At 43.5% G+C, this 57,671-nt stretch carries 48 protein-coding genes (1 of these 48 running past the window's edge); 16 read left to right on the forward strand and 32 right to left on the reverse strand.

Annotated features, from left to right (window positions below; translation table 11 throughout):
• The first annotated feature begins 320 nt into the window (after positions 1-320).
• Together ABD894_RS25305 and ABD894_RS25310 are read left to right on the forward strand one after the other, a co-directional pair.
• Positions 321-629 (forward strand): glycine-rich domain-containing protein, encoded by a 309-nt coding sequence (locus ABD894_RS25305; RefSeq protein WP_345213887.1) that lies wholly within the window; start codon positions 321-323, stop codon positions 627-629.
• A 237-nt stretch (positions 630-866) separates the two neighbouring features.
• Complete coding sequence (locus tag ABD894_RS25310; protein WP_345213888.1) at positions 867-1,148, forward strand: hypothetical protein; 282 nt, start codon at positions 867-869, stop codon at positions 1,146-1,148.
• 4 nt (positions 1,149-1,152) lie between these two features.
• Here ABD894_RS25310 and ABD894_RS25315 read toward each other — a convergent pair whose 3' ends face one another.
• Together ABD894_RS25315 and ABD894_RS25320 are read right to left on the reverse strand one after the other, a co-directional pair.
• Positions 1,153-1,929 (reverse strand): GLPGLI family protein, encoded by a 777-nt coding sequence (locus ABD894_RS25315; RefSeq protein ID WP_345213889.1) that lies wholly within the window; start codon positions 1,927-1,929, stop codon positions 1,153-1,155.
• Positions 1,930-1,937: 8 nt separating this feature from the next.
• Complete coding sequence (locus tag ABD894_RS25320; protein WP_345213890.1) at positions 1,938-4,748, reverse strand: outer membrane beta-barrel family protein; 2,811 nt, start codon at positions 4,746-4,748, stop codon at positions 1,938-1,940.
• A gap of 314 nt (positions 4,749-5,062) precedes the next feature.
• Here ABD894_RS25320 and ABD894_RS25325 point away from each other — a divergent pair, with 314 nt between their 5' ends.
• A complete protein-coding gene (locus tag ABD894_RS25325) occupies positions 5,063-5,188 on the forward strand; it encodes a hypothetical protein (RefSeq protein ID WP_345213891.1) in 126 nt (41 codons plus the stop codon).
• 20 nt (positions 5,189-5,208) lie between these two features.
• On the opposite strand, the gene ABD894_RS25330 is transcribed toward ABD894_RS25325, so the two are convergent.
• Positions 5,209-8,106, reverse strand: coding sequence for a glycoside hydrolase family 38 N-terminal domain-containing protein (locus ABD894_RS25330; RefSeq protein WP_345213892.1), 2,898 nt, complete (start codon positions 8,104-8,106; stop codon positions 5,209-5,211).
• A 1,209-nt stretch (positions 8,107-9,315) separates the two neighbouring features.
• On the opposite strand from ABD894_RS25330, the gene ABD894_RS25335 reads away from it, so the two are divergent.
• Both ABD894_RS25335 and ABD894_RS25340 read left to right on the forward strand, forming a co-directional pair.
• Positions 9,316-12,414 carry a SusC/RagA family TonB-linked outer membrane protein gene (locus tag ABD894_RS25335; RefSeq protein ID WP_345213893.1) on the forward strand — a complete coding sequence of 1,033 codons (3,099 nt, stop codon included), beginning with the start codon at positions 9,316-9,318 and terminating at the stop codon, positions 12,412-12,414.
• A 78-nt stretch (positions 12,415-12,492) separates the two neighbouring features.
• Positions 12,493-14,001 carry a RagB/SusD family nutrient uptake outer membrane protein gene (locus tag ABD894_RS25340; protein WP_345213894.1) on the forward strand — a complete coding sequence of 503 codons (1,509 nt, stop codon included), beginning with the start codon at positions 12,493-12,495 and terminating at the stop codon, positions 13,999-14,001.
• A gap of 70 nt (positions 14,002-14,071) precedes the next feature.
• Here the strand turns inward: ABD894_RS25340 and ABD894_RS25345 are convergent, their stop codons facing one another.
• The 3 genes from ABD894_RS25345 to ABD894_RS25355 form a co-directional block, all read right to left on the reverse strand.
• On the reverse strand, positions 14,072-14,395 hold the full coding sequence (locus tag ABD894_RS25345; RefSeq protein WP_345213895.1) for a DUF3817 domain-containing protein: 324 nt from the start codon (positions 14,393-14,395) through the stop codon (positions 14,072-14,074).
• 6 nt (positions 14,396-14,401) lie between these two features.
• Positions 14,402-14,866: a hypothetical protein gene (locus ABD894_RS25350; protein WP_345213896.1), complete on the reverse strand. Its 465-nt coding sequence runs from the start codon at positions 14,864-14,866 to the stop codon at positions 14,402-14,404.
• 73 nt (positions 14,867-14,939) lie between these two features.
• Positions 14,940-15,863, reverse strand: a complete 924-nt coding sequence (locus ABD894_RS25355; RefSeq protein WP_345213897.1) for a helix-turn-helix domain-containing protein — start codon at positions 15,861-15,863, stop codon at positions 14,940-14,942.
• A 108-nt stretch (positions 15,864-15,971) separates the two neighbouring features.
• Between ABD894_RS25355 and ABD894_RS25360 the strand changes: the two genes are divergently transcribed.
• The 3 genes from ABD894_RS25360 to ABD894_RS25370 all read left to right on the forward strand — a co-directional run bounded on the left by ABD894_RS25360 (position 15,972) and on the right by ABD894_RS25370 (position 19,113).
• Positions 15,972-17,045, forward strand: a complete 1,074-nt coding sequence (locus tag ABD894_RS25360; protein ID WP_345213898.1) for an acyltransferase — start codon at positions 15,972-15,974, stop codon at positions 17,043-17,045.
• Between the two features lie 27 nt (positions 17,046-17,072).
• Complete coding sequence (locus tag ABD894_RS25365; RefSeq protein WP_345213899.1) at positions 17,073-17,900, forward strand: SGNH/GDSL hydrolase family protein; 828 nt, start codon at positions 17,073-17,075, stop codon at positions 17,898-17,900.
• A gap of 466 nt (positions 17,901-18,366) precedes the next feature.
• The gene (locus tag ABD894_RS25370; protein ID WP_345213900.1) at positions 18,367-19,113 is read left to right on the forward strand and encodes a PLDc N-terminal domain-containing protein; all 747 of its coding nucleotides are present in this window, start codon (positions 18,367-18,369) and stop codon (positions 19,111-19,113) included.
• Positions 19,114-19,523: 410 nt separating this feature from the next.
• Here the strand turns inward: ABD894_RS25370 and ABD894_RS25375 are convergent, their stop codons facing one another.
• Complete coding sequence (locus ABD894_RS25375; RefSeq protein ID WP_345213901.1) at positions 19,524-21,182, reverse strand: hypothetical protein; 1,659 nt, start codon at positions 21,180-21,182, stop codon at positions 19,524-19,526.
• Between the two features lie 777 nt (positions 21,183-21,959).
• Here ABD894_RS25375 and efp point away from each other — a divergent pair.
• From efp to ABD894_RS25390, 3 genes are all read left to right on the forward strand, one after another.
• Positions 21,960-22,520: an elongation factor P gene (gene efp, locus ABD894_RS25380; RefSeq protein ID WP_345213902.1), complete on the forward strand. Its 561-nt coding sequence runs from the start codon at positions 21,960-21,962 to the stop codon at positions 22,518-22,520.
• A 202-nt stretch (positions 22,521-22,722) separates the two neighbouring features.
• Entirely contained in the window at positions 22,723-23,217 is a 495-nt protein-coding gene (locus ABD894_RS25385) for a hypothetical protein (RefSeq protein ID WP_345213903.1), read from the forward strand.
• 88 nt (positions 23,218-23,305) lie between these two features.
• Positions 23,306-23,782 (forward strand): hypothetical protein, encoded by a 477-nt coding sequence (locus ABD894_RS25390; RefSeq protein ID WP_345213904.1) that lies wholly within the window; start codon positions 23,306-23,308, stop codon positions 23,780-23,782.
• 65 nt (positions 23,783-23,847) lie between these two features.
• Here the strand turns inward: ABD894_RS25390 and ABD894_RS25395 are convergent, their stop codons facing one another.
• Positions 23,848-25,014 carry a hypothetical protein gene (locus tag ABD894_RS25395; protein ID WP_345213905.1) on the reverse strand — a complete coding sequence of 389 codons (1,167 nt, stop codon included), beginning with the start codon at positions 25,012-25,014 and terminating at the stop codon, positions 23,848-23,850.
• A gap of 228 nt (positions 25,015-25,242) precedes the next feature.
• On the opposite strand from ABD894_RS25395, the gene ABD894_RS25400 reads away from it, so the two are divergent.
• Both ABD894_RS25400 and ABD894_RS25405 read left to right on the forward strand, forming a co-directional pair.
• The gene (locus tag ABD894_RS25400) at positions 25,243-25,590 is read left to right on the forward strand and encodes a nuclear transport factor 2 family protein (protein WP_345213906.1); all 348 of its coding nucleotides are present in this window, start codon (positions 25,243-25,245) and stop codon (positions 25,588-25,590) included.
• Between the two features lie 10 nt (positions 25,591-25,600).
• Positions 25,601-25,921 (forward strand): nucleoside triphosphate pyrophosphohydrolase family protein, encoded by a 321-nt coding sequence (locus tag ABD894_RS25405; protein ID WP_345213907.1) that lies wholly within the window; start codon positions 25,601-25,603, stop codon positions 25,919-25,921.
• 15 nt (positions 25,922-25,936) lie between these two features.
• On the opposite strand, the gene ABD894_RS25410 is transcribed toward ABD894_RS25405, so the two are convergent.
• From ABD894_RS25410 to ABD894_RS25425, 4 genes are all read right to left on the reverse strand, one after another.
• Positions 25,937-26,746 (reverse strand): helix-turn-helix domain-containing protein, encoded by an 810-nt coding sequence (locus tag ABD894_RS25410; RefSeq protein ID WP_345213908.1) that lies wholly within the window; start codon positions 26,744-26,746, stop codon positions 25,937-25,939.
• A 50-nt stretch (positions 26,747-26,796) separates the two neighbouring features.
• A complete protein-coding gene (locus tag ABD894_RS25415) occupies positions 26,797-27,768 on the reverse strand; it encodes an aldo/keto reductase (RefSeq protein WP_345213909.1) in 972 nt (323 codons plus the stop codon).
• A gap of 126 nt (positions 27,769-27,894) precedes the next feature.
• Positions 27,895-29,031, reverse strand: coding sequence for an FAD-dependent oxidoreductase (locus tag ABD894_RS25420; protein WP_345213910.1), 1,137 nt, complete (start codon positions 29,029-29,031; stop codon positions 27,895-27,897).
• A gap of 45 nt (positions 29,032-29,076) precedes the next feature.
• Entirely contained in the window at positions 29,077-29,892 is an 816-nt protein-coding gene (locus tag ABD894_RS25425; RefSeq protein ID WP_345213911.1) for a helix-turn-helix domain-containing protein, read from the reverse strand.
• A gap of 141 nt (positions 29,893-30,033) precedes the next feature.
• Here ABD894_RS25425 and gapS4a point away from each other — a divergent pair, with 141 nt between their 5' ends.
• Complete coding sequence (gapS4a, locus tag ABD894_RS25430; protein WP_345213912.1) at positions 30,034-30,954, forward strand: GapS4a family protein; 921 nt, start codon at positions 30,034-30,036, stop codon at positions 30,952-30,954.
• On the forward strand, positions 30,954-32,111 hold the full coding sequence (locus ABD894_RS25435) for a hypothetical protein (RefSeq protein ID WP_345213913.1): 1,158 nt from the start codon (positions 30,954-30,956) through the stop codon (positions 32,109-32,111). The genes gapS4a and ABD894_RS25435 overlap by 1 nt, the downstream gene beginning before the upstream one ends.
• A 119-nt stretch (positions 32,112-32,230) precedes the next feature.
• Here the strand turns inward: ABD894_RS25435 and ABD894_RS25440 are convergent, their stop codons facing one another.
• The 4 genes from ABD894_RS25440 to ABD894_RS25455 all read right to left on the reverse strand — a co-directional run bounded on the left by ABD894_RS25440 (position 32,231) and on the right by ABD894_RS25455 (position 36,618).
• Positions 32,231-33,685 (reverse strand): TolC family protein, encoded by a 1,455-nt coding sequence (locus ABD894_RS25440; protein ID WP_345213914.1) that lies wholly within the window; start codon positions 33,683-33,685, stop codon positions 32,231-32,233.
• A gap of 13 nt (positions 33,686-33,698) precedes the next feature.
• Positions 33,699-35,069: an HlyD family secretion protein gene (locus ABD894_RS25445; protein WP_345213915.1), complete on the reverse strand. Its 1,371-nt coding sequence runs from the start codon at positions 35,067-35,069 to the stop codon at positions 33,699-33,701.
• 1 nt (position 35,070) lies between these two features.
• Positions 35,071-36,063 carry an ABC transporter transmembrane domain-containing protein gene (locus tag ABD894_RS25450; RefSeq protein ID WP_345213916.1) on the reverse strand — a complete coding sequence of 331 codons (993 nt, stop codon included), beginning with the start codon at positions 36,061-36,063 and terminating at the stop codon, positions 35,071-35,073.
• Positions 36,064-36,246: 183 nt separating this feature from the next.
• On the reverse strand, positions 36,247-36,618 hold the full coding sequence (locus tag ABD894_RS25455) for a hypothetical protein (protein WP_345213917.1): 372 nt from the start codon (positions 36,616-36,618) through the stop codon (positions 36,247-36,249).
• Between the two features lie 334 nt (positions 36,619-36,952).
• Between ABD894_RS25455 and ABD894_RS25460 the strand changes: the two genes are divergently transcribed.
• A complete protein-coding gene (locus ABD894_RS25460) occupies positions 36,953-39,889 on the forward strand; it encodes a glycosyl hydrolase (RefSeq protein WP_345213918.1) in 2,937 nt (978 codons plus the stop codon).
• 495 nt (positions 39,890-40,384) lie between these two features.
• Here ABD894_RS25460 and ABD894_RS25465 read toward each other — a convergent pair whose 3' ends face one another.
• The 16 genes from ABD894_RS25465 to ABD894_RS25540 all read right to left on the reverse strand — a co-directional run.
• On the reverse strand, positions 40,385-40,966 hold the full coding sequence (locus ABD894_RS25465; RefSeq protein ID WP_345213919.1) for a Crp/Fnr family transcriptional regulator: 582 nt from the start codon (positions 40,964-40,966) through the stop codon (positions 40,385-40,387).
• A gap of 138 nt (positions 40,967-41,104) precedes the next feature.
• Positions 41,105-42,337, reverse strand: a complete 1,233-nt coding sequence (locus ABD894_RS25470; protein WP_345213920.1) for a fumarylacetoacetate hydrolase family protein — start codon at positions 42,335-42,337, stop codon at positions 41,105-41,107.
• Positions 42,338-42,359: 22 nt separating this feature from the next.
• Positions 42,360-43,331 (reverse strand): DUF6268 family outer membrane beta-barrel protein, encoded by a 972-nt coding sequence (locus ABD894_RS25475; RefSeq protein WP_345213921.1) that lies wholly within the window; start codon positions 43,329-43,331, stop codon positions 42,360-42,362.
• A 287-nt stretch (positions 43,332-43,618) separates the two neighbouring features.
• Complete coding sequence (locus ABD894_RS25480) at positions 43,619-44,500, reverse strand: helix-turn-helix domain-containing protein (protein WP_345213922.1); 882 nt, start codon at positions 44,498-44,500, stop codon at positions 43,619-43,621.
• A gap of 5 nt (positions 44,501-44,505) precedes the next feature.
• On the reverse strand, positions 44,506-44,973 hold the full coding sequence (locus ABD894_RS25485) for a nucleoside deaminase (protein ID WP_345213923.1): 468 nt from the start codon (positions 44,971-44,973) through the stop codon (positions 44,506-44,508).
• 259 nt (positions 44,974-45,232) lie between these two features.
• Complete coding sequence (locus ABD894_RS25490; RefSeq protein WP_345213924.1) at positions 45,233-46,318, reverse strand: NADH:flavin oxidoreductase; 1,086 nt, start codon at positions 46,316-46,318, stop codon at positions 45,233-45,235.
• 99 nt (positions 46,319-46,417) lie between these two features.
• Positions 46,418-47,338, reverse strand: a complete 921-nt coding sequence (locus ABD894_RS25495; protein WP_345213925.1) for an SDR family NAD(P)-dependent oxidoreductase — start codon at positions 47,336-47,338, stop codon at positions 46,418-46,420.
• A 1-nt stretch (position 47,339) separates the two neighbouring features.
• Entirely contained in the window at positions 47,340-48,086 is a 747-nt protein-coding gene (locus ABD894_RS25500) for an SDR family NAD(P)-dependent oxidoreductase (protein ID WP_345213926.1), read from the reverse strand.
• A 43-nt stretch (positions 48,087-48,129) separates the two neighbouring features.
• Positions 48,130-49,113, reverse strand: coding sequence for a quinone oxidoreductase family protein (locus ABD894_RS25505; RefSeq protein WP_345213927.1), 984 nt, complete (start codon positions 49,111-49,113; stop codon positions 48,130-48,132).
• A 96-nt stretch (positions 49,114-49,209) separates the two neighbouring features.
• Positions 49,210-49,785 (reverse strand): TetR/AcrR family transcriptional regulator, encoded by a 576-nt coding sequence (locus tag ABD894_RS25510; RefSeq protein WP_345213928.1) that lies wholly within the window; start codon positions 49,783-49,785, stop codon positions 49,210-49,212.
• 148 nt (positions 49,786-49,933) lie between these two features.
• On the reverse strand, positions 49,934-51,340 hold the full coding sequence (locus tag ABD894_RS25515; protein ID WP_345213929.1) for an efflux transporter outer membrane subunit: 1,407 nt from the start codon (positions 51,338-51,340) through the stop codon (positions 49,934-49,936).
• Between the two features lie 17 nt (positions 51,341-51,357).
• Entirely contained in the window at positions 51,358-54,552 is a 3,195-nt protein-coding gene (locus ABD894_RS25520; RefSeq protein ID WP_345213930.1) for an efflux RND transporter permease subunit, read from the reverse strand.
• Between the two features lie 11 nt (positions 54,553-54,563).
• Positions 54,564-55,700, reverse strand: coding sequence for an efflux RND transporter periplasmic adaptor subunit (locus ABD894_RS25525; RefSeq protein ID WP_345213931.1), 1,137 nt, complete (start codon positions 55,698-55,700; stop codon positions 54,564-54,566).
• 109 nt (positions 55,701-55,809) lie between these two features.
• On the reverse strand, positions 55,810-56,418 hold the full coding sequence (locus ABD894_RS25530) for a TetR/AcrR family transcriptional regulator (RefSeq protein ID WP_345213932.1): 609 nt from the start codon (positions 56,416-56,418) through the stop codon (positions 55,810-55,812).
• 141 nt (positions 56,419-56,559) lie between these two features.
• The gene (locus ABD894_RS25535; protein ID WP_345213933.1) at positions 56,560-56,925 is read right to left on the reverse strand and encodes a DsrE family protein; all 366 of its coding nucleotides are present in this window, start codon (positions 56,923-56,925) and stop codon (positions 56,560-56,562) included.
• 190 nt (positions 56,926-57,115) lie between these two features.
• Positions 57,116-57,671: the 3' portion of an NUDIX hydrolase gene (locus ABD894_RS25540; RefSeq protein WP_345213934.1), read on the reverse strand. It continues 98 nt past the right edge of the window; only the last 556 of its 654 coding nucleotides appear in the window; the start codon falls outside the window, past its right edge; the stop codon is at positions 57,116-57,118.

The raw sequence follows: 57,671 nt of genomic DNA on the forward strand, positions 1-57,671 counted from the left end.
AACAGAGAAGTCAAGCCCGCCAGAGCCGATGGTACTGCGGTAAAACGTGGGAGAGTAGGTCGGTGCCCAATCTTAAACAAACCCTCTATCCAAAAGATAGAGGGTTTTGTTGTTTTTAGGCGAGTGGTAAGTGGTGGGTTGTAAGTTGCAGGTTCCGCGTTGTAGGGAAATATTCCAACGCATAGACATCACACTAACGCTTCTTACAACACACAACTCAAAACACACAACCTCTTTTCCATACAACTCACAACTTTCAACATACAACTAATCTCCAACCAAAACATTTATCTAGATTTAGAGCATACATATCATGGTATATGAATGCAACCGAAACCTCGCTTTGGCAAAAGATCCAAAGCTTTCAACTGGATCAGCCGGATGCTGATTTTAGTTTCTCTGCCCGTCTCGCTCGTGAAAATGGCTGGACAGCGGCCTACACTCATCGCGTTATTAACGAATACAAAAAGTTTATCTTCCTTTGCTGTGTGTCAGAACAGGGTGTAACCCCATCAGACCCGGTAGACCAGGCCTGGCATTTGCACTTAACCGTTACACGTTCTTATTGGATAGATCTTTGTCGCGATACTTTAGGAAGTGAAATACATCATAACCCTACCAAAGGTTGAAAACAGGAAGCGGTTAAGTTTAACAACTATTACTCCCTGTCGAATAAATTATATGTCGAGAAGTTCGGCGTTCAGCCTCCCGCAGATATATGGCAGGATAATCATACCCGCTTTTCGGATATCAACTTTCAGCGTGTTAATCTAAGCAGGTATTGGCTAATTAAAAAGCCGCGTATAACGCAGATCACCATTATTGCTACCCTGGCATTAGTTGCAGGGGGCTTATTTGTACAAGCCATGGAGGCGGCAATAGTATTCCTGATATTTGGCTGTGTGGCGGTAGCTGTGATGGTAATTTCTGGCTCAATTTTTATCGACAATAATGCCGGCAACATCAAAAAGAAAAGAGAGGGAAATAATGGTGGTGCAGGTTGTGGAGGAGATATAGATATTGATGGAAATACATCATCAGATCACCACCACGATGGCGGGCATCATGGTGGTGATAGTGGTTGTAACAGCGGCTGCTCGGGGTGTTCATCTTCCGGGTGCAGCGGTTGTGGTGGTGGCGGCGATTAGTCGCTTATAAAGAATACGCTTTTAAGGCTTCCTGCGCGTAGTCGCCCCAATCTTTCATTACATCTTTTATTTTATCAAAAAATTCCTTGCTGGTTACCGATTTTCCCTTTACCGGTGCCGCCACCGAATTGGCAGGTACAGGAGTATCGGTTACTTTGGTGGCAAACCAGGTTACGTTTTCGTGCGGTAAGGCCACGCCTAATATCATACCCGGTAAGCCGCTAAATGATTCCGGCCCGCCCGATACAGGTATTTCTTCGGTATAGAATGCGACTACATATACCGAATCAAGTACTAAACCATTTGCCCTGCGGCAAGTGTAACCTGCTATGTCGCGGGTTTCGCTGGTTATTTTCCATTTAATATGGTGTGTGCTGTCCCTTACCAAAAAAGTTTCTTCATAAACCTTTTTTTGGTTAATTATTTTATTGGTATTAAAATCGGTATAAACAGTATTGTTCTGCACCGTCATCGGGCTGTTGCCAAAGAAACCGTTGTTGGTGTTTTCCGGTGGAATTGGTACAAACAGTGTTTTATTATCCGAAAAATTAAGCGTGCTCTTCAGCTTTTTAAACTGCGGCTGGTTTTTCTTGTACTGATCGTAAGCAGGTTGCAGGTATGATTCATTATCCTTATTAATATTCTTTTTAATAATGGCATACATGTTCATGCTCTTCTCGTATTCAATAGTACCCGAGCGGGCGAAACGCGCGTTTTGGGCTGCCGCAATATTGCTTAAGCAGGCAATTACAGCTATGGTGATAATATATATTTTTTTCATGATATGGTTTATTTTGAAGTTTTAACGCCGCCGCCCATCTTATTAAAATCGTACACTACCGATAGCATAAAGTACCTGCGAATAGAGGTGTAGCTGTTTTGATAGAAGCTGTTGGCTGTGGTGTTACGGGTAAAGCCCGCGTTCTTGTTCAATAAATCGTTTCCGGTTAATGATACTTTCAGGTTATCTTCTTTCAGGAAGGTTTTAACGATCGATGCATTCCAGATAAACTGACTGAAGTCATCAGGGAACGACTGTGTTTTGGCCTTGTATTCGTAATTACCATCCGATGATATTTGTAATTTACCCGGCAGGTAAATGTTAAACGATGCATTAGCGTTAAAACCTTTGCCATCATTGATGTTCTTCCTCAGTTCGCCATTCGTCATGTATGATGACGTGCTTTTGGTATAATTAGGGCGGAAGTTCATCCAGAAATCATACTTCTTTTGTTTGTATTTCGACAGACTTACACCGGCCGAATAGGTATATGATTTGGTGCTATTGAGCTCATTGTTGATCATGTTGTAATAGGTGTTACCATTTGCACTCATGTTTAAGCCAATATTGAAATCACCTTTTGATATCTTTTGATCGAAATAAGCATTAGCATAAAAATTGTTCGGTTTTTTTCCACTAAGGTTGAACGATTGGTAAGTACTGCGACCGGTTGAATCGGTAAAGGTATTGCTTACTATCGGATTTGTGGTGAACGAGTATGAACCGCTCAACCATATCGACTGGCCACTTAATACCTTGTAAGAGTTGTAACCTAAATTGAAACGGTGGTTAAATGAAGGTGTAAGGTCGGGGTTACCCAGGGTAATGTTCAGCGGATCGGTATTTACACGTACAGGCTGTATCTGATCAATAGTAGGCTGGGTGGTGTTACCATAGTAGTTAAACCTGAACGATTTTTGTTGCGTAAACCTGTATTGGTAACTGGCCTGTGGGTTCCAGTTGGTGAAATGCCTTTTAAAAATATCGTCGGTATACAGGTTAACTTGCTTAAAGCTTACATCAGATACCTTGGTACCAAAGTTAATCACGTGCTTTTCTTTTTTATAATTGAATATAGCGCCTACCTGGTTCGAGAACTGGTTCAGTTTAAAATCATTACTCAATGAATCATTCAGCAAGTTGTAATTTCCGGGTGCCGACTGATCGAATGATTTCCTATCGGCAGTACTGTTATTAATACCGAAACCATAGTTCAGTATTACCGAGAACGCTTTAGTGAAGGGTTCGGTGTAGGCAATATTACTACTCAAAACAGAGCTTTTGGTGTCGTTAGTTTTATACTGATCAATCTTTTGATTACTGATCACCCCTGTGCTATCGTACAAGTTGGTGTTCGATTGCAGGAAACCTTTGGCATTGCTTTGATTAAATGCTTCTGCAAGGTTTACAGATAGCGTACGACCGGCCTTTTTGAACTTTTTGGTATAAAAAGCACTCATGTTCAAAATGCGACCGTCAACCTTATTGGTTAAACGACGTGTGTTATCATTACGCAGTTCATCGTTACCATTGCGGGTTTCCGAAGTATAGTCGCTGTTGGTTTCGCTGTTTTTAACAGTACCATCAACTGTCAGTTTCAGGTTTGAGGTCGAATCCAGTTTGATTTGATAGGTCGCGTCAAGTTTTTGTCTGAAGATAGAGTTGTTAAAGATCTGGTCGGAATTACTTTTGATGATACCAGTTGGCAGCGTGTTTTGGGATAGCGTGTTGGTGCTACCATCAACAGCTAACGATCCTATTTTGTAATTGGTGTTGATGGAGTTCTTATCATCGTTCCATTTAGAATCGTAGTGTAAACCGCCGGTATGTGCCTTCGGGATACCCTGACCGTTATACCTTCCGTCGAACGAATCCAGGTCATCGCCACCGCCGCCGAAATACATAATGCCATCGTCAACAAACTGCATCCCGTCAGATCCGCCTCCGTATTTATTGCTATCCTCCCAGCCTAAACCGGTTTTGCCTGTATTGCTGGAGGTACCGTAAGCAGAGAATTTTTGCTTGGCCTTAAATTTATTGAACAAAGCTTGCCCCTGGTAAAAATCTTTAGTGCCTATGCCGGCATCTACCTTACCAAAGTAACCGCTCTTTTTATCTTCTTTCAGTTTAATGTTGATGGTTTTGGTTTTCTCGCCGTCATCAATACCGGTAAAGGTAGCCTGGTCACTTTTTTTATCGTATAGCTGTACCTTATCCACCATGTCGCCACGGATGTTTTTGGTAACAAGGGTAGGGTCGTCGCCAAAAAACTCTTCGCCATCTACCAATACCTTATTTACGGCCTGCCCTTGCGCGGTTATCTTACCGTCTTTATCTACCTGTATGCCGGGTAGCTGTTTCAGCAGGTCTTCCACTTTTGAGTTGGGCTGTATTTTAAACGCGGCAGCGTTATATTCGGTGGTATCACCTTTTATTTTAATGGCGGCGGCGGTTCCTTTAATTAAAACCTCTGCCAATAGTTTCGATTTCAGCAGCATGTTCAGCTGTTTAAAATTATGCTCTGTTTTAGCCGAATCTAAACTGAACTCTTCTACATAATCGGCATATTCGGGATAGGTGATCAGCAAAAGGAACTTGCCTTTGTTAAGTTTGCCTATTGAAAATGATCCGTTTTCGGCAGCGCGGGTAAAGCTGACCAATGTGGAATCTTTAGCGTTTAGGATACTTACGGAGGCATCTTTAAGTTTTACGTTTGAGGCACTATCGGCCACAGCTCCTTTAACACCATAGGGTGTTTGGGCGAACGATCGGGAAGTAAAACAAAGGAAAAGTAGTAAGGTAAAAATTGTGTATTTCATATAAAGTTTTAAAGGCACTCAATGATAACTAAATTCTTAGTAGTTGGGAAAAATTTAACACTTATTAACAAAAATGATACGAAAGGGGCTGTTTGATTGCTATTTCTAACAGACGCATATTAAGTGTTAATGTTACAGTTTTAATAAAATTTATCATGTTATTTGTTTGTTAATTAATGATTCGAAAGTACAAGGGCCTGCATTCAAAAAATAATAGGATTGTGAGCATTGACTATATGGATGTGAATTTAGCCGGCTTCTCGAAGTTTGTGCGGAAAGCAGGATGACGGAAGGTGTTGAATTGCGTTTATTTGATGGCTACTACACTTCTGAAAACTATTGAAGGAATTGCCGCGAAAGAGGTTGGCAATTTGCAAAAAGGGCGAATATTACCGCATAAAAAAAGCGGTGCCCCGAAAAGATCAGGATACCGCTTTTAGATAATTATGTGAGGATTGGTCTAAAATTCAACTCTAACGGTCACTACATCTTTCCCTGCAATAGTAAATGTACTGTTTTTTTGCGTTTTACGCTCTTCCGAAAGGTCGCTCGACCAAACTTTTATTGCAGAAGTATTTACAGGCGATAACGTTACGCTGCTTTCGTCGGCATCGCTGTTAACCAATTGGGCAATTAATCCCTTGCCGTCATCAGCAACTTTTACCGCCTCTATGTATACGGTTTTGCTATCCAATTTAAAAAATGGTGCTTTATCATTACTGCCAGATGCTGCCGAAGCTATCAAAGGCTGATGGTTATCTAAACCTGTTTGGTTAGCCTTGTAACTATCGTACCCGTCCTGGTGCGCCTGTATGTAATAATGGAAAGTAACCACGCCTTCCTGATCGGCCCTGAAATTGGTATGCCACAGGTTGTTCATTACCCACGAGTATATATTAGGCGATTGCGGCGTAAACGACACCCACAGTGGCGAATGGTGCAAGCCACCCAGTAAGCTACCGGTATTGGTTTTCCCTATTTCAAACAGCGGTGCATCGGGGCTGCTCCAGGTGATGCCGTATTCGCTGTTTGATATATCCACCCAGCGCTGCATGGTATACCAGTTACGGTTGGCATAAGGTAGTTGATCTGCCTCGGCGGCGGCGCTTCCCCATGGAATGCTGTAACGCACCTGTGCACCCGGTATATTAAATGGAAACGCGAAGTGTACATTCTCCTTAGCGCGAATAGCTTTTTTATCCACAGTATTGATCAGTTCTACCTTATCCAATCCACTTACTAAACGTACTTCACGAGTAAGGGAATTGCTGCCCGGCGCGTCGGACTTTATCAGTAAACTAACCACCAAAGGGCCGTTTTCTTTAATACTGATTACGGTGTTGCTGCTGGTTTGTGTTTTCTTTAAGGCAGCATCCGGCATGTAGAGGTACTGGTTAAGCCCGGCCGAATCTGCCGATACATAGTTGCGCGCCGCTTTTACCAGTTTTTTAATATTGCCGCTTTGTTTATCCACATCAATGGTGTAAAGCCCATTGCTTAGGGTGGTGGCGGTTACTTTTGCATTGCCTTGCGCAAAGGCTTTACCTGCATTTATAGTATAAGTGCTTTTGTCCAACTGCGGAACTGCCTGTGCTATAAACACCAGTTCGCCGGTTGTTAGGCGTTGCGATGGTATCTTTTTGCCCGAAGCGTCCTTCACCAAATCGCCGGCTTTACTTAATGCCGCCGGAACATAAACCACATCGGTACGGTTCCATGATAGGGTATTGTACACGTCAATGGTATTGGCTTTGGCCGATGCCGGGGTTAAAACAAGTTTCATCAGCGAATCAACCTTACTATGCGCCGTTAACACGAACGATTGTTTTACCGCCCATTCACTTTTCACTTTCGCGTCATCCGGGTCATCCACACTGTTATAGGCACCCCAGGTATGCTCGTTATAAAGCAGCAGGTTTTTCCAGCTATCGTTAAAGGCATCGGCAGGGTAGTTGGCTTTATTGTTAATGGCCCAAATAGCATCCGCTTGTTTCAGCTGATCGGATGTATGACGACTCAAAGCGGTTTCTTTAGCCGCGCATGCTACTCCATCTGTCCAATACTCGGTATAATCGCCGGTGTATTGCGGCAACTTGTCTTTGTATTTACTCTCCAGGTCATTAAAAAACTGCTTGGTTGAGGTAATGATCAGTTTTGGCGATGAAAATTTCTCGTTCCAGGCTTTAACGGCATCCGGTAGTTCTGGGTCGATGGGGGCGTTGTCGCTCATGGCCCAGGTAAGTATCGACATGTCATACGGAAATTTATTTTGCTCTAAACCGGCAAGGTATTCAAAAACGTAAGGGTTCAGGAAGTTCTCGGTAGGATGACCGGTATAAAACGGCTTAGGATCTTCAATGGTAAAAAAGTTAGGGATCTTAGTACCCTTTAAAGCATAGCCGATAGAGTACGGTTGGCATTGCCAGAACAGCAGTTTTTGCTTGCCCGATGGCGATACCCAGTAAAAAGGTTTATCCTGCCATTTGGCCAGCTGACCAATTCTATCTGAAGCGTTGGGACCCGAAAGGAAATATTTGATCCCGGTTTGCTCTACCTGCGAAGACAAACCCCACGACGCGCCCGGTACATCACCCTGAAACATGGTGTGGATCTCAATGCCGTTATACTTAGCCAGTTTTTGCGATTTGTAGAACATCTGCATCAGTTGTTTCGAATCCGTCATGCTGGTATTGATGTTGCCATAAGCGCCATCCAGGTTTATCCAGCCGCTTTTTACCGCATCCCAAAAGCGCTTCTTTTTTTCTTCGTCGGCTGTTTTCAGGTAATTATCTACTACCCATATTGCTTCGGTTGTCCATTTAAAACGGGCCTCAGCAGGGTAATTCTGTGTTTTTTTAGCCAGTTCTATAGATTCGTCAATGTTTTCCTTATGCAGCTTCAGCACCTTAGCCTGGGTATTGGTGTACCCAATATCGACATGCGAGTGGGGTAATACATAAACGCTCCAGTTATCGCGCGCCGGGTCAACAATGCAGCGTGCCACATAATTTTGCGTACCCGATGTTAAGGTAACTGTTGCCTGTGTAGATACCTTTATAGGCGCGCCGGGTAGGGCCAGTTCGTAAACATCAAGCCCGTCTTTACTGGCCGGTATGGTAATTACATCTTTATTGTTATTAAAACTTACGGCAGCCTTGGCTTCGGCAAAACTTTTTCCGTTTTTAAACAATAGCCTTACCATGCGGCGATTTTCGCCATTGTATTTAAGGTAAGCTACGGTTTGCTGTAAGGTAACAGAAGTGAAAGCCGTTGCCGGGGTCGCGGCCATTTGCGCAAGGGCATTAATGCTTGTCGCGCAAATGATCAGCACAATAAAAACAAGATTCAGTTTTCTCATTTGTTTTGAGGGTTGATATAGTATAGTAGTATTGTTTACCGCGTAAGCCGACTAAATTTACAATTAGCCGGGATGCCTTTTTTAAGGGCTTATAGAAAAAGGACGTTTATCTTGTACCGGGCAAATTGCCATTGTACATATAAAGTTATAATGTACAAACATATTGGATTGCTTTTAATAATCAAAATATCCTGATCATATTTTTTGCCTGCTTATTCTTTACCAGGCTATACATTGCGCAAGGGTTTCTCTGTTCAAATAGCAGGAGGCTGTGTAAGTTTGCAGCTATTATGACGGTGGCACTTCGCTGATTGATATGTATATCAGTACCCCTTGATATAACACCACTTTCTGTACAGAAAATAGTGGAGATGATGAATTGGCTAATAGTTAATAACTCCCAAACTATCAGGCAATAAAATGTCTTTCTGACGAGTATTCACAAAGGATATGTATATCAGACAGATGTGGTATTTTCTTAATGGATAAAACTGCTAAAACAAGTTAGCTTAATCCATTAGCATGTGTAAATGTTAATAAACAAATTAGAAAGAAATGAGAACCTTTTTAAAATTTAGCTTTGAATTGAGTAAAAAATATGGATATTAGTACTGCATTTACCAGTTATACCTAACTAATTACTAAACTATTGATGTTCCAATATAAAATTTGGAATTAAAATTTATATACGTATGTTTGTACATACTATTGAGTGAAAAACAAACCAATACCTAATATTTAAACTTGCGGAAACGCGCCTTTTTGTACTAAGTTTTTGTTCGATTTAATTTAATGCTGAATGAAAAGACTGATACTATTACCCGGTTTTTATTTAACTGATTAACCACCTGTATAACCGGTGGCGGCTTTGCTTTGCGGTGAAGTTTGCTGTGTAATAGTTTCAATAAGCTTTCATTCTGCATAAAAATGAATACCGTGCTGTATACGGGCATGGCGTGTTGCACAATTATTATTTAACCAAAAACCATTAAAAAGTCACTGTAACTGTAGCGACCAATTTTTGGAGAAACCTTTTAAACAACCAATTGATATGCAAAAAAATAATGTCGTAAAGGCAGCCGGAATTGCTTTGCCCAAATTTTGGCAGGCATGCAGCCTTTGCATAAGCCAACCGCCGTAGTGCTAAAAGCATTTTAATAGCTCTCTTAAACACAATTATTATTTAAAACCAACCAAACAATCATTGTTATGATGAAAAAACTTATTTACGCAATTATATTTTCCTTACTATCCCTGCACGTAATGGCGCAGGTTAAGGTAAATGGTAAAGTGACTGATGCTAAAGATAATAGTCCGCTTGCAGGAGTAAGCGTGCATGTTAAAGGCTCAACCATAGGCGCGCAAACAGATGCCAGTGGTAACTTTACCCTCGATTTGCCGGCAGCAAACTCCGTAGTGGTATTCACCTATATAGGTTACAGCGAACAGGAAGTTAGCGCCGCGGGCAAAACAACCCTCAATGTAAAACTTACCGAAGAATCAAAAGAACTGAACGAGGTGGTAGTAATTGGTTATGGTACTGCCAAAAAATCAGATTTAACAGGTGCAGTAACCACTGTTAAGGCTGAGCAGCTACTGGATAAACCTGTGCCCAACTTGTCGCAAGCCTTGCAAGGTAAAGTAGCCGGTGTTGATGTAAGTGTTAACAGTAATGCGCCGGGTGCGGCTGCCAAGGTACGTATCAGGGGTATTGGTTCTATCAACTCCAATGTTGACCCTATTTATGTAGTGGATGGTGTAGTAGGTGTTGACCCCAACTCAATCAACCCGAATGATGTGGCCTCTATAGAGGTGCTGAAAGATGCGTCATCAACTGCTATATATGGTGTGCGTGGTGCCAACGGTATTATTATGGTAACCACCAAACGTGGTAAACGTGGCGCGGCTACCATTAGCTATGAAGCTAACGGAAACATCAGCCAGCTTTACAGGCACGTACCTACCCTTAACTCTGAAGAGTTTGTGCGTATTTACAACGAATCATACGCTAACGGACAAAAATTCTCTACAGATAACTCGGTACAAACACCGCCTAAAGAGTTGAACAACGTGAATTATCCGTTGCTGTTTGATGCCAACAATAAACCTATTTACAATACCAACTGGGAAAAAGAAACCTATAAACCATCTTTCTCGCAAAGTCACCAGATCAATATACAGGGCGGTAGCGAAAAATCAGTTTATAGCTTATCGTTCGGTTATCTTAATCAGCGTGGTTTAACCCCTACATCAGCTTTTAAACGTTATTCGGCTAAAATGACTATGGATAACGATGTGAAAGATTGGTTACGTGTTGGTGGTAGCATCAATATCATCAGCAGTCGTCAGCGTATGGTTACCGATGGTAATGGTAGTTTGAACGTACCCCGGGCAGTTAGTGAGGAAGTGCCAATTGTACCTATCAGGTACCCTGATGGTAACTGGGCGGGTAACTTTGATATAGCCGGTCTTGAAGGCGCGCCAAACCCTATACAAGTAGCTAACGAGCGTTATACGCTTAACAATACGCTGCAAGCGTTGGGTAACATTTACGCCACGTTCAAAATATCATCTGAACTGGAGTTTAAAACCGACTTTGGTTATAACCTGGCATCGCAAAAAAATAACTTTTATTCGTCTCTTGCGCTACAACACTTATCTTTCGATCAGGGTGGTGTAGCCAACATTAATGCCAATATTAACAACTACTGGCAAACAGAGAACTACCTTACCTGGAATAAGAAGATTAATGAACACCAAAGATTTACTGCTTTAGCGGGTATTTCGTTCACCAAGGCTACTTACGAAAGGGTGAGGGCCGAAACGCAAAACTTTATCGACGATTTCTTCCAGTACAACAACCTGGGTGCAGGTTCGGTAAAAAGCGCTTCTGAATCTGATAACCAGCCGAGTTCGCCGGTAGCGCTTAATCCGGGTCAGTTAGAGTCATTTTATGGCCGTATCAGTTATAATATTGATGAAAAGTATTTGTTTACGGCTACCGGTCGTTACGATGGTTCATCACGTTTTAGCGAGAAAAATAAATTCTCTTTCTTCCCTTCGGTAGGTGCTGCATGGCGCGTATCGCAAGAAGACTTCATGAAGAACAATAAATCCATATCTAACTTAAAAATAAGGAGTAGTTATGGTATTACAGGTAATCAGGAAATAGGTAACTATCGTTCGCTGGGTCAGTTAACTACAGGTCAAACTGTTTTAAACAACGCTGCTGCAATTACACTATTACCGGGTTATTTGGGTAACCCTGATTTGAAGTGGGAAAGAACCAAGCAATTTGATGCCGGTTTAGAATTGGGCCTGTTTGGCGACAGGATTAACTTTAACGCCGATTTTTATATTCGTAATACCAGCGATCTGTTATTGCAAACGCCTATCCCGTGGTCTGCCGGTTTTGTAACGCCCAATGTATACAAAAACGTAGGTTCTGTTAGAAATACAGGTATAGAGTTAAGCCTGAATACAGTGAATGTAAAAAGTAAAGACTTTGAATGGTCAAGCACTTTATTATTCACCAGTAACAAAAACGAGATCACTAAATTGAACGATGGTAATGCCGATATCTTCCCCGGCCCTAACTTCTTAGGTCAAAACTATGTGATCCGTGTGGGTCAACCTATTGGCTCGTTTTATGGTATGACCAGGCTGGGTACTTATAGCGACTCTCCTGCAGATATTGCTGAAGCTGCTACACATGGTTTAAAAGCAGGCGACCGTAAATATATTTACAATGCCGATGGCAGTAACTATTACAGCATCATCGGTCGTGCCAACCCTAAATGGACAGGTACTATCAGCAGCACCATGAAATACAAAAACTGGGATTTTTCATTCGATATCCGTTTTGTACAAGGCGTAAATACAGCAGCTAACTTTAAACACTCGGTTGAAGACAGGCAAACCATATCAAACAGTTTAGCTACTGTATTGAACGGCTGGACACCAAGCAACCAAAATACTTTTGTATCACAAGTACGTAACTACAAATACGCGCAAGATTCGCATTTTGATACCTGGTGGGTAGAAGATGGCTCATTCATCCGCGGCCAAAACTTTGTATTGGGCTATAATTTGCCGGGCGCTGCCTTGCAAAAATTAGGAGTAAGCCGTTTCCGAATTTATGCCAGTGTACAAAACTTGTTCGTAATTACCGATTATACAGGTTACGATCCGGAGGTTGATACCTTTAATAACAGCTATGGTTCAAACCCTGCGTTTTCACAAAACATTGATTTCTTCGCTAACCCTCGTCCGCGCGTGTGGAACCTTGGTTTACAGGTAGGATTTTAATACTTGTGAATATGGTTAATAAGGATATAACAAATAGCAGAGAAGGATTTAGTACAAATCATCTAAAATCGAATTAAAATGAAAAAATTAAGAAATATATTAATTGTGGCGTGTGTGTTATTAACATGCTCATGCAAAAAATTCCTGGAAGAAAAGCCCGCTTCGTTTTTAACACCCGAGTCTAACCTCTCAAGCGCGAAGGTAGCCCGCGCATTAGCTAACGGTGGGTATCAAAATTTACAGGGTTTGTTAACAGGTCAATCAGGTTCGTACGGTGGTAATACCTGGAACCTGATGGAATTTATGACCGGTAAAGCCAATAGCGATTTAGGCCAAACAGGTTTTGTTAACTTCCAAAACCTTATTTATAGTAATACATCGTTCTACTTTGATACCTGGTGGCAACAAATGTATTTAGGTATAGGCGCAACCAACCTGGCTATACAAAAAATACCAACCATTAATGCCTCCGGCCTTACCGATGGTGATAAAACCAACTTACTGGCTGAAGCACGCACATTGCGCGCGCTATATTACTTTTACCTGGTCCGCATGTATGGTGCGGTTCCTAAAGTAATAGAACCGCCTAAAGATTTGAATCTGAATGTTCCTCGTGTGCCTGCAAAACAAATTTATGACGAGGTGATTATTCCTGACTTGCTGGAAGCAGAAAAATCAAGTCTTCCATGGATTGATGCAACCGGAAAGGTATCAATGGGGGCTATAAAATCATTATTAGCTGATGTTTATTTAACATATGCCGGTGCTGCAATAAATGGCGGTAATCAATATTATGCGGAATCAGCAAAGCGCTCTCTTGAGGTTGTTAAAAGCAATGCATTTAGTTTGTTTGGCAATTATGCAGCAATGATTAATACTGCCAATAAAAATAATGGTGAATTTATATTTCAAGTACAGTTTGCAGCATCTGTGCCGTCTACTAATCCGCTTACATCACTCACTATTCCTAATTTCTCGGGTATTTCAAAATACTCTGACGAGTATGGTTCTGTATATCCAACAAACCAATTTATTGCGTCTTTTCCGGCAGGGGATAGAAGGGTGCAGGAAAAACAATTCTTTTATACCACTTATCCAGGTATTAAAGATGGCACGCCTATCGTTTTCAGAAACCACTACATTTATAAGTGGTTTGACGTGAACGCAGTTACCAATACAGCAAAATCAGACCTGAATTACACTATTTACCGCCTTGCAGACGTGATGCTAATGTATGCCGAGGCTTCAAACAGAGCGGAAGGCGGGCCAAATTCTGATGCGAAGGGTTATGTAGATGCTATACGTAACAGGGCAGGTTTAGTCCCAATTGGCACATTAGGTCAAACTGCGTTTGAGCAGGAAGTTTGGGTGCAACGCTATTACGAACTATGTTTTGAAAACAAAATGTGGTTTGATATGCTGCGTACCCGCAAAGTGCATAATGATGTTACCGGTGCTTGGGATAATTTTGTTGGTCACACTACTGTGTTCGGCAAAACCTTTACCGATAAACAATTGCTGTTTCCGCTGCCTAAACAGGAAACAGATGTTAACCCTAACTTATTGCCAAATAATCCTGGCTTTTAAATAGGTTGTGTTTTAAAAGGAAAGGAGGCCATAAGGCCTCCTTTTTTGGTTATGATTTTTTTTTAAAGGGTTATTGTTTGTTAGTCCGGTTCTGAATTTTACTTAGTATGGTATAATCGATATAAAAAGTACCGAAGGGGATAATGCAGGCCAGCAGCACCTTCCACGTGGTTTCACTGAATTTCCATTTATACTCTACACCTACACTAATGGTATTTAAAACGAAAAATAAAAATAGCAGACCGTGTATTGGCCCCATGGTTTTTACCAGCGACGCATCGTGAAAGGCATATTTAAGCGGAACAGCAATGCCGATAAGTATAAGTAACGATATGCCTTCAAACAGGGCGACTATCCGTAGCCTGCCAATTTTGGTGTTAAAGTATTTTTGCATGATAATTTAAAATGAGCGTAAGTAAGGGCGATTGGCCAATGGCGAAAATGGCCAGGGTATAGCCATAAATATGATAAGCAGCGCCAGCAGGAAAAATACAGTCATGGTTTTAAATTTGGCTATATCTGTTGTTTTACGTTTAGCGGCCGATGAGCCGATGGTGATCAGGATGATGGCTACCGTCATCATGGAGATATGAATAAGCCCGAAAAACAAGAAATCGAACTGCTTAACGGCCTCATGATAATGCGATCTGAAATAGGCTACCAGCGGACTTTGGAAATAAAGAATGTAACCCACAGCCAGCTGAATGTGGGCGATGGTGGCGGTGATGTGCCTGATGGCATTATCTGACCGGGAAAAGGACTGGTGGGTAAGCCAGCCGCGGATGCCCCGCGTTATAGCATAAAAAAGACTTAACAGTACCAGCCACCTGAAAACAGAATGAAAAAATATCAAATAAGGATACATGGGTGTTTGCATTAAAATATGGGGCAAAGTTCGATATCATTGCAACCCCGGGTTAGGATAGATAACGTAAAGATCAGGACGTTTCAATCATTTTGCGAAATTTGGTAGGGCTCACACCTTCATGCTTTTTAAACAGACGGCTAAAATATGATGCATCGTCAAACCCAACCTCAGCACATATTTCGCTTATAGTAAAATCACTCTGTGTAAGCAATATTTTGGCTTCGGCCACAATAGCCTCATCTATCCATTTAGAGGGCGACCGCCCTGTAACCTTTTTTACCGTTTTATTTAAATGGTTGGGTGATATATTGAGCATAGAGGCATAATCGGTAACCAGGTGATGATTGGTAATATGTTTAAATAGCAGCTCCTTAAATTTGTTGGTAATAGCAACCGCGGTACCAATGCTATTTTTGAACAAAGGTTGATAGGCTTTGTTCACCTCGCAAAGCATAGCGATAAGGTATGCCTGTATAATATCAATGGTACTTAAGCCATAACGCGAGTACTCGGTTAACATACGCTTTAATATATAGTGTATGTTGGCGGCTGTTTCGGCATCAGGCTTTACGGCGGGATTTCCCCATACATTTAAAAATTCGAAATCTTTGTACAACTCACTTTGGCTAAACCTGCCAAGCAATAACTCGCTGCTAAAATTGCATAAATAACCCTTATTAAATTTGCTTTCGTTATACGCCTCAAAAGAAAATACCTGCCCGGCAGGTACAAAAAGTATTTCGCCGGGATGCATAGTATATAGTTCGCTGCCAACCTTCATGTAGCCGCTACCCCCGGTTAAAAAAATGCAGATATGGTTAGTAGCGCGCGATGCAGGTACATTACGTTTAACATGGCGGTACATATCTTCAACAGGCACAATTAAAAATTTACCATAATCGCCCTTAAATAAAGCCCGTAATTCATCGGCAGGCATATATTTATCAGTAAACTTTATGGTATCGTATACCTTGATTCTTTTATCGTTTGCCATAAGCCATTAACAAATATACAATGTGTAACAGGAGGCTTTTGTAATATAAAAACGATCTTTTTATAGAAATTTAAATAACTTGATCGCTCAAATATTATAAACTACTGCATGACTACTGTTAAACCCGCCCGCAATTATGGTTTGGATGTACTACGTGTAATTGCCTGCTATATGGTGATACAGGTGCACTCCGGCGAATTTTATTACATAGGCCCCGAGGCTGCCGTTTTAAACACCGCCGATGCGGTCTGGGTGGGGTGGTTAAACTCGCTTTGCCGCATTTGTGTGCCGCTGTTTGTAATGATCTCGGGCTTCTTCCTGTTCCCGGTGAATGATGTGAATACCTTTTTTAAAAAGCGCTTTAGCCGGGTAGCCATACCTTTTGCTATATGGTGTGTGCTGTATGCCTTTTATCAATATTTTATGGGGGCGGCGGATATAAAAACAGCGCTAATTAATATCCTCGATATCCCCGTGAACTATGGTGTAGAGATAGGCCACCTATGGTTTGTATACATGCTGCTGGGTTTATACCTTTTCGCGCCTATACTATCACCTTGGATACAAAGCGCGAGTAAAAAGAATATGGAGTTTTACCTGGTGCTTTGGGCAATAGCTTTCAGTTTACCTTATATCCATTTAATATTCCCCGAAATTTGGGGCGAAGCTTTCTGGAACCACACGCCAATGCTATATTACTTCTCGGGCTTTTTAGGTTATGTGGTATTAGCTGTTTACATTAAACGCTTCCATAGCGAGCCTAAGGCCTGGAACTATACACTCGGCATCGCGTTGCTGCTGCTGGGTTACGGTATTACGGTTTACGGTTTTTTACACCGCCTGCCTACCGAAAAGTTTGTAATGACGCTTGAACTTACCTGGGGTTTTGAAACCATTAACGTAGCCATGATGAGCGCCGGGGCTTTCCTGCTGATCAAAAACGTAAAGCTAAGCAATCCAACTTCCGCATTTGGCAAACTGCTGCTTGATGTATCTGCCAAAAGTTATGGTGTTTACCTTGCCCATATTATGGTACTCAACTTTTATCATTCCCTGCTGGATGCACATTTTGATAGCGCCGCCATTAAAGTACCGCTTGTGGCTGTGTGTACCTTCATTACCACTTACGTTATCATTAAAATATTATCATACCTGCCAAAAAGTAAGTGGCTGGTTGGCTAATCATCTGTAAATAAAAAGCTTATCCCTATGAGAAAATTATGGTTGCTGGCTGTTGCCGCTTTAATCATCAGCGCTTTTACCCCGAAAAAAGAGATCACTTGGGTAGCTATCGGCGACTCTATTACTTACCTGAACGATCATTTGAACGAAACGGGTAACCGGGTTACCAAAGGTTATATGACCCGCGTTACCGAGCAGCTCCCCAATATTCACTTTACCAACCAGGGCCATAACGGGTGGACAAGCATTGGCATTGCCAACGAAATTGAAAAACTGGGCATCACCAAAGCCGATGTTTATACCATATTTTTAGGGACTAACGATTGGTGGTCGGGCCAAAAAGTGGGCACCATTAAAGATTATACCGACAATACCGGCACGGGCACCACCAGTGGCGCGTTCAGGGTGATCGTCGATAAACTGCGCGGCTTAAACCCTGATGCTAAGATCATCCTGATCACCCCAATGCAACGTACCGATTTTGTGTACATCGCCGATAAAAATAACAACGCATGGGGATCATACAAAGAAAAGAACGGGCAAACACTGGCGCAGTTTGTGACGGCAATTAACGCCATTGGTAAACACGAACATTTTAAAGTGATTGACCTGTACAATAAAAGCGGCATGGTGGTAAACAAACTGGTGAAATACAAATACCTAAAAGACCCGCAAACCGGTCAGTACCGTAACTACACCTACCCCGATTATCCCAATATCTCCTTCAACCCGCAAACTGATGAATACCCTTATCCCTTAGATGCCGTAGCTTTTACTTATGACGGTCTGCATCCGTCGGACATTGGTTATCAGGTTATTGCCGATATGCTGGTGAAAGTGATGAAGGGGTTGTAGCTCTCTTTTCCGTCAGCAAACAGCTTCGGGCGAAAACGGGCAGAACTGTGGTGGCCTGGAGCGCAAAGACGGGCATAGGAACTTGTTGCATGTGGGTATGGATTGCGTGGAGGGGCAAAAGTTCCAGCCCTAAGTTCTGCCCGATTTGCAGAGCAGATGCTTCGTTCCTCAGCATGACAGTAGAGAGGGATTGTTAGCCATCGTCATTTTACATTCAAAGTCCAAAAAGATTTAAAATTCCCGCAATGACGATTTCATATAAATTATTGATTATGAACAGACAATCTTACACTATCCAATCTTAAATCCCCGGATTTCATACTTATCATAACAGACGAAAAACGTATTATCTGCTGTGGGTAGATTTTTTAAGGGGTCACAACTCTTATGTTTATAATCCTCAATACAATAATCGCTTCAACAATATTCCTGTAAATCATTACTTTTGGGTAACAACTGTCACATAATGTTTTTCGAACAAGGCTATTACTATTACATCATTATAGGTTTACAGGCAATTTGCGCGTTTCATTCATACAAGCGGGGTACACAAAGCAAATGGATCTGGATCATTGTATTTTTACCTGTTGTGGGCTGCCTGGTATATATTTTCAACGAAATGTTGCCATCGCGCCGTGTGAGTGCACCAAAGGTGAACGTAGGCGAAATACTGAACCCCGGCAGTAAGATCAAAAAACTGGAAGACAACCTGAAGTTTACCGACACCTTCGCCAATAAGATACAACTGGCCGATGCCTATTTGGCCGCCAAACAAACTGAAAAAGCTATTGCCATTTACGAGGGCAGCCTTACCGGAGCCTTTGCCGATAACGAACATGTGTTGAGCCAGCTGATGGTGGCTTACAGCGAGCAGGAGCGTTACCCCGAGGTGATACAATTGGCGGCTAAAATTCGTGGCTCATCAAAATTTCCGCAATCGCGCGCGCATATTCTTTACGCCATAGCATTGGAACATACCGGCGACGTTGCCACTGCCGAAAAAGAATTCAGGGCAATGAAAGGCCGTTACAGCAATTTTGAACAGCGGTACCAGTACGGCCTCTTCCTGATACGTAACGAGCGCGAAGAAGATGCCGCCGATGTATTCATAGAGATACTTAACGAAGTGCCCCACCTTAGCGCCGTTGAAAAGAAAAGCGGCCGTGTTTGGTTCAACAAGGTTAAAGAGGAGTTGAAGCGGATTACAGCGTAAAGTAAACTATTGTTCTACTTAGGTTGTGCTGTAATTTACGGTAGTCTGCTCTTGGGTGCAGTGCCCCATTACTTTTGAGGGCAAAAGTAACAAAACCCTTGTCCAGCAAAAGGCTTCTTTGCCGCACAAGGCCTTACCCTGCAAAACGAACAGAACTTAGGGCTGGAACTTTTGCCCCACCGCTCGTTTTCCACCACACATGCAACAAGTTCGCTATGCCCGCCTTTGCGCTCGTAGCCTCCACAGTTCTGCCCGTTTTCTCCCGAAGCTGTTTGCTGACGGAAAAATAGTCCGCTTAACAAAAAAGGTGTACAGAATGCAAGGAGATTGCTTCGCACCTCGCAATTGACACGACAAAAAAAGCCGCCCCATTACAGAGCGGCTCCTATACCAATTACCTGCTGCTATGCTTATTGGTTCACTCTGAATTTTTCGGTAGCGCCAATGGTGGTGCGGTTACAGGTCATGGCTTGCGAGCCGTTCTCGCCCGATAGGTATCTGCCATTATTGCCACGCAGGGAGATGGTGCCATCGCCATTGTTTACCCAGTCGAACTGTTCCCACGGACCAATAGCGGTACGGTTACAGTTGATGGCTTGCGTACCATTCTCGCTGCTTACATACTTGCCCGAGTTAAGCAGGGCTACTTTACCGCTGCCCGCGTTCACTACCGTAAACTGTTCCCAACCACCAACCGCGGGGCGGTTACAATTCATGGCCTGCGTACCATTCTCGCTACTCACATACTGGTTATTGCTGCCTTTAAGCGTAACCACCTGCCCTATGGGCACCGTACCTCCACCGCCAACTATGGGTTGGGTAGGTCGGGTAGCTGTTAAGGCGATCTGCCCTTTCAGCATCCGGCCACCATCGCCGGTGAGGCGCAGGTAGTAATCAGCAGAGCAGGCAGTGCCATCTTCGTCGAGCGTAACAAAATTTGTTCCGGCGGGTTTAAAGGCGGCGCTTTCGGCGGTCTTGGCTATCTGATTACCCTCGTTATACTCATCGTACATGGAGATATAAATAGACTGCGCGCCCACCCTAACTGCATTATAAAACATGCGCCACATGAGGTCGCCGTGCACGCGCTGGTGTTCCTGTAAATCGCCGGGTAATACGCATGGCTGATAATCTATACCGTTGGCATTGCAATCGGCCTGATCGCTCACCATGTGGTTATTATAAATATTATCGGCATCACCTACGTTACCTACCGCCCCAATTAACCATGGCGACAGCATATTAAAGGCATGATAAACACCGATAAAGCCCGGCCTTGAGCCATCAACACCCGTACGCCATTCGCGCGGAACCCCACCGATAACATAGCAGCCCTGTGCCTTAAACCAGTTCACCACATCTAAACATTGCGCGGCGGTAAATGGCCGGCCCGGGTCATTAAACCCGAAACCCCATATACACACCACCGGTTTGCCGTTTTGTTTGGCATAGGCCGACGATGAGGTGTAGGCCGACATTTTATTTGTCCAGTCGGTTTTAATTTCCGATTGCATGTTGGTCCACCCGGTAACATCGTACATAATGTAAAACTTGCGGCCATAGGTTTCGGCGGCTGTTTTTACCTTGGCGGTCACCACGTCGCGGATGGGGCCTTCGCCGCCTGTGGGGTTAAAGCGCTGCAACGCGGCACAGTCGATGTTGTTTTGCTGCATCCATAAAAAGTGGGTGTTAACAGTTTGGTCGTTATAGTTGGAGAACAAGCGCGCCTGCTGCCCGTTGCCCAAATTAGGCAGCGAGGTAGCGTAAGTAGTGCTGTACTCGCGCACATCCGGCCACGATTTTATGCGGATACTACCCGTAGTAGGTGTTTGGTTGTTGGGATCGGCCCAGTGCCACCATATATTAATGGGCGAGCCGTCGCCAATGGCCGCGAACCAGCCCTGGTAGCCTACCACAATTTTGCCTACCACATCGCCCACCGGCGAAGCGTTGGTGCGTTTAACCTGGCTGCCCGGCGATTGAAGTTCGGACTGGCGGATGTCTTTCTTTGAACAGGCCATCACCAAAAGGCACAGACCAGCCACAAGTAAAAAATTGATTTTTTTCATAATTCGGTTTTAAGATGTAATTGATTGGTCGTTTTAAAAGGAGCCGCAAAGCAGCATCATTACCGCTATGGCGGCATTACAGTAGTGTTTTTCATAAAGCAGGTAATAGTTACGCCGGCATTAAAGGCAACCGGCCAAATAATTGGTACGGCAGCAAATAAAACTTCGTCCGCTTAAAAAAAACATAACAAAACATTAATACCATGTGGAGATGGTGTTTTTTTAATTAATTATTTAACCTATAGTTGGTGTTCAGAAATAATAATAAAAGTAGGGGGATGTGCGATTCCCTCCCCTCGGGGGTGTAGGGAGGGGTTTCATCGTGGTTTTCTTTTAATAAAAAGACGTATAAACCCCTCCCTGCCACCGCTGTTCCCAACGCACCCCTCCCCAGGGAGGGAATTAAGCCTTTGTTACTAATACTTACATTTCAGCCTGTGGTCAGAGTGTTCCCGTGCATTTTTTGGAAGAAACAAGAAGTGGGGACGTGCGATTTCCTCCCCTGGGAGGGTGTAGGGAGGGGTTTCATCATGGTTTTCTTTTAATAAGAGGAAGTATAAACCCCTCCCTGCCACCGCAGTTCCCAACGCACCCCTCCCCAAGGAGGGAATTAATAAACCGTCCGAATACCTACATTCTGCCTTTGGTCGGAGTTATCTCCGCACCACTATTTGGCAACAGATCTTTTAGCACTATAAATCACCACTATAAAAATTTAGACCAAGGTTATCATAACTTAATCTATCTTTGGGCTCAAAAAATTTACAACCATATTTTATGGCAAAGGCATCTGAAATTAAAGTAGGTAACATATTACGTTACAACGGCGAATTGGTAACGGTTACCGAAGTTTTACATCGTACACCAGGTAAGGGCGGAGCGTTCTATTTAGATAAGTTTCGTAATATTAAAACAGGCAAAATTGTGGAGGCCCGTTTGGCTACCGACGAGCAGGTAGAGATCTGCCGTGTAGAAACCAACGACTTTCAATATTTATACGAAGAAGGCGATTACATGGTGATCATGGATAACACTACTTACGATCAGCATAACATTCCGAAAGCATTGTTCGGTCCGGCGGTTAAATTCCTGAAAGAGGGCATGAACGTTATCGTATCTTTCGAGAGCGAAGAGCCTATTATGGCAACAGCGCCAAACCATGTTGAGCTTGAAATTACCTATACCGAGCCAGCCGTTAAAGGCGATACATCTTCGGGCGCGCTTAAAAACGCAACCACCGAAAATGGTGTGGAAATAAAAGTTCCACTTTTTGTAAATCAGGGTGATAAAATTAAAGTAGATACCCGCACAGGTGAATATGTGGAACGTGTGAAATAGATTTTGACAGGTATAATTACCGCATCATTTTATATAAAACAGAAAAAGTCTTGGATTGCAAAATCTGAGACTTTTTTGTTGGGGTATTTAAGGTAAAAACTTAAATTATGGTCCGCTTGTAAAACACCTTGCGGCGCTGATAAAAATATCATAGTATCGAAAGAATAGAATTAATTTATTCGAACAATAGAACTCTCAGACGATGAAAAAAGGTATTTTATTGATATTAGGGATGCTTTCGCTGTTGGCATGTGATAATCAAGATGAAAGATTAAAAAATGCTGATCCATTCTATACAGAAAAGAGCGATTTTGACCTAATTCGATTCCCGCTTATTAAGCCTTACGAAGCACTTTCCATATCTGACGATACTGGTTGGTACGTGCAGAATCAGGAAGACTCTACAGCCAGTGCCGTATCCATACCGGGTGCTAAACACATTAATGTTATAGATTCAGTTGTGATAATTCATGCTCAAAAGACACTTATTGAAGGCCAGCAAATTAATGAAGGATGGTTCGTTCTTGTTCCGAAAATTAAAGTATATAAAGAATTTAAAAGTCGGCAAGAGTTTATGAAATACGTACTATCACTCCAAATAAAAAACATAAAGATGTATAGTATGAATGAAGCTTTTCAATGTTTTTATAACAGGGACACCCTGGATTGGAAACAGCTCAACCGATCACATCAATAGATGCCGCCGGGTTATATTTGGATTTATATATTATAACTTAGGAGATTAACGATTGACAGTTAGTCGAACCTCTGAAATTGGAACAATAATGAAAAAAGCGATTTTTATAATATTTTCACTATTTGTAATCGCTTGTAATGAGCCGGATAAAAAGCTTCAATCTTTAGACAGCTTTTACACGAACAAAGGAGAATTTGATATGTCTCGTATTCCTTTAATTAAGCCTTATGAGGCGACGACAGGGGTAACTCCCCGAGACTGGATAGTAGCTACAGCGGATACCAATAGTATTGCTCCAACCATCCCGGGAACCGAAGGCATATACGTAACCGATTCCTTGATTTTTGTTCACAGCATAAATACAATCGTTGATTATCAGGATGCCAGAGAAGCATGGTTTGTAATCAGGCCCAAACAGGATACCGTCATAAGCTTTACAAATCATTCAAATTATTTGAATTACTTAAAAAAACTTGGTTTCACTAAAGAACCACATCTGTATAATCCTGATAATGTATTTATGTCATTTGACCATAACGATTACATAGATTGGAAGAAACTATAATAGCCTCACATCTGTAGCCATTTACAATCTGCTAAATACAGAAGAAGGCTATTTAAGCACACCACCTAAAACTCAAAAGACGATTTCCTGCTATTCTCTGCTGCCAGGTCTTTAATTACTTCACGGCCGCTTTTCCATCGTTTTAGGCGGTTGGCTTGTTGGATGCCCGGTCTGTCTTTAATTTCATAGCCAGGCTGGTAATAATCGGGCATGGTATCTTTCATAGCGTTATGAATATCGTGCGCGCTTCCGGTTAGTATGAGCTGTGGGTGGAGTTTTACCAGATCGGCCAGGGCATCAGCCATGCTGGCTGCATAGTAAGGGCAGTCCCAGTCGTGCCGGTAAGGGTTATCGCCTTTAATGTTTACCTTTTGCAGCGGGTGCGAAAGATCTTCTACAATCTCTACTATCGCGTCACCAAAAACGTTCGAATATTCTGCAATAAAATGGTTCCACCAGCGCGGGTGCTGCGGCAGTTCTTTTAACAAGGTATCGCAAACCATAACACGTTGCGGGAAATCGGGATTGGCAGAATCCATAATTACCAGAGAGGCTCCGAAATGTCCCTCCTGCTGCGAATGCCTGCTATATATCACAAAAAATTGCGTCCGGGTTTCACCTGCCTCATGCATCGCGGCGGTAAGTTCCTTTACATCTTGTAAGCGGTCTTCTAAAAAGCCACGTTTAAAAAATACGTGCAGGTTGCCTTCTGATTTTGCCGTGCAGCGTTTACTGTTCTCATCAAAAACATTCCCGTTGGCCGGGCGACTGGTAAAGTGGTTACCGCTGTTGTAGCGGATCTCTGATTCTTCAGGATAGGTGCTGATATCCGCGATATCGCCCGCTTCGGTTTGTTTATTAGGGTGCACCGAGCGAAATGGGATATGCATTTGCTCGCTATCCATACGGCGTGCCAGGTTATAGATGCGCTGCTCGGTACGGGCCAGTAATGGATCGCCGGTTATGGGATCAAAATATACGTTGCGGGCGCGCCTGCCCAGGTGAGAAGCGATGGAACGGTTCTGTAATAATTTTTGAATGGGATGCTGCGTATTAAGAAAAAAATCGCGCAGCGCGTCATTGGCTAAATATTCATCCAGCGGTTGATCAAACTGCAACAGCGTTTCATCCTCATGATTATGGACCCACACGCGCAAAAAATTGTACACTTCCTGCTCAAAACGAGTGTTATTCGCTTCGGCAATCTCTATAGTGCATGCGCGTTGTTCCATATAAATTTTTAGGGGATTAATAAGCTGTAAGCTATTAAAAATATATGAAATTCAATGTCGCGATAAGAGAATGCTACTATCTTTTTACAAATATATTTACAACCATTGAGGCAGCGGCCTAAATTATCACCGCAGGTTGTGATCAAAAACCTTGACCGTCGTCAAAACGGCAACACATATCGCTGTTTTGGCGAACCTCGTTCCTGTAAATTTATCCAGTTTTGTTAAATGAAAAATACAGCGATCACAAAGTTTATAGGGGCCTGGTTAAGCACAGGCAATCAATACGATGTTGAAAAATACCTGAGTTTTTATCTGGTCGACGCGGTTTTGAATGATCCTTCTGTAGGGAGGAAATTTACAGGACACACCGGCATTAAAGATTACTTTGTAAGTTATTTTATCGGTTACCGTACACAAACCAAACTGGTGAAGTTTATAATTAATAATGATGAGCATGCTCACCTCGAAGTAGAGTTTACGGGCGATTTCCCGGAAAGAAAAATTGGCGGTACATTTGATTTTACTTTTAAGGATGATAAAATAGCTTTTGTAAAGGCTAATCTGGTACACTAATAAACACGAAATGAGAATAAATAATTTTGAAGAGATCGTCCGCCGTTCTTTGGCGTTGAGGGAGAAATACCATGAATTGGAAGTGCAGCACCACGGTACCGAATGGACGGTAGAGGAAGATGCTTTAGCTTACCTTACCGATGCCGGCTTAGTTGGCCGGAATATCATGTCGCAGCAACAACGCTGGCCTAAAGCCAAATCCGCGGATGAGCTGGAACATAAATTAGGCGAGAACATTTGGTGGCTCATCGTTTTGGCAGAAAGATCAGGGATAGATATTAAAGAGGCGGTAGAAAAATTTCTTACTAAAACAGAACAGTTGCTACCTTAATAACAGGCTGCCCTTTTATACCCATTCGGTAGGTGTTTTGCCAAACTTCTTTTTAAAAGAGTGCGAAAAATGCGACAGGCTTTCAAAACCCAGATCAAGGTAAATGGATGATGGCTTGCGGTGCCGGTTTTCTATCAGGTGCCGGGCTTCCGTAAGCCGTTTTTCTTGCAGCCAATGCCGGGGTGCCATACCGAAGGCTTTTTGAAAATCGCGCTTAAACGCCGCGAGGCTTCTGCCTGTAAGTTGCGCGAATTTTTCGACCGGTACATTGAAATGGAAATTACTGAGCATGAATTTTTCCAGATCCATTTTATAAGGTTCCGAAAAATCAAACAGCAGATCTTTTAACTCCGGCATGGTGTGCAGTAGCAGTTGTACGGCTTCTTTTACTTTGAGCATGCCCACCGTTTGCGTTATCTTTTCATCCGGGTGATGCACATACGGGAGCACCGACTGGAAAAAGCCACGCAAAAAATCGTTCCCCGGGATAAGAATGTTTGGCGCGCCGGTATACTTATGCCCTATTTCTATTTGCTCTTCCAGGGCGATCTGCCTCAGCAGGTCTTCTTTCAGGCAAATAACAATGGTTTGATAGTCTTCGCCTTCGAGCGGCACTTTGGTAAGTTCTCCCAATTGATTTTTCCGGATCAGTAGCATTTCACCCCGTTCCATCGAGATCTTTTCGCTGGCGGTTTCTAACGTAAAGCGCCCCGAAACCTGCATTACCAGCGTGTTGTGCTCCAAAAATGCCACCTTATCTTTCCGCATAGCCGATAGATAAGAGTAAAATATCACCCCCGGAATTATTTCAGTTGGATTGATCATCTGTTATAAAGATAACAAAACAGTTGGGGCTTTATGCAAGCCCCAATTGCTTAGCGTTGCAGGTATGTGCTGCCAAGTATAGCGCCCGGTGCAAAAGTAGTATTAAGTACATCCAGTTCTTCGGCTGTAAGCACAATATCCATGGCCTGAGTATTCTCCGGCAAGCGCGATCTGCGGCTCATGCTCACCAATGGCATAATATGATCGCCTTGCGCGTTCACCCAGGCAATAGCCAGCTGTGTTGGGGTTAGGCCTTTGTCTTTAGCTATTTGCTTTAACACTTCCACTTTTTCGAGGTTTTTCACCAGGTTATCTCCCTGAAAACGCGAGAAATGGCTATGATAATCATTCGCGGCAAGCGGGGCTTTCATTTCGCCGGTAAGCAAGCCTTCGGCTGTATTGGCAAAAGCCACTACACCTATGCCCAGCTCTTTAGCGGTTGGCAGCAAGTCGGCTTCAATTTGACGATCGGCAAGTGAATAACCTATCTCTAAAGCGGTTACCGGGTGTACGCTGTTAGCTTTACGTAACTGATCTGCCGTAATTTCAGATACGCCGAGGTGACGCACCTTGCCTTCTTTTATCAGGTCGGCAACGGTGCCTATCACGTCTTCTACCGGTACGCTGTTGTCTAAGCGGCATGGCTGGTAAAGGTCAATGGTGTCAATACCTAAACGCACCAGCGAGTAGTTGATGAAGTTTTTGATGGCTATAGGCCTAAGATCTAACCCAAGCCATTGGCCTCCGTAAAATATAGCGCCGAATTTTACACTGATGAAGGCATCATCGCGCCTGCCCTTGATGGCTTTGCCTACCAACAGTTCGTTGTGGCCTGCGCCATAAAAATCGCCGGTGTTCAGAAAGTTGATACCGTTGTCTAAAGCCGCCTGTATAGTTGCTATGCTTTCGGCTTCGTCATTTACCGGGCCGCCCCAAACGGACGACATGCGCATGCAGCCTAAGCCAAGTTTAGAAACAAGCGGACCATTATTGCCAAGAGGTATTTTTTGTATTGTTGTCATTTGCTGTTTTTTATAAATTAACAATACAAAGATGGATGTTGTTCGCCTCATCAAATTTCGCCCACGGCTCAAATAACTTGCTTGTACGGCTCATTGGTTGTAAACCTTGTTAACAGCATTGCAGGTTTATGTTTGTGGGAAAAACCTTTGAAAGGTAAAGTCGGGCGAACGCATTTCTAATTCGTTCTGGCTCGATTCCAGCTGTGCCTCACCCGCGTAAACAAACATTTGTTGTTCGTAAGCTTCAATAGCGCTTTGTATGGTATCAAATTTACCGTTGGTAAGATTGTCCGATAAAATCAGCGCGTCCATTAACCCGGTATTTACACCCTTGCCTGCAAAAGGCGGCATTAAATGCGCGGCATCTCCAATAAGTGTTATGGGTAGAGGGCGGTTGGTTTTCCACGGTTTATCCACAGGTAGTTTCCTTGTTGGTAAGCCTACAAAGAGTAATGTCGACTGAAATAATTGTTTAAACCGCTCATCCCATGAGGAAAATCTTTCTGAAAGAAACGCGACAACGCTATCCCTATCCTGAAAGTTTAATCCAGCACCATTAGTCCATTCTTCCGGTTTTTTGAAGATCACGCCATAAGTTAAAGCCCCGTTATTGAATGGATTGGCCACCAACAGGTTGCCCTGGTGCGCGGTCATTATCCTTTTACCATCGCATAGTTTGTAAAACTCGGGACACCTTGTTTCAGGTTGCGGAACATCGCCCTGTATAATAATGGTTCCGGTTTCTTCCACCGCGGTATCGGTTACATAACCTCTTACTTTCGACATTCCCCCGCTCGCGCCAATCACCACATCGGCAACCGCGTCGGGTTTGTTCTCAAAATGCAAAAGCCATTTTCCGTTGTGCTCTTCCAGCCCGGTATGTTTGCTGTTCCATACCACGGTATCGTCGGCCAGGCTGCCGAGCAGTATTTTTCTTAGGTCGTTCCTGTTGATCTCGGGGTTGTCGTACCGGTTTTCGGGCGTGATATTTCTGGTAGATAAGATCTCGGCATGTTCATCGGCAATAATTATCCCCATGGGTAAGGCGGTGGCATAGTAGTTTTTTAGCAATCCGGCCTTTTCAAGGGCTTTCTGTCCCGAATCCTGATGCAGGTCGAGCGTGCCGCCCCATATTCTTGTTTGCGGGTTTTCGTCCCTTTCGTATACGGTTACATTTACACCGTTTTGCTGTAGTAACCTTGCCACGGTGAGGCCTACCGGGCCCGCACCAATAATGACTATTTTCTTATCTTTTAGTAACATCGTTTTGTGTTGTTTATCAACACAAAATTGGGGAATGCTATCAGGTTAGGCTTGTACAAACGCGACAAAATCGTTTACATTAAACTGCCGTTCTTTCGCTTTCCGGGCGAAAGCCGCGGGGGTAGTGCCGGTATAGCGTTTAAATTCGCGGCTTAAGTGCGATTGATCGGTGTAGCCCAGTTCATGGGCCAGGCCCGCCAGGTTAACATTGGGTTGATGCCATAACCGGTTGCGTACCTGCTCAAAACGCATCAGGCCAGATACATCTTTAACCGAATAACCCGAAGATTGCTTAAAGTTACGCTCCAGTGTACGCACTGTGGCATGCGCCGCTTCGGCTACCCGGCTTACAGACAGCGTACCATTTGCCTGCCGCATAGCTGCCCCCGCCCTGGCGAGCATGCTACTGGTTGCAACCTGTAACCGCGCATCTAAAAAATACTGCTTTACCAAAGCCAGCGCGTCGGCTGTTTTACCATTACTGATACACTCATTTAACTGCGGTTGAAGCCGGGCTATGGGATGTTCAAATATACGTACGCCATCTTTTCCGGATGATAGCCCGAGCAGGTCGAACACCGTCCAGGGGAAGCACCTTACACCGATGACCTGTAAGCGATTTTCCGTATAAAAGGTAACAGGCTGATTGAGTAGCCCTATCATAAATGGCGACGGCAATGATTGCAGGCTCCCGTCAGCAGACATACTACGAAGGCTCCCGAAATAAAAAATAATTTCGGCATAACCATCAGGCACCACCTCAAAATCAGATTGCTCATCCCCAAAATCCCGGGTATTATACCAAAAGCATTTTATGGTATCCCGAAGTTCCTGGGGTGGTTCAAATTCCTGGTGCTGCATGGTGGAAGATAGTGAATTTGATGAAAAATATAGTTGCGATTAATTGCATATTTTTAGATAATTTATAGAATATATAGATGAAGATTGCCTTATTTGGAAAAATATTTATCTTAGTGTGATTATTATTCCTAAATACTTATCATGGGTGAAATATCTAAAAGGACAGGTGAACTAGGCGAAGAAGCAGGTTATCGTTTCCTAGAGAGAATAGGTTGGAGCAATGGCCAACGTGGCTTATCAATTCCTTGCAATGACTCAACCAAACATATTGACCGGGAAACACACGGAATTGATTATCTTAAGCTTTATAATTGCCCTCTAATTCAACACAGGTTGGTCAACGCGGTAGTTTCGATCAAAGCGACTAAAAGTGCTTATGATAAATATCCGAACTCAAAATTTAAAACATTCTTAACAGAGTTATCTGATATTTGTAATTGTTACAATCGATCCGATGAAAAGAATGCTGCTTTAGGTCAGTTCTTAGAAAACCCTATTGATTCAGATAGCATAATCGGCGTGCTGTTATGGTTTTCTAATGACGCAAGTGAAGAAAATCGAGATTTATTAAAAGAAACTGCGACAGCAAATATTGAAGGGCTGGAGGACTTTCAATTTGAGGCAACGTATTTTGTTGATCTAAAAAGAGCTGAGTTTATGTGGGAAATATTAGGACACGCTGATTCAAATTATCAAAGCTGGGAGTTTCTTTACATAGAAACAGGATTAAATTATCGCGAAGATATCAAGATTAAAAGTGGCTCTTTACTCCCTGTTGAATACATCAACTCAAGCATTATTCCGTTGAAATATTCGCGACCTGGTTCAGAGAATCTAGTATTATACACTATAGATCCTTTTAATGAAGAAGATTTAAAAAAACTTGTTGGACTAGCAAATAAACTTTCTGGTGCATTTGCAGGTGCAATTCATATCTTATTCCCTGATTATGTCATAAATGGCAATGAAAATAATGTTCGAAAAATATTAGAATATTTTCGTGATGACAATCTCGCGGATAAGGTTACCATAGGTTCTTTTAAAGATAAATTATTTAGATAATGGCATATACTAAAGTCAATCCAACTTCTTTTATACCAAGTGGAGAAATGATTCGCGATCTTGCGAATCAGTCTTATGTTTCTGAAGCTGATATTAAAGCAATATTACGTCAGCGAGGCATAATTACCCCTCGTTCCCAAAAGGATCGGACATTATCTATATTATCATGCTTAATATTATCGCCACCCGAATTCGATGTATTAGTTGAAAGGCAAACAATTAAGGAGGATACTTTAAAAAGTGCAGGCTCTGGGAAAATTGCTTTAAATGATAGCTTTACAAATATTACAGACTTTGTTTATAACGAGTTTCTCCCCAATCTAATCGATCAAATCTCACCTAAAAATGCTTTTCTAAGTGATAATTTTAAGGTTGTTGGCCGACCTCAAGCAAAAATAGTTGTGCGCGACAAAGAAATAGATATTGAGATAATCATTGAACGGAATAACTATAATAAATCTTGGGTTAACCATAAATCTCAATTTAAGGCAATTATTAATCTAAAACATGAAAACAACCAAGTCAAATTTCAAAGATTTTTCACATCAAATGAAACAAAAACTGTAGTAAACAAATCCGTTTCGTTTTTTGAAAAACGCTGCAAACAGCTAGGTATGATCAAAGAAACTGAGCAAGAACATCGAATTCGCTTCGATGATTTTAGTAACGAGGGTAGAATCATATTTTTTTTGAAATTATATAACTCTGATGAATCTCGCGCAGTAGAACTTGAAGGAGAAAATGTTGGCTCTTTTGAATTTAGTCCAGATAACGGTATTCCATTGCCTGAAGAGTTAACGTGGATGGACAATAAAGAAGAATTGATCTTTCGGGGGAAAAAGGTTGAAACTACCTTCTTTTTAAACGAACGTAAATATTTTCCAAATCTAATTGTTTGGCGAATGCACGCTACTTACAAGTTTAACTTGATAGGCAAAGGCGTTGCTGGAAAAGTAAAAGTCGATTTCAATTTTCATGAATATCAAAAGGACAGATCATATAAAGCACCATTGGAAATAATTATAGCATCTGCACTTGATTTGGAAAGCGGTTATTTAACAATAGCACAAAAAGAAGAAGTAAAAAAAATGCTTCTTTCAAAGTTGGAAGAACTTAAATCGACTATATACGATAAACACTTTAGCATTCCAGCATAGCTGATGTATATCATATATACATCAGTTCATTACCACCACAACACTAATTTATAATATCACCAAACGCAAAAAGGGCTGCCTATTAAGACAGCCCCCTCTTTATCCACTTATATATACTATCATAAATTAGCCTGATTTTGGCGTATTCCTGCCTTGTAATAAAGTTCGGCGAGGGTCTTTTGGTAGCCCGATATCATGCTTTCGCGTTTTATCTTCATATCAATCAGCTTGCTCTCGCGGCTGTTGATCAGGAACAGGGTACTCTCGCCCAGGTCGAACTTTTGGAGTTCGCCGCTAAGCAATACCTGTTGGTTATTTATGCTTTGTATCTGAACACTCAACTGCGATTTATAGGCCGTGAGGCTGTTGTAAGATTTGGTAATATCGTTACCTATCTCCCTGCCCGATTGTTGCAGATCGTAATTTAATTGCTGCTGCTTAATTTTCACTTCCCTGAGTTTACCTCGTTCGGCACGTAAAAACAGCGGAAACGCAAACTCAATACCCACCTTATAATTACTCCAGTTAAAATCGTAATAATCGGGTACGTACGAGTTAAAATTCCTGCGCGATGATATCAGCGATCCGCTGATATTGATCTTAGGTTTCATAACCTCCTGCCTGTAACGGCGTTCAATATCCAGCTGGGTGCCTTTTGCACGTAGCTTAACCAGTTCGGGGTGTTGCTGACTGGCCTGGCCCAGCAAGGTATCAAGCACGGCATTACCGGGTAAGGTAATATTCTCGTTAACCGGTTGCGGCACGGCATTCGTGGGCAGTTCGAGCGGCGTACCCTGCTCATTCCATAAATGGTTGGAGAGTACCAGCATGGCGTTCTGCATCTCTACCGTACTTTTTGCCAGTTGCAGCTGCCTATCCTGCACGGTAATGCTGGCCTCTACCGAATCAATCGGCGGTTTATCGCCCATGAGGGTTTGGCGGCTTACCGCTTCAAATCTTTTAAGGGCAAGGTCAACACCTTCTTTTATCAGCGTGTACTCACGGTAAGTATAGTACCAGTTCCAGTAGTCTTTAACGGCTGCATACCAAACGCTGTTTATTTGCTTCACCTTGTCGGCTTCGGCATAGGCTACCATCGCTTTGGCTTGCCAAAGGGTGCTTCGCCTGGCATCTATCAGTAAGCCCTGCCCCAGCGGAATGCTAATGCCTACGGCAGAAAGTCCGTCGGTATTGGTACGTGTTTCGGGGTTGGTATAAGTGCCTACGTTACGGTCGTAACCAACTTTAAGATCGGCACCGGCAATATATAGGGGCACTTTAAGCTCGCTGCCCCAGTTATTGTAATACTCGGTACTGCCAAACAATTTACGACCGAAGGAAGCCTTCAGCGCCGGGTCAAAATACCCTAACGATTGCAGTACAGTAGCCTTGGCAGCATCGCTCAGCAAGGATGCCTGTTTTACTATGGGGTGATTTTTAAAAACTATCTCTTCCAGATCTTTAAGCTCGAATACCCTACCGGTATCAGCCGCCTGCCCGGTTTGTGCATACGCATCAACCCTTAACAGAATCACTGCTATCAGTATGGCAGTTAAATATCTTATTAATTTCATACTCATTTTTTAATTATCCTTTCTTTCCATCGGTACTCTTTTCCGATGGCTCTTTTTCCAGGCTCGGCGGGAAACCATTCAACTGTCGCCAGATCTCGTACCATAGCGGTACCGACCGCAGGATGATACGCCCATAAACCCCCGAACCCTGGCGCAGCTGTACAGGCCACGGCTCGTCATTTTGAGGTACAGGATTGGCAGATTTTATCAGCAGACGATATTTACCGCCGTTGCTGCTCACGCGGTCGATAGCCCATACCTGACCGCCAAAAGTACCCACGGCTACCGATGGCCAGCCCGAGAACTGTACCGATGGCCAGCCCTCAAATTGCAGGCGCACATCGCTGGTATCCAGTATCAGCGGTACATCCATCGCGTTCACATATAATTCGGCGGCTACCTGCGGGTTCTTGGGTTGCAGGGTGGCAATTGATTCGCCTTCTTTAATATTTTCGCCAATACCGGCTTTCATCGTTTTTACTACATAACCATCCTGCGGCGCGCGCACAATGTACAGTCCGCGACGGATGGAGATGTTAGAAATATCGTTACGCAACTTGGCGATTTCGCCGCGCACGCTTGCCCTGCTCGAAAGCGCCGAACTCATATCCGACTGCGCCTTAGCCAGCGATTCCTGATATTTCGCCCTAATGTTATCCAGATCGATACGGGCGTTAAGCAATGCCTGTTTGGAGTTGTTCAGCTTATTTTGCTGACCAATAACCTTCGCGTTATCTTCCTGCAATTTCAGCCTGCGGGTTTCTATATCCGTAAGGGAAAACAAACCTGTTTTGTACCCAGACTCGTAACGCGCTAAACGGGCCTTAGTGGTTTCATAAAAGTTTTGAACCGCTACCAAATCGGCACTGTCAATTTTTACATAATTTTCTGATTGCTGCACTTTGTTTTCGGCTGATGACAGCTGGAAACGCAGGCCGCTTGTAAGCGCTTTTATTTGCGCGGTTGTAGCATCCATTTTTTGTACGGCGGCTACTTCGCTGCCTTTTTTGGCTTCCAGTTGCTCATCCAAACGCAAAGGCAGTTCAGGGTCAAAGTACGACTGGCTGGTTTCGGAGATCACCAGTATGGTATCGCCCTTTTTAACTTCCTGCCCCTCGCGTACAGCCCAGCGTTCAATACGGCCGCCTATTTGGTTCTGCACGGTTTGCGGTCTGTCTTCTGGATGCAGAGCGGTTACCGTACCGCGGCCGGGTATAGTTTGCCTCCAGGGCAGCATCAGTATAATAATGAACAGAATAAGGCATATCAGCATGATACGGCCCAGCATGCGCGAACTATTAACATTAATAAGTTCATTTTTCGAGCGCACAGCCAAATCTTCCATATGTTGGTTGTGCAAATTGTTTTTTGATGACTTAGCCATGTTATTTTGCCTCCTCCAATTCCAGATCAGTTACTACTGCCAGCTTTTCGCTGCCGGTAACCATATCAAAAACAGTATTCATGTTGGTTAATAATTTTTCAACCGCGTAGCTGATCTGTACAATGATCACCTCGGCCGCTACGAACTGGCCGAACGTCATTTCGCGCTCAACCACAAAGTATGATCCCAGCAGCAACAGGCCGCCCATCAATATGGTACGCAACGCCACCGAACCCAAAAAGAATTTTTTTAATATGCTGAAATGATCGTTACGCGAACCCAGGTATTTTGAGGTGATCTCGTCGGTAGTTTTTACAATGTTATCCATCATCTCGGGGTTACCGCGATATTTATCAAGGTCGCCGGCCACTTCTTCCAGGTAAGCTACCAGTTCATATTTATGGCCCGATTCGTCAATACTTGTTTCTACCCCCTGCCTGTAGTATAGCAGTATAATAGCCGCGATCACCAAAATGGCTAAAAGCCCCACCACCATAAACACCGGGTGGTAAAATGAAAGCAATATGGCGCTGAAGAATATTTGAACCGATGCCGCCACAATATCTACCAGTAACTTGGTTAAGCCTTTTTGTATGGTGAGTATATCAAAAAAGCGGTTCACCAGTTCGGGCGGGTGCTCGCCGTGCAGTTCTTCTTTTTTAATACGCGGCAAGCGGAACGCGAATTCCATAGATGCCTTGGTAAATATCTTCTGCTCCAAAAATTCAACCAGCGTAAGCTGGCCAATTAAAAGGGAGCCGCCTATAACAACGCCTATCAGCACCACGGCTATAAGTATATAGGTTGAGCTGTACATGGCACCGTTAGAGAGCAGGTTGAACACCGCCGTGGTACCCAATGGCAGCGTTAAACCAATTAAGCCGATGAGTATGGCGTAAATAAAAATGTAATTAATGGTATTACGTTCGTAGTGTAGTATACGCACCAGCCTTTGCCAGGGCGTAATAGCATTTACATGCTTATTTTTTTTCATAAAAACAGGTTAAAAAACTAATAGTAAATAGTGGATAAAGGGCTTACCGGAGTTGGCATCAGGATGAATTATCCGCACGGAAACAGCACGTAGTTTTGTGCCTGTATTTTAGTTACACAAGGCCACAAATCATACCACACCATGCCGGAACCAATAGCGCCGGGCAAGCCAATAATAATTGTGTTATACTAAAGCGGGGTTTGGAGGCGGGGTAAGTACTACCCTAAGTGGTTCTGTAAAAATGCTGAAACTGTAAACGTACCAGTGAACAGACAAAGGAGTTACCCAGGTAAGCGATTTAAAAGAGATGGCATAATCGAAACAGGAGTAAAGTTTTTTCTCGCTCTTTTCAAAGCAATCCTCGTTAACGTCGCGGTTTTCATCGTTAGGGTTATCGTCGTTGTTATCAGCAATATTTTTTACCGATACCGACTTATTGTATGCAACATAGCAGTCAATAAAAAGGTCGCAGCATTTGATGGCGAATACTGTGATGAGCAGCATTCCCAAAGTTCCTTTAATGGCCGACTTTCTTAAAAATCTTACTAATTGCATTGTCGCAAATATAACCATTAATTACACGAAGCCCTTTTAAATAAAGCCTCAATAACTAAAAAGATACAAAAAAATGACCTGTTTAGTGGCTGTTTGTGGACTTAAATTAAGATTTGATTAGAGAATGGTTAGAAAATGTTAAGACACTAAGGGAGAGGGACGGAGGTTCGGCTTTATTTTTTTTGGAAGTAAAGATTGAATGTCTGAAGTTCTACAGAATACACTCAGATTGTTTAAACAGACAGTGCAGGACGGTTAATATGCATTTTAAATGCAATATTGGCAATTAGCATATAAACCGATTAATACCTTTAACTTAAATTACCTTTAATTGATGAGTGTAAAGCAATCTACCTTATTCAAAGTGCTATTTATGGCGCTTGCGCTACTTGGCACAAAGACGACTTTCGGACAGACTAATCATGTTAAACAGCCTACGGTTTCCGACAAGCTCTTAAAATATTTTACGGCTCCTCCTGATTCGGCTAAATCAAGAGTTTATTGGTTTTGGATATACAACAGGGTTACTAAAGAGGGAATAACAAGGGATTTGACCGAATTTAAAGCAAAGGGCATCAGCGGTGTAAACCTGATTTGCAATGGTGGATACGGTGGTAAAGAACCACTTTTAGGCGTAGACTTTTTAGGCAAAGAATGGAGGACCCTGTTTAGGCATGCGGTTAAAGAAGCCAACCGGTTACATATAGAGTTTGGTTTTAACCTGGCCGGAGGATGGACATTTATGGGGCCATCTGTAACAAAAGACGATGCCATGAAAAAGGTAGTTTGGGCAGAGGTGAAAGTTAACGGCGGATCGAAATTTGTGGGCAAACTTCCCTTGCCAGAGCAGGTTGAAGGCTATTATCACGATATCATGGTTCAGGCGTTCCGTGTTTCGGACGACGGGAAATTAGTTGATCAGGGATCAGTTACAGACATTGCAGATAAATTGGCCGCTGATGGATCAATGGTATGGAATGTACCCACAGGCAAATGGGTGATACTTAGAAGCGGGTACACACTTACCGGGCACCCGTGGAGTAAATGGAAGGCGTATCCTGAAGGTGACACGTTTAAAGGCGGAGAAGGCTACGAAATTGATTATCTGAGTAAAAGGGCATTAGATAACTATTTTGATTATTTGGGAAAAACGGTTATTGCTGAGGCAAAAAAGGCGGGCGGACATATCGATTATTTGTGGAGCGACAGCTGGGAATGCGGAAAATTAACCTGGACACAGGATTTCGCAGAACAGTTTAAGCGATTCAGGGGATACGATTTAAAACCTTTCATGCCTGTTTTAGCAGGCTACACGGTTAAAAGCCCGGAAATTTCAGAACGTTTTAAAGATGATTTCAACCGGACCATTCAAGATTGTATTGCAGAGAACTGCTACGGACACTTTGCCGAACTATGCCATAAAAATGGTATTAAAGCAGGCAGTGAAGCAGGCGGACCGAATGATATACCTCCGATGGACGTTTTAAAGAATTTTAGCACACAAGATATAGTTGCAGGTGAATTTTGGGTGAACGGGCATCGCAATGCTTCGGGAGGATATAACCAAAACAGGATGTCGCGCCTAAACCTGAAACAGACCGCTACTGCGGCACATGTTTACGGGAAAAGGCAGGCCGAGGCCGAGGCTTTCACCGAGCAGGAAAAAAATGCGACCCATTGGACGTTAGGCCCATCTGATCTTAAGCCTTATGCCAACGATGCATTTTGCGAAGGTATTAATCGTTTAATGCTTCACTCGGCCACATCGCAGCCGCCTTCTGACGGTAAACCCGGTTATGAATATTGTGCAGGCACCCACTTTACACCAAATGTTACCTGGTGGGAGCAATCTAAGCCGTTTTTCACCTACCTCAACAGGTGCCAGTTTATGCTGCAACAAGGTACATTTGTTGCCGATGTTTGTTTTTATTTAGGAGAAAGGCCCCCGCTGCTGGCACCACCTAAATACAATATTCCAACACTTGGCCCGGGCTTCGATTGTGATTACAGTAATCCCGACGTATTGCTGAATAGGATGACAGTTAAAAACGGATTGATCACTTTACCTGATGGAATGAGTTATAAGTTGTTAGTGCTTCAAAACTGTGTATCACCGGATCCTGATATTGCAAAGCAAGTAAGTTCGTATCAAAGTCTCGGAGTGCCGCTTGAAGCTTCAAAAGCCATGTCGTTACCGGTGATTGAAAAGATAAGGGAATTGGTTTACAATGGTGCAACAATAGTTGGCCCACCGCCCGAAAATGCAGGAGAACTTAAAGATTATAATGAAACCGATATTAAAATAAAGAAAATTGCAACTGAGATTTGGGGAGATCTGGATGGACGTACGAAAACAGAACGAAAAGTTGGTAAAGGACGTATAATTTGGGGGAAAACCGAAAGAGAGGTGCTATCGCAAGATGGTGTGATCCCTGATTTTGAATTTGCAGGTCAGGCAGATAAATCTGATGAGTTTGATTATATCCACCGCTCGGCAAAGGATGCGGAGATATACTTTGTTATTAACCGAACCAATCAAAAGCAATCGCGTGCATTTACATTCCGGGTGAACGGGAAGATCCCCGAGATATGGGATGCCTTAACCGGTAAAACATTCAAAGCAAATGATTACATGCAGGCAAATGGTGCAACCACATTGCCCCTTGAGTTTGATAGCTTTGGTTCGCTATTTATAGTGTTTAGAAAAACTGCAACCGCCAATATCAATGCTGTTAATAAGAAGAACTTTCCTGTTATTAACCATGAGCAAAAACTGGCCGGTACATGGAGCGTATCTTTTGATCCAAAATGGGGCGGACCGGCGCATACCGAATTATCTGAATTAAAAAGCTGGACTGACAATACCCAAGATGGCATCAAATATTATTCAGGTACTGCCACCTATCGGAAAACTTTTGATTTGAATAGCTTAAAAATAAACGGCCCAAAAAGCAAGAAGAGGATCATAATAGATTTAGGAGATGTAAAAAACGTTGCCGAAGTAAAACTTAACGGAAAGAATTTAGGCGTAGTATGGTGTGCGCCATGGCAGGTAGATATCACTGATGCCGTAAAAGAAAAAGGGAATATTTTAGAAGTTGAAGTTACCAACCTTTGGGCCAATCGTGTTGTATTCGATTTAAGCCTTCCTGTGGCTAAACGGCTAACTAAAACTCACGAATCATTCCGTTTTGATATGCTTAACACAAATACGCCGATATTAGCATCAGGTTTACTGGGGCCCGTTTGGATTGATAGCGCTAAGCAATAATGTAATATACAGTATAACAGAAAGATATCAATTAACATAGGCCACCTAATTTTTTATTAATTTATGACCTCCAGAATAAAACGCACATAACCGGTTCGATGTTCCCCGAGAACCTCATTTTCGATAGCACCCAATATCGAACTACTTGTTTGAATGATGCATACACGCTTTTGATATCGTTAAGACGGTTTCTTTGAGGGAAAAATATGGGCAAATCGATTAAGAATCCGCTTTGCCCACTATCGCATCTCATGTTGGTCAATTTAGCCTGTGGTCGGTGTTATCAACACACCGTACAGAAACAAAAAAAAGCCACTCTTTCGAGTGGCCTTTTACCATGTAACGGGGAGCAGGATCGAACTGCCGACTTTCGGGTTATGAATCCTGCCTTCTCCGTTACCATAAGCGTCTCATGTGTGGTAAAGTAACCAATCAATTCGTTAAGGAAATTTTGCCAAGACAGCAAACTGTACCTTTAGTATAAATACATCTATATCATACCTTCTTTCTTAACCTGCTCAGGTGCTCGGGAGTTAAACCAAGGTAAGAGGCGATGTAATATTGCGGAACCTGCTGAACAATTTGCGGGTAGGCGGCGGCAAAGGCCCGGTATTGTTCTTCGTGCGAGTCTGAAATGATCTTTTTGCGTTTGGCCTCGGCAATGCAAAAGATCTGTTCAATAATGAGCCTGCCGAAACGTTCCCAAACTTTGTATTTATCGTACAGCGTGTTGATATCCTCTTTTTTAAAAATGAGCATCTCAATATCAGTCAGCGCTTCAAGGTATTGCTTTGATGGCGTTTGCATAATAAAGCTTTGGTAATCGCTGGTGAACTGCCCATCGGCCACAAAATCAACGGTGGTATCTTTGTTGTTTTGATAAGAATATTCGCGCAGTACACCGGCGTTCACAAATACAATGAAGTTACAAGTTTGCCCTGCCTCAAGCAGCAGGTCTTTCTTCTTCAATGCCTTAACGTGCGCTATCTGTGCAAAAGCGTCCCATTCTTCGGCGTTGGGCTGTACAATTTTCCTGATGAATGCTTCAACCTTTACCAGGGCCTGAAGGTCTGTCATGTAATGGGTTCTGTTAAATGGTTCAATAGAACGGTTATCTAAATATAATGAAATATGCCGGTCACCAAAAATCATTAAAGCGGGACGAATGTCGTTTTTCGCCATTCATCCCGCCGGTAAATATACCCCTGTTAGTTGTTATTTAACGCTGGTTCTGATAGTTCCCAAATAGTTGATGGTGCTTTCAATATAGTCACCGGGTTTCAGGTATCGGGGATTGGCCATTTCCTTTTTCAGGTATTGTTTTAAAATATAGGGGTGCATTTTTTCACTGAAAAAGCCACCGGTAAAAATATATTTGGTCACGGTGCCAAAAATGAAGCCCTTTGTTGGGGCATTGAACACTACGCCGGATGGTGTTCCGGTGATAATGATGCTGTTCGGCGGGATGCAATCCCCTTCAAATAAAGGAACCATTTTATCCTGATAGTAACTTTTCTTTTCGCCTTTTACCGATAACGATCTCTCTATGATCTTATCGATATTCCACACCATATCTTTCGCGTTCCCTTGCTGCCGCACCTTGCCATTTACAGTAAGTTGCAGATTCAACTCCCTCACGAAAGTACGCCAGTTTCGGGGGATAACCATATAGGGACCGGTAGGCAGAAACCCTTTTTTGCTTTTGGCATCCGGAAACCCGCGGCCGCCAACAACATTTTGGCTGTCCATTTTGCGCATAAGTGTAGCCCGGTCGGTAAAATCGTTCACCACCAAAAAGCCTATCATGGTATGGTTCAAATCGGTAACTGAACAAACAGGTGAAGGAAATACAATACCCAGCTCTACTTCGTGGTCTAACAGCCAGCCTTGTGTATAATGCAGATTGTGTACCGCAGGATCTGTATCGACTAATTTAGGGAACATAAACGGCCTTACCTGCCCGGTTTCCTTACCATGCTCGGCGTAGTTAATGCCTATGGCAAGATGTTCTTTGCCTGCTACGGCGGGCAACAGGTCGGTATATTTTACCGCGACTTTTTTTTTACCGGCCCTGATCACCTTAACCACCTCGTCGAACGACGAGCTTTTAATCACCTGGAACGCGTTTAAATCATAACGATTCAATTCAACGCTAATATCCACCCCTGTTACCGTTTGCCCGTCATCCGCCAAAACAGCGAGTGTATGCACCTGCCCGTCTTTTTGAAAGCGGCTTAAGGTAAGGGCTTCCTCAGGAGATTTAATGAGGTGTACTGTTTTTTTAGTATCACCGGTTTGCGTAACGGTGTCGGCAACCATATTAACGGGTTGGCGGTGAGTTTTTAAAATATGCAATGCCGGTAACAAGCCTGAATACGCGGTATAAGTATTGACGATGGTAAGCAGGCCCCCGGCCGCTAAACCGATCAGTATTCTGGTAATGATCATGATGGATTTGAATGGTTAATAATTACTTTTTGCCCGGAACAATGCGATAGCTTAAACCAATTTTAAAAGCAAGTCCGGGTGATACCTCGGGATTGATCGGGTCTTTACGGTCACCCAGTTCGGCGAAGTCGACAAAAGCCTTGGCCTTGTCATCCTTATTGTAGATCTCCATGTTGCGGATAAGGGTATAAGCCGCCGTAGCGCGTATTGCCCATTTTGAAGAAATGTAGCGTTCAATAAAAAGACCTGGATTAACAGTATTATATTCAAAATAACGATCCTGATTGTTTAACCGGTAAGTTGAATTTTGAACAAACAGGTTGAAGCCCGTATTTACTTTAGGGCTCACAGCATAACTGGCGGTAAGGCTATGCGGCACATCGCCGAAGATCTGCCACTTCTCGTTCACCTTCCAGTCCATACCCACCAGTACCACATATTGCGGACCGTAAAACTGCCTGCGGTAGCCCAAAATGGCTTTCCAGGTAATATTGTCACTTGCCTTCCAGCTCCCACGTACAATGGCGCCAAATTTAATATCCGAACCTTTTACATTTTTGTAATCGCTGTTCATGGTTGGCGTTAGCAGGGCGGTAAGGTTAAATGTTTTGCTTACCATAGTGCTGTAACCCAATGTAGGAGAGATGCTGTACACCCTTTTTACTTCAAAATCCGGATGAGTGCCTGAAAAATTGAAAGCTTCCAGATTGCCTCCAACGATCAGATATTTTGACTTGTTGGGTGTTAAAAACAGTGGAATGGATGTGGCTATCTTCAGGTTGTTGCCGGTAAATTTCTGATCGCCGGCAGGCGTTTCAATCTTCATAGGCATGTGTTCGTAGCTGATGTTTACACCTTCTACATAACCCTGGCCAAAGCTTAGGCGGGGTGAAATTGTCAATAGCATTACGGCAAGTGTTATGGAAAAAATAAGTAATGCCGATGATTTACTTTTGGGCGATGCCGGTGTTGATTTGTGATTATTGATTTTCATGTGTGATTGTTTTAATTTGTTAAAGCCTCCATGGAATGAGACAAAACTATCTACACTAAAACCGGAACTCATTGATGTTTATCAATATCGTATCCTTTAGATTTATTGAGCGAAAGGTGATGAGCGTGATTGCCTGAAAAGATTTTAGATTGTGGAGCCGGTATTTTCTCTACACCAGATTTGGAAGTATAACAAAAAAAGGCCACTCGAAAGAGTGGCCTTTTTACCAGGGTAGAGTCAAGCGGCAAAAGTAAGCATTTGGGTTTATTTAAAGATATTCCGCCGGATCAAGATGCTCCGCGGTTAAACCCTATTGTATCCCTGTAGAATTGCGGCGATATATCTGTTTTGCCCTTAAAAACTCTGCTGAAATAATACTCGTCTTCGTAGCCGAGCTCCCAGGCTATTTCTTTGATCGTTTTATCGGTAAGGTATAACTCTCTTTTTGCTTCAATAATGATCCGTTCGGTAATCAGGTCAGACGGGGTTTTATTAAAATGGCTCTTCGTGATTCGCGCAAGCGAAACCGGCGTCAGATTCAAAATGTCGGCATAATCACTGGCAGAATGTTTTAACCGAAAATTGTCTTCGATTGCGTTCTTCAGGTTTTGAATCAAAAAACGTTGTTTACTGTTGGCGTTATCAGCATCCTGAAGTGTTTGCTGTTCGAGTTTTATCCGGGTAGCCATTACCAGCAATATTTTCACGTAAGAAACAAGAACTTCATCTTTTCTGAATTCTTCTTCCTTTAACTCATTCGCTATCTGTTGAATGAGGTTCAGGATGGTGTTTTTACAGCTTTTATTTATACATACAAAAGGTTGCTCATAAACATTATTAAATAGAAGACCGTTATTAGCAATTTCTTTATGGTGCCTGTAGATACAGAAAAAATCATGGTGAAACTGGATAGCAATACCCATAAAAGGGCCTTTAGGCAAAAACATAAATGGCTGGTAAGGGTAAAAAGCGAACAGCGTATTCTCTTGAAAAGAATAGTCGCACATATCAACCCTCGCCAATCCTTCACCTGATGTAATGAGAATGAGCGTGAAATAATTATTTCGCTGAATATGATCAAAATAGCTGTTATTGTCGAATTCAAATAGTTTGAACGACAAGTTGCTGTTCTGCTGATTAACGAGTGTATAAACAGATTGAGATAACATGATAGTTACGACTTAATTAACGATTGCCTGAACTGTTCGCTGAGCGCATTGCATTCGGCTGAGCAGATTCCTCCGATGATTTTTGGGTTTGCAGCCCATTTGGGCACATCCTGTGTAGACAAGATATTAAATTTAGATGTGGCCCCGCCAACAAAAGGCACTGCAGTTCCATAAACGATTTCCGGGATATGGTGATGGCGGATCACATAAGAACACATGATACACGGCTCATGTGTGGTAATCATAACTGATAAATGCAGTTGATCTTCATATCCGTTTTTTATCGCATCTCTCACCGCTAATATTTCTGCATGGTTGATAACATCTCCTGAAGTTCTGCCTGATTCTATACCGGTGCCGATCACTTCTCCGTCCAGTACGATGATCGCGCCCACTGGTGGATTTCCTGCCGCTAAAGCTAACTTAGCAAGGTTTAAACATTGGCGCATGTAGTTTTCATATCCTGCTTTCATAATTCCCATTACCTAAAATTACTCAAAAATATATAATCGTCCGGTTCGGCCTGCTACGTACTGCAAAGATGCAGGTGTCTTCCGTAACAGGGAATGGACAATTTTTACTATCTGATGGATGATTTTTACAAACAGACCGGCAAAATAATAAGCCGCCCCAACCTGAATTGGGAACGGCTTTTCTGAGGTCAATCATCAAAAAAAACATTTATTGCGGCATTCTTATATCGGCATAGCCTGTAAGCCGATGTTTTATTAATCAGGAGCCAGGGCGAACAAATGTTTGCCATCCACGCATGGTTTCTATAAAACGTTCGCTCAAGCCGCCCTGGCGCAAGTAGTCCGCTGTTACAGGCATCTTCGGGCTTTCATAAAGCGGATTTGCTTTAACCTGTAGCGGAAAGTCTCGCTGAAGGATACCAGCACGCGCGATCAGCACGAAATCACACCCTTCATCCAATAGTTCACCTGCCCTTTGGGCGCTATATATCTTTCCTGCCGCACCTAAACGAACACCCTTGCGAGGCAGTTCCGTAAAAATGCTGAGCAGTGTCTTTCCCTGAAAAGCTCCTTCTCTTACCACCTGGGCCGAATCCCATAAGGCCAGGTCCAGATAGTCGATCAGTTCACGGTTGAATATTTCGGCGGTGATCTCACGCAATTCTTCCAGTCGCAACCCATAGCGCTCAATAGACAATCGCCAGCCGATCTGAAAATCAGGACCGCAGACCCGGCGAATACCTTCGATAACTTCTATTGTAAAGCGGGCGCGGTTCTCTACGCTACCGCCATATTTATCTGTGCGGTCGTTCAGGTTCGGCGACAGGAATTCCGAGAGTATCCATCCGAATGCACCATGTACCGATACGCCATCAAACCCGGCCAGCTGAGCTCTCTTTGCGGCGGCTATAAAACTATCGCGGATTCGCTGTACCTCTTCGGTCGTGATCGCTTTTACACCTTTTACTGTTTTATCTGAAGCCGGAGCGGGGATTCCGCCAACTTGCGGAACGGCACGATGCCCCGCATGATGTAATTGCACTGCTGATAACGCGCCGCCTTGCCGGATGGCTGTTGCCATAGTGGTCAAACCCGGCAAGTGGTCGTCACTGTGAATACCCAACTGGCGCTCAAAGGCAATGCCCCCGGCTTCCACGGTAGCCGCACTGGTTTGAATGAGGGCATAACCGCTTTGCGCAAGCTGCTCCATCCAAAATTGGTCATATTCGGATACCGAACCGTCAAATTCACTTTGCTGACTGGTTAACGGAGCCATCATAAAGCGGTTTCGCATTGCCGGGCCATGCAGCAGGGTAAGGGGTTTGAAAAGATCAAAAACAGCCATTTTTTTACATTTTGTTACTACAAAGATGTCTTGGTACCCGCTCTTACAAAATGGATGATTTGGACTATCTGATGGATAATTTTTTAGCTAATGTGCTCTTTATTTTATATTGAGCAGATGCTTGTTCTTTTCAAAAAATGCCCGGAACGATGTTAGCGGGATACAATAGGAGCTAAGCTTATCGATATCAACCACGTAACCCGCGGCATTAGTCCATTCCTGGTAATTAGCCAGTGCCGGGAACATTCCGCCGTTTATGGCTTCCTGTTCGGTTATATACCTCACGTTGATCACCTTACCGGTCACTTTGCCAATCTCGCCGACTATCTCGCCAATGGTTAGTTCATCACCGGCAAGATCGATGAACTTTCGGTTAAAATGTTCCGGATCATTAAAAGCCGCAGCAGCAAATGCGCCTGTATCGGCGGTATCAATAAATTGTAGTTTTTTATCCGGTTTAAAAACCACGGAAATACTTCCTGTTTCCAGCCCGGCATACATAAATGGGGCTTTGGGCGGCAAAAAATTATCCATAAAAAATGTCGGCCGCAAAATTGTCCAATAGTTGAACCCTGCATTAATGATGACATTCTCCGCATACCGCTTATCTGTCCAGTATTGCTCGTTCCATTTGCCATCGCCCCATCCGGGGAAGCTTTCATAGTCGCCGGTGCGGCTGGCTGATACATGTACTACCTGCTGAACACCCGCTTTCTTTGCAGCACGGGCCAGGTTGTCCGCATGCCTGCGTTCCGATCCTGTATCATCGTCCATAGCCTGAACTGAGAACAGCCCATAAACATCACGCATCGCAGCATTCAGTGAAGCCTCATCATCCATATCAGCGATAACGGTATGTGCACCTGCTTGCTCCAGTTGAAGAACAGTTTCCGACCATCGTGATGGTTTACGCACGATGATACGTACTGCGTTTCTGCTTTTCAATAATGCCTGCGCAACGGCATGACCTTGCGTACCGGTTGCACCGGTGACCAGTATGATATTTTCTTTAGTTGACATATCAGGCACTCTGTCCGCCATCTACATTAATCACCGAACCTGTAATGTAACGGCCATCCTCACTGGCCAGGAAAGAAACTGTACCGGCGATGTCCTCGGGTTTACCATAATGGCCCAGCGCTACTGCCTGTAACATATAAGCACTGAATTCACCATCGGCCGGGTTCATGTCTGTATCGATAAGGCCGGGTTGTATCGTGTTTACTGTAATTGCTTTGGCACCAAGATCCCTGGCCCAGCCGCGTGTATACGCTGCCACTGCAGCTTTAGTGGCTACATAATCGCTTATGCCCGGGTAAGGTGAACGGTGTGCGCCTGTTGATCCGATAGTGATAATGCGGCCGCCATTGGGGATGTAGGGTATTGCTGCTCTTACAGCAGCTACTACACCTTTAACATTAACATCGATCTGCCTGTCAAAGGAAGAAAGATCTGCTGCCGGATCATCTACTTGTCCGGTTACAAAAACCCCGGCGCTGTTCACCAAAATATCTATTTTCCCGAATTTATCAGCAGCAGTTTTGACTGCAGCATTGATAGCATTTACATCGCCACTGTCTGCTTGTATCGCTAATGCCGATACGCCGTAAGCTTCCACTTCCTTTACCAGGGCATCTGCTTTTTCAGCTGAACTAATGTAGGTGAAAGCTATGTTTGCACCATCTTTAGCAAGGCGTTTAACAATTCCGGCGCCTATACCGCGGCTGCCACCGGTTACCAGGGCAACCTTGTTATCAAATTTTGACATGATCTTAAATTTTAATTTGAGTTATTTATTGAATGAAAATATATTATGGATGAAAAACGACCGGGCCTGTTGTCTTTCTGCTCTCCAGATCCGAGTGTGCTTTTTCGGCATCCGCAAGCGAATAAACAGTCGGTTTTAAGTCTCCGAAAACGCCTGCTCTTAGTGCTGAGAAAACCTCTGCAGTGGCCAATTCGAGGTATGGTCTGTCGGGCAGGTAATTGCCAAGCGACGGCCTCAGAAAACTAATGCCGAGTTTTTGTAATGTAGTTTGGTTGATCTGCGGTGCTCCTGATGATGCACCGTAAAGGATAATTGAACCACCGGGCAAGATCAGATCAATTGATTGATCAAAAGTAGATGCCCCGACGCCATCATAAACCACATTAACACCCTTACCATTCGTGATGGATCGAACTGCAGAGGGGAAATCCTCGGTATCCGTTGCTATTACGTGATCCAGTCCGGCTTTTAAGGCGATTTCCTTTTTAAAAACGTTGCCAACCGTACCGATAACCGTTGCGCCTTTTGATTTGGCTAAAGCGCTAATTAAAGAGCCCACGCCTCCTGCAGCTGCATGTACCAGTACAGTATCGCCTTCTTTAACCGGGTAAGCTTGCTTAATCAGCATCCTTGCTGTAAGTCCTTTTGCCATAAGCGAAGCCGCATGATCAAAAGATATATCTGAGGGCACTTTTACAATTTCACGAGCGTTGATCAGTCTTCTTTCTGCGTAAGCCCCTAATGAAAAGTAGTAAGCTACATGGTCGCCAACTTTGAAGTCCTGAACTTGTAAACCAACTGCTTCCACAACCCCGGCAGCCTCGACGCCAATTGTGGCAGGCAATGTGCTAAGCGGAAATACTCCACTTCGAAACATCGTATCTACATAGTTTAAACCAATTGATTCCTGACGGATCAATACTTGATTATGGGCCGGTTGGCCAACAATTTCTGTCGTAAATTCGAGTACCGATGGCGGACCTTGTCTTTTGATACGGACAACGCCGCTTTCTTTAATAGTAGTCATGCTTTTATTTTTTTTATTTATCGATGGACTGGATTGAATGGCGACAGGTTACCGGACAAATTAAAGAACGATCATTCTTTAATTTGTCAAAAAAATTTAGGTGAATGATTGAAGTAAGTTTTTAGCGGCTATTTTTAATTCCCCGGCATTTCGGCCTAAAGCAAACTGCTGACCTATGCCTGTTATATAACATTGAACAATATTGGCCAGAGCTGCCGCATCCATTTTACTTTTGAGTTCTCCTTCAGCTTTGGCCTGCGCTATCAGTTGTTCATACAAATGGATGTTCTCTTGCGCGGCTACCTGAAGGATCGCGCCGATCTGTTCGTCTTTCGATCCAAGTTCAAAACCACTCTTAACGCCCATGCACGCATGGCCCGATTGCATAGTTCTGAATAAAACGCGTTCAATCAGTTTTTCAAGACTGGCTTTTGGAGAGCTAAGGTTAGCTATAGCCGACAAGTTATCAGACTCAACAAATTTGAAATAGTTCTCAAGGCAAAGCATAAACAACTTCCTTTTATCGCCATAAGTATGATAAATACTGGCCCTGGCCAAACCCGTAGCTTTTACCAGGTCATCCATAGAAGTGGCAGAATAGCCCTTCTCCCAGAAAACATTTCTTGCCAGGATCAGCTTCTCTTCAGGAATAAATTCTTTTAGTCTTGCCATGGCACAAACATCGATATAAATTCAAGAACATTCGTTCTTGAATTTATAATTGACTTTTTTATTACAAATATTGATGAGATCGTCAATCTAAAAAGCCGCCTCAACCTAAGTTGAGAACGGCTTCTTTCAAATCAGTTAATCATAAAAATCATTTCCAGCCTCCGCCGAGCGAGCGGTAAAGCTCAGCCACGGCACTTAGCTGCTGCCGCTTTATGGAAGCCAACTCCAGTTCGCTTTGCAGCACATTGCCTTGGGCGGTAATCACCTCCAGGTAGTTAGCCATACCATTCTTAAATAACAAATTGGCATTGCCTGTGGCCCGCTGCAAGGTTTTTACACGTTCCGCAGCAATTGTCTGTTGCGATTTCAGCTTTTCAATTTTTACCAATGCATCCGACACTTCGCCAACGGCGTTAAGTACCGACTGGCGGAATTGCAGCACTACCTTTTCGCGATCAATTTTTGATACCTCGTACTGGGTCTTCAATTTTTTGCGGTTAAAAACTGGTTGTAAAACGCTTCCGGCAACTGTGCCGAACAAAGACGCAGGTATATTGAACCAGTTACTGGCCTTTAAAGAGTTTACCCCACCAGCGGCTGTTATATTCAGTACCGGATACATGTTGGCTTTATTGAAACCAACATTCGCATTGGCAACATTAAGCGCTAACTCGGCACTCCGTACATCCGGCCTGCGACTGATCACTTCGGACGGTAAGCCCACCGGAATATTTTCTGCTACAAGAAGCTGATCTAAACGTGTATTCCGCTCGATTTTATCAGGTAACGCACCAGTGAGGATGCGCAGGGCATTTTCCTGTATTGAGATGTTCTGCTCAAATTCGGGCACCAGCCGGGCCGCCGCCAATTGCTGAGCTTCTGCCTGCTGAACAGCGAGGGAAGTTACCTGTCCTGCTTGGAGCTGCAGTTTGATGATTTGCAAGGTACTATCGTTTAGCCTCACGTTGCGTTGGGCAATATCCAGTTGTTCATCCAGCATCAACAGGTTATAATATCCCTGCGAAACAGCGGAAACAATATTGGTTTGAATAACCTTCCTGGCTTCGGCCGTTTGCAGATATTGGGCCAGCGCGGCTTTACTTTGATTACGGATCTTGCCCCATTTATCGGCCTCCCATGATAAGGAAAGGTTAGCGCTGTAATCCTCAATATGGTTAGTTCCTAAAAACTGACCTATGGTTAAACCATTCAAACTATTGTTTGACGGGTTGCTGGTATTTGCCGATACAGCTAAATTAACCTGCGGGATATTATTAAATTTGGTCTGTTTTAACAACAGCCGTGAGGATTCTATATTTTTTAACGCGATCTGCATATCATAGTTGTTGATGATCGCGCTATCGATAAACTGTTGCAGGGTAACATCGGTAAAAAAGTTTTTCCACTGTATGTTGGCAATGCTGCTTGTATCGGCAATGGCAACTGCATTTCTGAAAGCTGCGGGTAATACCGGCTTGGGTATTTCTACGTTTTTGGAAACGTTGCAGGCACTGAGGATCACCAATAAGGTGAGTCCACTTATTATTTTTTTCATTTTTTGCTATATGGTTATTATGATAATTCCGGTGCTAACTGTTTCATATCATGCCCTTCTTTAGCATTGTCCGGGTGCTTCTCGGCCTTTGTGCTACTAACTTTCTCTTGCAGCTGCTGGAAGATGATGAACAGTACCGGTATAATGAACAGACCTAACAACACACCGGATACCATGCCTCCGGCAGCGCCGATGCTGATAGAATGGTTGCCTTGCGCAGATGGGCCTGTGGCTATACTCATTGGGAACAATCCGGCCACGAAGGCAAGCGAGGTCATGATGATTGGGCGGAGCCTCAGTTTTGCAGCTTCTATTGCCGCATCGAATAAAGACAAGCCTGCATGTCTGCGCTGTACGGCAAATTCAACGATCAATATCGCGTTCTTAGCCAGTAAACCAACCAGCATGATCAACGCTACCTGCACGTAGATGCTGTTGGAGATACCTGTCAAACCAATCGCCACAAATACACCGAATATTCCGGCAGGCAGGGATAAGATCACCGCCAATGGAAGGATGTAACTTTCATATTGCGCTGCCAGCAAAAAATAAACAAACACCAAACATAAAATAAAAACGATGGTGGATTGCCCCCCGGATGCGATCTCTTCACGCGTTTGACCGGAGAATTCGTAGGAATAACCCTCCGGCAGCATTTTTTCAGCTACTTCCTCAACCGCTTTAATGGCAGCACCGGAACTGAACCCGGTTTTCGGTATTGCGTTAACCGAGATCGAGTTAAACATGTTATACCTGGAAACCGTTTCTGAACCATACACACGGCTAAGCTTTACCAACGTATTCATCGGCACCATATCACCCGTTTTGTTCTTAACAAAAACCCTGTCTATCGATGAAGGCTCCGCCCGGTCAACAATATCTGCCTGCACCATCACCCTGTAATACTTACCAAAACGGTTGAAATCTGATGCCTGCGAACTGCCGAAGTATGCCTGCATGGTTTCCAGAATATCCTTTACGTTAACGCCCAGCTGACCCGCTTTGTCATCATCAATTTCCATCTGCAATTGCGGATAGTCTGCTTTAAAGCTGGTAAAGGCTACGCCAATTTCAGGGCGTTTCATTAATGCCGCAATAAACTGTTGTGAAATGTCGCTGAACTTATCCAGCTTACCGCCTGTTCTGTCCTGTAGCACCAAATCTAAAGCCTCCACATTGCTGAAACCGGGAACGGTTGGGAAACTGAAAACGAATGCATTGCCTTCGGTAATTACGCTCAGTTTATTTCGAGCCTCGTCCATAATAGCATCGAGGTTTTTCACCTTACCCCGCTCTTTGTTCGGTTTTAATAAAATATAAATGATCCCTTTAGACGGGCTCATGGAGTTGGTTAGCACATCGAACCCCGAAATAGCGGTTACAAAGCGAACTGCATCCATTTTCTTTAAAGATACTTCAGCTTCTTTCATTACTTTTTGGGTACCATCCAATGTTGTTCCCGATGGCGTGTTTACGGCGATAGCGATAAATCCCTGGTCTTCTGTGGGGATAAATGCGGATGGCGTAAATTTTATCATCACCCCTGTGGCTACTGTTATCAGTGCCAAACCGGCCATACTGAGCCATTTATGATTGATCAGGAATTTCAGTCCGCCAACATAACGGTTTGTTAAAGCGTTAAAACTGCTGTTAAATCCAATGAAGAACTTTTCTTTAAATCCTTTTTTAACCGGTATTTCTCCGTCATGATGAACATCTTTCAGGAACAAAGCAGCCAATGCCGGGCTTAACGTTAAAGCATTTACTGCTGAGATCACGATAGCAATAGCCATGGTAAAGGCAAACTGGCGGTAGAACAGTCCGGTTGAGCCCTCCATTGAACCCACCGGCACAAACACGGCTGCCATCACCAGGGTAATAGAAATGATAGCCCCGGAAATTTCGTGCATGGCTTCATGCGTAGCCGCTTTTGGCCCCAGGCCTTTATGCTCCATTTTGGCATGGACCGCTTCGACCACTACGATCGCGTCATCCACTACGATACCGATAGCCAGGATGAGGGCGAACAGGGTTAGTAAGTTGATAGAGAACCCAAAGATATGCATGAAAAAGAACGTTCCTAATATCGCCACGGGTACAGCGATAGCCGGGATCAGGGTCGACCGAAAATCCTGAAGGAACAGGAATACCACGATGAATACCAGTATAAAGGCTTCGATAAGTGTATCCTTAACTTGTGCAATAGATTCATCCAAGGCTATTTTAGTACTGAAGAAGATCTGATGTTTTATCCCGGCCGGAAAGCTTTTTGCAGCCTTCTCCATCGCTTTTCTAACTGCTATCTGCGTTTCATTGGAGTTAGCGCCTGATAACTGCAGTATGCCCAAAACCACCCCTTTTTTGCCACTTAAACGGGTTAAGCTATTGTAAGAGAAAGTCCCCAACTCTACCCGTGCCACGTCTTTTAAGCGCAGTACTGATCCATCGGCATTTGATCTGACGGCGATATTTCCGTACTCCTCGGGTTTGGTTAGTTTACCCTTGTATTTAATCACATATTCGAATACCTCTTTACTGTGCTGACCAAATTTACCGGGCGCGGCTTCCAAACTTTTATCTTGTATGGCATGCATTACCTCGGCAGGCGTTATCTGATGGGCGGACATTTGTGAAGGGTTTAGCCATACACGCATCGAGTAATCTTTTGATCCTCCGTATATACTTGCCAAACCTACCCCCCTGATACGTTTTAATTCAGGGAGAATATTGATCTCGGCATAGTTGCCCACAAAGGTTTGATCGTATTTGGATTCATCTTCGGTATACAAACCGATACCCATCATGAAGGTAACATGTTGTTTAGAAGTGGTTATCCCTTGCTGAATAACTTCGGCAGGTAAATGACTTAATGCCTGCGACACTCGATTTTGCACATTGATAGCCGCCTGGTCCGGGTTGGTGCCCAGCTTAAAATAAACGGCTATAGATAAGGTACCGTCATTACTGGCGGTTGAATTCATATAGGTCATATCTTCAACACCGTTGATAGATTCTTCCAGCGATGGCGCTACTGAACGCAATACGGTCTCGGCATTTGCTCCCGGGTACAGGGCGCTGACCACTACCGATGGTGGTGCTATATCGGGGAACTGCTGTATGGGCAGCTTGATCAAACTGATCACACCCAATATTACCAGTATAATGGAGATCACTGTCGCCAATACCGGTCTTTGTATAAATACTTTGAACATGGTGGTACTCCTTAGTTTTGATTAATTAATTGAGCTGTTTTGTCCGCGGCTTTTTCAGGATGGATCTGCTGCCCGTCCTGTAGGCGATCAAAGCCGCTCAGCACAATTTGGTCGCCCGACCTTACGCCATCTTTGATCAAGTAGTTGTCGCCGCTTTTACCGATCACCGAGATCGGTGTTTTAGTTACCTTGTTATCTCTATCAACAGCAAATACAAACACTTTGTCCTGCATCTCCACCGTGGCAGATTGTGGTACCAGGATGGCATCGTTATGCTGCAATCCCAGCCTGATCTTACCTGTATTGCCCGAACGCAAAATTCCATCGGAATTTGAAAAGCTCGCTCTCAAAGTGATCGCCCCTGTGTTTTTATCGAACTGGCCATCGATCATATCAATTTTACCTTTTACCGGATAAGCAGCCCCATCAGACAATACCAATTCAACCGGCGGTAAATGCTTTATTCTGTCGGCTGGTGTTTTACCGGGAAAATGCAGGTTGAAACTGTTAAAATCATTCTCGGCCAGGGCGAAGTAAACATGCATCTCGTGAATATCTGATAGCTGCGTTAAAGCGGTTTGGTCAGCAGGTGATACTAAACTTCCCTGTTTTTTTGGGATACGACCGATATAACCGCTTACTGTTGCTTTAACATTGGTATAGCCTAAATTAATCTGGGCGGAAGCCACATTGGCCCTGGTCTGTTCCGCGTTCGACTGGGCGATTTTAAGCGTGGTTTTAGCGGTTTTCAACTGAATTTCTGAAACAACTTTGTTCTCCACAAGTGGTGTAAGCTTGTCCACTTCCAGCTGCGCGTTAAGGATAGCGGCCTCGGCAGCATGCAGACTTGCTTTGGCGTTATTTAATGCCTCTTTAAAAGGCTGTGCATTAATTTGAAACAAGGTTTGCCCGGCAGAAACATAAGCGCCTTCATTAACCAGAACGTCTTGCAAATATCCGCTAACCTGCGGGCGGATATCAATATCTACCGCGCCCTGAATGGATGCCGGATATTCCTGATAGGTGGTTTGAGTAACAGCTGCAATAGTAGCCACCGGTAATGATGGCGGCGGAGCCTGCGACGTTTGCGGCGTTGATGAACAGCCATATAATGCCATAACGGCAAGTGCCAAAATGATATTTTTCATTTGATTTAATTTTAATGATGAATAATAGAGAGAATGAATTTTGCCTGGTGGCAAACTATGGGGTTAACGGCTAAAGAAAAATGAACACCGTTAAAGGGAAGACCAAAAGCTAAGTCGCTTTGGCAATAGAATTAATAATATCGCTTATCGCGGCTTTTAGTACCTGGTTATTCATTTCAGGGGAATAACCTCTTTTTAAAATATTGATGGAGATAAGCCCGTGAACTACCGACCAGAAAGTATAGTATTTCAGGCAGATAAGATCAGGGGCCGGATCCGCCGAGTTGATCAGGCTTATGATTACTTCCCTGAACTGGTTAAGGGGGCTTTTGGATTCGGGCAAATCTTCTACCACACCGCAGCAGCAGTTGATCTGAACGCCGAACATCAATTGATAAAGTTCCTGATTGGCGAATGCGAAATCCCAATAGGCCAGCCACATCGCTTCCAGCTGCTTTGCTGGCAGTTGGTACTGATTTTTGGCTGTCTGTATATCTTTTGACAGGATCATGTAACCCCGCCTGGTAAGTTCAAGCAATATTGCTTCCTTATTTGCGAAATATTCATAGATAACGGGGGCGGTATACTCGATCGCATCAGCGATCTTGCGCATGCTTAAAGACTGCCATCCTTCTTCAACCGCGATGCGCAACGATGCATCCAGGATATTGGCCCGGGTTTCATCTTTTAAGCGTTGAATTCTGTCTTTACTTGCCACTTTAGTGTTATTAAATTGTTTAACAGCGTTACGAAATGGTGATTTTTTTTGAATCGTATTTTATTTCTTTGAGATCATTTCTATAAGCCGGGAATAAGATCAAGTTCCCCAGCCAGGCAGGGAAACTTGATCAGGAAAAATTTAGAAGATCAGGATGCTATAGCCTTCTTTTCTCAGATTAAGAAAACTTGGCAAGCCTGGCGTTCCCGGAACTTCGTTATCGTTCAGCAGGTCGTAACCTGATACTTCGGTACCGAATACGGCAACGCAGCCTTTAGAAAGACCATGAACGTGATCTTTTACTTCCTTATAAAGTCCGTTCACCGGGTGCTCCGGTTTCTCCAGTTGCTCGGGCCACCTGATGCCTGCTCCCTGGAAAATAATTTTTACATCTTCACCCGCATGTTTAAATTCGTATGCCGATGCCAATGCGTTAAATACGCGGCCTAATGCTTCTTCCGAACCAGCCTTGGGGTCAGATAGAATTATGATTGCTGTTTTGCTCATTTGAAATGTTTTATTTACACTGCAAAGATGCCTTTGTACCCGTTCGTCATGAATGGAGGAATCAGACTATCTAATGGATGATTTTTTCCTGTAGCCAGCGACACAGACCGGCCCATATAATAAAAAAGCCTACAGATCAGTGACCTGTAGGCTAATGTGGTGTTCGGCGAAATAAATTGAGATCGTTTTATCAGCTTTTGTTGATCGGAGCATCTGCATCCAAAACAGACAATAATTCTCTGATCATTTTGGCGGTTGCTCCCCACACCTTGTGTCCTTCTACCTCATAATAAGGCGTCGTTACCCGGTCTCCGGGAATAAGTATCTCACTGCATTTGATACTGCCCGGTTCTGAGAAATGATCAAGCCTGATCTCCAGTACAGCCTTTACCTCCCGCGGATCGGGTACAACTACCGGCCGGTAATTCAGGTAGCCAACAACAGGAAGCACGAGGAAATCGCTTGGTGCTATGTAGATCTCTGTGAGCGTTCCTAATATTTTTATGTCACTTATCTTCACCCCGATCTCTTCGCACGCCTCACGCAACGCGGTATGGGTCAGATCTTGATCTGTTAGTTCATACCTGCCACCGGGAAATGCGACTTGCCCCGAATGAACACCATCATACGAACTCCGCAAGATTAAAGGCAAATAAATTTCATCCTCAAAAGGATATAAAAGCATCAATACTGCACTCTTTCGTGTTTGTTCGTTAGGCGTGACACCAAGGTATACTGCGGATGTT

The organism is Mucilaginibacter gynuensis, from assembly GCF_039541195.1.
In the GTDB taxonomy this organism is placed as follows: Bacteria; Bacteroidota; Bacteroidia; order Sphingobacteriales; family Sphingobacteriaceae; genus Mucilaginibacter; species Mucilaginibacter gynuensis.

Excerpts from the sequence above, each read along its gene's own strand:
- ABD894_RS25305 (WP_345213887.1), top strand. The coding sequence starts at position 321 with ATGAATGCAACCGAAACCTCGCTTTGGCAAAAGATCCAAAGCTTTCAA.
- ABD894_RS25310 (WP_345213888.1), top strand. The coding sequence starts at position 867 with ATGGAGGCGGCAATAGTATTCCTGATATTTGGCTGTGTGGCGGTAGCT.
- ABD894_RS25315 (WP_345213889.1), bottom strand. The coding sequence starts at position 1,929 with ATGAAAAAAATATATATTATCACCATAGCTGTAATTGCCTGCTTAAGC.
- ABD894_RS25320 (WP_345213890.1), bottom strand. The coding sequence starts at position 4,748 with ATGAAATACACAATTTTTACCTTACTACTTTTCCTTTGTTTTACTTCC.
- ABD894_RS25325 (WP_345213891.1), top strand. The coding sequence starts at position 5,063 with ATGGCTACTACACTTCTGAAAACTATTGAAGGAATTGCCGCGAAAGAG.
- ABD894_RS25330 (WP_345213892.1), bottom strand. The coding sequence starts at position 8,106 with ATGAGAAAACTGAATCTTGTTTTTATTGTGCTGATCATTTGCGCGACA.
- ABD894_RS25335 (WP_345213893.1), top strand. The coding sequence starts at position 9,316 with ATGATGAAAAAACTTATTTACGCAATTATATTTTCCTTACTATCCCTG.
- ABD894_RS25340 (WP_345213894.1), top strand. The coding sequence starts at position 12,493 with ATGAAAAAATTAAGAAATATATTAATTGTGGCGTGTGTGTTATTAACA.
- ABD894_RS25345 (WP_345213895.1), bottom strand. The coding sequence starts at position 14,395 with ATGCAAAAATACTTTAACACCAAAATTGGCAGGCTACGGATAGTCGCC.
- ABD894_RS25350 (WP_345213896.1), bottom strand. The coding sequence starts at position 14,866 with ATGTATCCTTATTTGATATTTTTTCATTCTGTTTTCAGGTGGCTGGTA.
- ABD894_RS25355 (WP_345213897.1), bottom strand. The coding sequence starts at position 15,863 with ATGGCAAACGATAAAAGAATCAAGGTATACGATACCATAAAGTTTACT.
- ABD894_RS25360 (WP_345213898.1), top strand. The coding sequence starts at position 15,972 with ATGACTACTGTTAAACCCGCCCGCAATTATGGTTTGGATGTACTACGT.
- ABD894_RS25365 (WP_345213899.1), top strand. The coding sequence starts at position 17,073 with ATGAGAAAATTATGGTTGCTGGCTGTTGCCGCTTTAATCATCAGCGCT.
- ABD894_RS25370 (WP_345213900.1), top strand. The coding sequence starts at position 18,367 with ATGTTTTTCGAACAAGGCTATTACTATTACATCATTATAGGTTTACAG.
- ABD894_RS25375 (WP_345213901.1), bottom strand. The coding sequence starts at position 21,182 with ATGAAAAAAATCAATTTTTTACTTGTGGCTGGTCTGTGCCTTTTGGTG.
- efp (WP_345213902.1), top strand. The coding sequence starts at position 21,960 with ATGGCAAAGGCATCTGAAATTAAAGTAGGTAACATATTACGTTACAAC.
- ABD894_RS25385 (WP_345213903.1), top strand. The coding sequence starts at position 22,723 with ATGAAAAAAGGTATTTTATTGATATTAGGGATGCTTTCGCTGTTGGCA.
- ABD894_RS25390 (WP_345213904.1), top strand. The coding sequence starts at position 23,306 with ATGAAAAAAGCGATTTTTATAATATTTTCACTATTTGTAATCGCTTGT.
- ABD894_RS25395 (WP_345213905.1), bottom strand. The coding sequence starts at position 25,014 with ATGGAACAACGCGCATGCACTATAGAGATTGCCGAAGCGAATAACACT.
- ABD894_RS25400 (WP_345213906.1), top strand. The coding sequence starts at position 25,243 with ATGAAAAATACAGCGATCACAAAGTTTATAGGGGCCTGGTTAAGCACA.
- ABD894_RS25405 (WP_345213907.1), top strand. The coding sequence starts at position 25,601 with ATGAGAATAAATAATTTTGAAGAGATCGTCCGCCGTTCTTTGGCGTTG.
- ABD894_RS25410 (WP_345213908.1), bottom strand. The coding sequence starts at position 26,746 with ATGATCAATCCAACTGAAATAATTCCGGGGGTGATATTTTACTCTTAT.
- ABD894_RS25415 (WP_345213909.1), bottom strand. The coding sequence starts at position 27,768 with ATGACAACAATACAAAAAATACCTCTTGGCAATAATGGTCCGCTTGTT.
- ABD894_RS25420 (WP_345213910.1), bottom strand. The coding sequence starts at position 29,031 with ATGTTACTAAAAGATAAGAAAATAGTCATTATTGGTGCGGGCCCGGTA.
- ABD894_RS25425 (WP_345213911.1), bottom strand. The coding sequence starts at position 29,892 with ATGCAGCACCAGGAATTTGAACCACCCCAGGAACTTCGGGATACCATA.
- gapS4a (WP_345213912.1), top strand. The coding sequence starts at position 30,034 with ATGGGTGAAATATCTAAAAGGACAGGTGAACTAGGCGAAGAAGCAGGT.
- ABD894_RS25435 (WP_345213913.1), top strand. The coding sequence starts at position 30,954 with ATGGCATATACTAAAGTCAATCCAACTTCTTTTATACCAAGTGGAGAA.
- ABD894_RS25440 (WP_345213914.1), bottom strand. The coding sequence starts at position 33,685 with ATGAAATTAATAAGATATTTAACTGCCATACTGATAGCAGTGATTCTG.
- ABD894_RS25445 (WP_345213915.1), bottom strand. The coding sequence starts at position 35,069 with ATGGCTAAGTCATCAAAAAACAATTTGCACAACCAACATATGGAAGAT.
- ABD894_RS25450 (WP_345213916.1), bottom strand. The coding sequence starts at position 36,063 with ATGAAAAAAAATAAGCATGTAAATGCTATTACGCCCTGGCAAAGGCTG.
- ABD894_RS25455 (WP_345213917.1), bottom strand. The coding sequence starts at position 36,618 with ATGCAATTAGTAAGATTTTTAAGAAAGTCGGCCATTAAAGGAACTTTG.
- ABD894_RS25460 (WP_345213918.1), top strand. The coding sequence starts at position 36,953 with ATGAGTGTAAAGCAATCTACCTTATTCAAAGTGCTATTTATGGCGCTT.
- ABD894_RS25465 (WP_345213919.1), bottom strand. The coding sequence starts at position 40,966 with ATGACAGACCTTCAGGCCCTGGTAAAGGTTGAAGCATTCATCAGGAAA.
- ABD894_RS25470 (WP_345213920.1), bottom strand. The coding sequence starts at position 42,337 with ATGATCATTACCAGAATACTGATCGGTTTAGCGGCCGGGGGCCTGCTT.
- ABD894_RS25475 (WP_345213921.1), bottom strand. The coding sequence starts at position 43,331 with ATGAAAATCAATAATCACAAATCAACACCGGCATCGCCCAAAAGTAAA.
- ABD894_RS25480 (WP_345213922.1), bottom strand. The coding sequence starts at position 44,500 with ATGTTATCTCAATCTGTTTATACACTCGTTAATCAGCAGAACAGCAAC.
- ABD894_RS25485 (WP_345213923.1), bottom strand. The coding sequence starts at position 44,973 with ATGAAAGCAGGATATGAAAACTACATGCGCCAATGTTTAAACCTTGCT.
- ABD894_RS25490 (WP_345213924.1), bottom strand. The coding sequence starts at position 46,318 with ATGGCTGTTTTTGATCTTTTCAAACCCCTTACCCTGCTGCATGGCCCG.
- ABD894_RS25495 (WP_345213925.1), bottom strand. The coding sequence starts at position 47,338 with ATGTCAACTAAAGAAAATATCATACTGGTCACCGGTGCAACCGGTACG.
- ABD894_RS25500 (WP_345213926.1), bottom strand. The coding sequence starts at position 48,086 with ATGTCAAAATTTGATAACAAGGTTGCCCTGGTAACCGGTGGCAGCCGC.
- ABD894_RS25505 (WP_345213927.1), bottom strand. The coding sequence starts at position 49,113 with ATGACTACTATTAAAGAAAGCGGCGTTGTCCGTATCAAAAGACAAGGT.
- ABD894_RS25510 (WP_345213928.1), bottom strand. The coding sequence starts at position 49,785 with ATGGCAAGACTAAAAGAATTTATTCCTGAAGAGAAGCTGATCCTGGCA.
- ABD894_RS25515 (WP_345213929.1), bottom strand. The coding sequence starts at position 51,340 with ATGAAAAAAATAATAAGTGGACTCACCTTATTGGTGATCCTCAGTGCC.
- ABD894_RS25520 (WP_345213930.1), bottom strand. The coding sequence starts at position 54,552 with ATGTTCAAAGTATTTATACAAAGACCGGTATTGGCGACAGTGATCTCC.
- ABD894_RS25525 (WP_345213931.1), bottom strand. The coding sequence starts at position 55,700 with ATGAAAAATATCATTTTGGCACTTGCCGTTATGGCATTATATGGCTGT.
- ABD894_RS25535 (WP_345213933.1), bottom strand. The coding sequence starts at position 56,925 with ATGAGCAAAACAGCAATCATAATTCTATCTGACCCCAAGGCTGGTTCG.